The organism is Brockia lithotrophica (assembly GCF_003633725.1).
GTDB lineage: Bacteria > Bacillota > Bacilli > Thermicanales > DSM-22653 > Brockia > Brockia lithotrophica.
Window position 1 is genome coordinate 57,672 of record NZ_RBIJ01000003.1, and the last position, 57,671, is coordinate 115,342.

Annotated in this window: 48 protein-coding genes (2 of these 48 cut by a window edge); 9 read left to right on the forward strand and 39 right to left on the reverse strand. The window is 64.0% G+C overall.

Annotated elements, in window-relative coordinates; all coding sequences use genetic code 11:
• Both C7438_RS05580 and nrdR read right to left on the reverse strand, forming a co-directional pair.
• Positions 1-254 carry the beginning of a DnaD domain protein gene (locus C7438_RS05580; protein WP_121444380.1) on the reverse strand. Its footprint begins 979 nt before the window's first position, so 254 of the gene's 1,233 nt are visible here — the first part of the coding sequence; the start codon lies at positions 252-254; its stop codon lies beyond the left edge, outside the window.
• A gap of 14 nt (positions 255-268) precedes the next feature.
• The gene (gene nrdR, locus C7438_RS05585) at positions 269-739 is read right to left on the reverse strand and encodes a transcriptional regulator NrdR (RefSeq protein ID WP_121444381.1); all 471 of its coding nucleotides are present in this window, start codon (positions 737-739) and stop codon (positions 269-271) included.
• Between the two features lie 560 nt (positions 740-1,299).
• On the opposite strand from nrdR, the gene thrS reads away from it, so the two are divergent.
• A complete protein-coding gene (gene thrS, locus C7438_RS05590; protein ID WP_121444382.1) occupies positions 1,300-3,297 on the forward strand; it encodes a threonine--tRNA ligase in 1,998 nt (665 codons plus the stop codon).
• 31 nt (positions 3,298-3,328) lie between these two features.
• On the opposite strand, the gene C7438_RS05595 is transcribed toward thrS, so the two are convergent.
• A complete protein-coding gene (locus C7438_RS05595) occupies positions 3,329-4,513 on the reverse strand; it encodes a TIGR04053 family radical SAM/SPASM domain-containing protein (RefSeq protein ID WP_121444383.1) in 1,185 nt (394 codons plus the stop codon).
• Between the two features lie 508 nt (positions 4,514-5,021).
• Between C7438_RS05595 and C7438_RS05600 the strand changes: the two genes are divergently transcribed.
• The 3 genes from C7438_RS05600 to C7438_RS05610 are packed head-to-tail and all read left to right on the forward strand — an operon-like array spanning position 5,022 to position 8,076.
• Positions 5,022-6,182, forward strand: a complete 1,161-nt coding sequence (locus tag C7438_RS05600) for an NEW3 domain-containing protein (RefSeq protein ID WP_121444384.1) — start codon at positions 5,022-5,024, stop codon at positions 6,180-6,182.
• 3 nt (positions 6,183-6,185) lie between these two features.
• Positions 6,186-7,130, forward strand: a complete 945-nt coding sequence (locus tag C7438_RS05605) for an ABC transporter ATP-binding protein (RefSeq protein ID WP_121444385.1) — start codon at positions 6,186-6,188, stop codon at positions 7,128-7,130.
• Between the two features lies 1 nt (position 7,131).
• A complete protein-coding gene (locus tag C7438_RS05610; RefSeq protein ID WP_121444386.1) occupies positions 7,132-8,076 on the forward strand; it encodes an ABC transporter permease in 945 nt (314 codons plus the stop codon).
• Here the strand turns inward: C7438_RS05610 and C7438_RS05615 are convergent.
• The 28 genes from C7438_RS05615 to dnaE all read right to left on the reverse strand — a co-directional run bounded on the left by C7438_RS05615 (position 7,969) and on the right by dnaE (position 44,099).
• Positions 7,969-8,676, reverse strand: a complete 708-nt coding sequence (locus tag C7438_RS05615; RefSeq protein ID WP_121444387.1) for a PhoU domain-containing protein — start codon at positions 8,674-8,676, stop codon at positions 7,969-7,971. The genes C7438_RS05610 and C7438_RS05615 overlap by 108 nt on opposite strands.
• Positions 8,677-8,691: 15 nt before the next feature.
• Complete coding sequence (gene pstB, locus C7438_RS05620; RefSeq protein ID WP_252393329.1) at positions 8,692-9,465, reverse strand: phosphate ABC transporter ATP-binding protein PstB; 774 nt, start codon at positions 9,463-9,465, stop codon at positions 8,692-8,694.
• A gap of 16 nt (positions 9,466-9,481) precedes the next feature.
• Positions 9,482-10,300: a phosphate ABC transporter ATP-binding protein PstB gene (gene pstB, locus C7438_RS05625; RefSeq protein ID WP_121444527.1), complete on the reverse strand. Its 819-nt coding sequence runs from the start codon at positions 10,298-10,300 to the stop codon at positions 9,482-9,484.
• A gap of 155 nt (positions 10,301-10,455) precedes the next feature.
• Complete coding sequence (pstA, locus tag C7438_RS05630) at positions 10,456-11,343, reverse strand: phosphate ABC transporter permease PstA (protein WP_121444528.1); 888 nt, start codon at positions 11,341-11,343, stop codon at positions 10,456-10,458.
• Complete coding sequence (gene pstC, locus C7438_RS05635) at positions 11,343-12,260, reverse strand: phosphate ABC transporter permease subunit PstC (protein ID WP_121444388.1); 918 nt, start codon at positions 12,258-12,260, stop codon at positions 11,343-11,345. The genes pstA and pstC overlap by 1 nt, the downstream gene beginning before the upstream one ends.
• A gap of 150 nt (positions 12,261-12,410) precedes the next feature.
• Positions 12,411-13,385, reverse strand: a complete 975-nt coding sequence (locus C7438_RS05640) for a phosphate ABC transporter substrate-binding protein (protein WP_121444389.1) — start codon at positions 13,383-13,385, stop codon at positions 12,411-12,413.
• Between the two features lie 278 nt (positions 13,386-13,663).
• A complete protein-coding gene (gap, locus tag C7438_RS05650; RefSeq protein WP_121444391.1) occupies positions 13,664-14,722 on the reverse strand; it encodes a type I glyceraldehyde-3-phosphate dehydrogenase in 1,059 nt (352 codons plus the stop codon).
• A 183-nt stretch (positions 14,723-14,905) separates the two neighbouring features.
• Positions 14,906-15,520, reverse strand: coding sequence for a lytic transglycosylase domain-containing protein (locus tag C7438_RS05655; protein ID WP_121444392.1), 615 nt, complete (start codon positions 15,518-15,520; stop codon positions 14,906-14,908).
• Between the two features lie 68 nt (positions 15,521-15,588).
• A complete protein-coding gene (coaE, locus tag C7438_RS05660; protein ID WP_211322096.1) occupies positions 15,589-16,197 on the reverse strand; it encodes a dephospho-CoA kinase in 609 nt (202 codons plus the stop codon).
• A gap of 4 nt (positions 16,198-16,201) precedes the next feature.
• On the reverse strand, positions 16,202-17,089 hold the full coding sequence (mutM, locus tag C7438_RS05665) for a DNA-formamidopyrimidine glycosylase (RefSeq protein WP_121444393.1): 888 nt from the start codon (positions 17,087-17,089) through the stop codon (positions 16,202-16,204).
• A gap of 37 nt (positions 17,090-17,126) precedes the next feature.
• Complete coding sequence (gene polA / locus C7438_RS05670; protein ID WP_121444394.1) at positions 17,127-20,018, reverse strand: DNA polymerase I; 2,892 nt, start codon at positions 20,016-20,018, stop codon at positions 17,127-17,129.
• A 67-nt stretch (positions 20,019-20,085) separates the two neighbouring features.
• Positions 20,086-20,742 carry a phosphate signaling complex protein PhoU gene (gene phoU / locus C7438_RS05675; RefSeq protein WP_121444395.1) on the reverse strand — a complete coding sequence of 219 codons (657 nt, stop codon included), beginning with the start codon at positions 20,740-20,742 and terminating at the stop codon, positions 20,086-20,088.
• 172 nt (positions 20,743-20,914) lie between these two features.
• The gene (pnpS, locus tag C7438_RS05680) at positions 20,915-22,414 is read right to left on the reverse strand and encodes a two-component system histidine kinase PnpS (protein WP_121444396.1); all 1,500 of its coding nucleotides are present in this window, start codon (positions 22,412-22,414) and stop codon (positions 20,915-20,917) included.
• Positions 22,415-22,420: 6 nt separating this feature from the next.
• Positions 22,421-23,149 (reverse strand): response regulator transcription factor, encoded by a 729-nt coding sequence (locus tag C7438_RS05685; RefSeq protein ID WP_245956524.1) that lies wholly within the window; start codon positions 23,147-23,149, stop codon positions 22,421-22,423.
• A 237-nt stretch (positions 23,150-23,386) separates the two neighbouring features.
• A complete protein-coding gene (locus C7438_RS09040) occupies positions 23,387-24,292 on the reverse strand; it encodes an RAMP superfamily CRISPR-associated protein (protein WP_147402000.1) in 906 nt (301 codons plus the stop codon).
• Positions 24,289-24,687, reverse strand: coding sequence for a hypothetical protein (locus C7438_RS05690; RefSeq protein ID WP_121444398.1), 399 nt, complete (start codon positions 24,685-24,687; stop codon positions 24,289-24,291). The genes C7438_RS09040 and C7438_RS05690 overlap by 4 nt, the downstream gene beginning before the upstream one ends.
• Positions 24,684-25,844: an RAMP superfamily CRISPR-associated protein gene (locus C7438_RS05695; protein ID WP_121444399.1), complete on the reverse strand. Its 1,161-nt coding sequence runs from the start codon at positions 25,842-25,844 to the stop codon at positions 24,684-24,686. The genes C7438_RS05690 and C7438_RS05695 overlap by 4 nt, the downstream gene beginning before the upstream one ends.
• A 14-nt stretch (positions 25,845-25,858) precedes the next feature.
• Positions 25,859-29,086 carry a CRISPR-associated protein Csx11 gene (locus C7438_RS05700; RefSeq protein WP_121444400.1) on the reverse strand — a complete coding sequence of 1,076 codons (3,228 nt, stop codon included), beginning with the start codon at positions 29,084-29,086 and terminating at the stop codon, positions 25,859-25,861.
• The gene (locus tag C7438_RS05705; RefSeq protein ID WP_121444401.1) at positions 29,083-30,051 is read right to left on the reverse strand and encodes an RAMP superfamily CRISPR-associated protein; all 969 of its coding nucleotides are present in this window, start codon (positions 30,049-30,051) and stop codon (positions 29,083-29,085) included. The genes C7438_RS05700 and C7438_RS05705 overlap by 4 nt, the downstream gene beginning before the upstream one ends.
• A gap of 15 nt (positions 30,052-30,066) precedes the next feature.
• On the reverse strand, positions 30,067-31,281 hold the full coding sequence (gene cmr1, locus C7438_RS05710) for a type III-B CRISPR module RAMP protein Cmr1 (protein ID WP_121444402.1): 1,215 nt from the start codon (positions 31,279-31,281) through the stop codon (positions 30,067-30,069).
• A gap of 331 nt (positions 31,282-31,612) precedes the next feature.
• A complete protein-coding gene (icd, locus tag C7438_RS05715; protein WP_121444403.1) occupies positions 31,613-32,929 on the reverse strand; it encodes an isocitrate dehydrogenase (NADP(+)) in 1,317 nt (438 codons plus the stop codon).
• A 34-nt stretch (positions 32,930-32,963) separates the two neighbouring features.
• Positions 32,964-34,106, reverse strand: coding sequence for a citrate/2-methylcitrate synthase (locus tag C7438_RS05720; protein ID WP_121444404.1), 1,143 nt, complete (start codon positions 34,104-34,106; stop codon positions 32,964-32,966).
• Positions 34,107-34,438: 332 nt separating this feature from the next.
• Positions 34,439-36,193, reverse strand: coding sequence for a pyruvate kinase (gene pyk, locus C7438_RS05725; protein WP_211322097.1), 1,755 nt, complete (start codon positions 36,191-36,193; stop codon positions 34,439-34,441).
• 15 nt (positions 36,194-36,208) lie between these two features.
• On the reverse strand, positions 36,209-37,168 hold the full coding sequence (gene pfkA / locus C7438_RS05730) for a 6-phosphofructokinase (protein ID WP_121444405.1): 960 nt from the start codon (positions 37,166-37,168) through the stop codon (positions 36,209-36,211).
• A gap of 12 nt (positions 37,169-37,180) precedes the next feature.
• Entirely contained in the window at positions 37,181-38,203 is a 1,023-nt protein-coding gene (locus C7438_RS05735; RefSeq protein WP_121444406.1) for an acetyl-CoA carboxylase carboxyltransferase subunit alpha, read from the reverse strand.
• Positions 38,193-39,125, reverse strand: a complete 933-nt coding sequence (accD, locus tag C7438_RS05740) for an acetyl-CoA carboxylase, carboxyltransferase subunit beta (RefSeq protein ID WP_121444407.1) — start codon at positions 39,123-39,125, stop codon at positions 38,193-38,195. Before accD ends, C7438_RS05735 begins: the two co-directional genes overlap by 11 nt.
• Positions 39,126-39,138: 13 nt before the next feature.
• Positions 39,139-40,428, reverse strand: a complete 1,290-nt coding sequence (locus C7438_RS05745) for an NAD(P)-dependent malic enzyme (RefSeq protein WP_121444408.1) — start codon at positions 40,426-40,428, stop codon at positions 39,139-39,141.
• On the reverse strand, positions 40,425-44,099 hold the full coding sequence (gene dnaE / locus C7438_RS05750; protein WP_170143592.1) for a DNA polymerase III subunit alpha: 3,675 nt from the start codon (positions 44,097-44,099) through the stop codon (positions 40,425-40,427). The genes C7438_RS05745 and dnaE overlap by 4 nt, the downstream gene beginning before the upstream one ends.
• Here dnaE and C7438_RS05755 point away from each other — a divergent pair.
• Positions 44,073-44,516 carry a YtrH family sporulation protein gene (locus tag C7438_RS05755; RefSeq protein ID WP_170143593.1) on the forward strand — a complete coding sequence of 148 codons (444 nt, stop codon included), beginning with the start codon at positions 44,073-44,075 and terminating at the stop codon, positions 44,514-44,516. The genes dnaE and C7438_RS05755 overlap by 27 nt on opposite strands.
• A 4-nt stretch (positions 44,517-44,520) precedes the next feature.
• On the forward strand, positions 44,521-45,006 hold the full coding sequence (locus C7438_RS05760; protein ID WP_121444411.1) for a hypothetical protein: 486 nt from the start codon (positions 44,521-44,523) through the stop codon (positions 45,004-45,006).
• Positions 45,007-45,026: 20 nt separating this feature from the next.
• Here the strand turns inward: C7438_RS05760 and C7438_RS05765 are convergent, their stop codons facing one another.
• The 4 genes from C7438_RS05765 to C7438_RS05775 form a co-directional block, all read right to left on the reverse strand.
• Complete coding sequence (locus C7438_RS05765; protein WP_211322098.1) at positions 45,027-46,391, reverse strand: DRTGG domain-containing protein; 1,365 nt, start codon at positions 46,389-46,391, stop codon at positions 45,027-45,029.
• Between the two features lie 67 nt (positions 46,392-46,458).
• Positions 46,459-46,761 (reverse strand): hypothetical protein, encoded by a 303-nt coding sequence (locus C7438_RS09255; protein WP_211322099.1) that lies wholly within the window; start codon positions 46,759-46,761, stop codon positions 46,459-46,461.
• An 85-nt stretch (positions 46,762-46,846) separates the two neighbouring features.
• Positions 46,847-47,527 (reverse strand): metal-dependent hydrolase, encoded by a 681-nt coding sequence (locus C7438_RS05770; protein WP_121444413.1) that lies wholly within the window; start codon positions 47,525-47,527, stop codon positions 46,847-46,849.
• 132 nt (positions 47,528-47,659) lie between these two features.
• Positions 47,660-48,613, reverse strand: coding sequence for a DUF445 domain-containing protein (locus C7438_RS05775; RefSeq protein WP_170143594.1), 954 nt, complete (start codon positions 48,611-48,613; stop codon positions 47,660-47,662).
• Positions 48,614-48,701: 88 nt separating this feature from the next.
• Here C7438_RS05775 and C7438_RS05780 point away from each other — a divergent pair, with 88 nt between their 5' ends.
• The 3 genes from C7438_RS05780 to C7438_RS05790 are packed head-to-tail and all read left to right on the forward strand — an operon-like array spanning position 48,702 to position 53,405.
• Positions 48,702-49,835 (forward strand): YheC/YheD family protein, encoded by a 1,134-nt coding sequence (locus C7438_RS05780; RefSeq protein WP_170143595.1) that lies wholly within the window; start codon positions 48,702-48,704, stop codon positions 49,833-49,835.
• Positions 49,836-49,849: 14 nt separating this feature from the next.
• Positions 49,850-51,946 (forward strand): pyrroline-5-carboxylate reductase, encoded by a 2,097-nt coding sequence (proC, locus tag C7438_RS05785; protein ID WP_121444415.1) that lies wholly within the window; start codon positions 49,850-49,852, stop codon positions 51,944-51,946.
• 58 nt (positions 51,947-52,004) lie between these two features.
• Complete coding sequence (locus C7438_RS05790) at positions 52,005-53,405, forward strand: dipeptidase (protein ID WP_121444416.1); 1,401 nt, start codon at positions 52,005-52,007, stop codon at positions 53,403-53,405.
• Positions 53,406-53,468: 63 nt separating this feature from the next.
• Here C7438_RS05790 and C7438_RS05795 read toward each other — a convergent pair whose 3' ends face one another.
• From C7438_RS05795 to C7438_RS05810, 4 genes are all read right to left on the reverse strand, one after another.
• Positions 53,469-54,998: a sensor histidine kinase gene (locus tag C7438_RS05795; protein WP_121444417.1), complete on the reverse strand. Its 1,530-nt coding sequence runs from the start codon at positions 54,996-54,998 to the stop codon at positions 53,469-53,471.
• A gap of 3 nt (positions 54,999-55,001) precedes the next feature.
• Entirely contained in the window at positions 55,002-55,724 is a 723-nt protein-coding gene (locus C7438_RS05800) for a response regulator transcription factor (RefSeq protein WP_121444532.1), read from the reverse strand.
• A 125-nt stretch (positions 55,725-55,849) separates the two neighbouring features.
• The gene (locus C7438_RS05805) at positions 55,850-57,004 is read right to left on the reverse strand and encodes a S1C family serine protease (protein WP_121444533.1); all 1,155 of its coding nucleotides are present in this window, start codon (positions 57,002-57,004) and stop codon (positions 55,850-55,852) included.
• Positions 57,005-57,132: 128 nt separating this feature from the next.
• Positions 57,133-57,671 carry the 3' portion of an undecaprenyl-diphosphate phosphatase gene (locus C7438_RS05810; RefSeq protein ID WP_121444418.1) on the reverse strand. The gene runs 274 nt beyond the window's last position, so only the last 539 of its 813 coding nucleotides appear in the window; its start codon lies beyond the right edge, outside the window; its stop codon occupies positions 57,133-57,135.

The window sequence follows — 57,671 nt, forward strand, 5'->3', positions numbered from 1 at the left end:
AGAAGCCCTACCCCTTCTAGCCGCCGCCGCGCCCGAAGGAACTCTTCTTCCGCGAGCCGGAGGTGCGCGAAAAGCTCGGCGTGTACGTTCTCTTCCCCTTCGGCGGCCGCGTGCGCCCAATAGAGGTAGAGGGTGAAAGCCTCCGCCCCGAGAAAGGGGACATACAGCGCCAAGAGGTTGCGAAGGTCTTCTTCCCCCAAGGGCCGCTGGCGCAGGACGGTAAACGGAGTCGGAGCGACGCGGGTCTCCCCCACCGGTCCCCCTCCTTCTAGGCGTCTCGGCAGATGTCGCGCCCCAGGAGGTTGCGGAGCTCCTCGAGAAACTCGTGCAGGGTTTCGAACTTCCGGTACACGCTGGCAAAGCGGATGTAGGCCACGAAGTCCACGTCTTTGAGGTGGCGCAGGACTTCTTCGCCGATGCGTTCGCTCGAGACCTCCCGCAGACCTTCCTGCAAAAAGCGCTGCTTGACCTTTTCGACGATTTCTTCTAGGGTATCTTCGGGAATGGGGCGCTTGGCCGCCGCCCGCTGCAGGCCGCGCAAGATCTTCTGATCGTCGAACTCCTCACGGGTCCCGTCGCGCTTAATGACGCGCGGGAGCATTAGGGCGGCCGTCTCTAGCGTGAGGAACGTGCGGCCGCACTGCTTGCACCGCCGTTTGCGCCGAATTTGGGCGCCGCCCGAAAAGTGCCGCGTTTCCAGAACCTCGGTATCCGCGTACCCACAAAAGGGACAACGCAAGTGAGGTCTTCCCCCTCTTGCCCATCTGGTCCAATCGGACCTACAACCCCGCACCTTGGCGGCATTATACCACACGGGGCGGCGTCCCGCCGTTTCCGGGGATTTCCCCGCCTTGACTCTCCGGAGGTGACGTGCTACATTGTCCTCAAGGCAGCTGCACCACCCGCGTCGCGGAACGACGCGCTTTCTCGAGGAAAGTTCGAAAAGCGATGAGGAGGACGCGGGGACGGAGTCCGGGCATCCAGAGAGGTGGGCCCTTGGCTGGAAGGTCCGCCTGCATCCGTTCCGTCCCTACCCCCTCCGAGCGCTTCGGCGAAGGACTCCCGGGAATTCCGGGGTTTGCGTAGCCGAGGACGGGAGCGCCCGTTAGCGCGCAAGAGTGCCCGAGGTCCCGTGTGCGGAATTTTGGCTTCGTCCTTTTTGCGGAAGGGCGAGGCCGTCCGCTGCGGGTTTCGGGAACGAGGGTGGTACCGCGGGTTCCGACGCCCGTCCCTTGAAGGACGGGCGTTTTTGCGTCTTCCGGGACGACAACTCCCTAGTACCCCAAAGGAGGTACGCCTATGGCCTTCGTGCTTCTCCCCGATGGACGCTCCCTCGACGTCCCCGAAGGGGCAACCGCAATGGACGTCGCCAAGCTCATCTCTCCGAGCCTCGCCAAGAAGGCGGTCGCCCCTCTCGCCAAGAGGCCGTTCGCCGCTCTCGCCAAGAAGGCGGTCGCCGCTGAAGTGGACGGCCGCCTCGTCGACCTCACGGCCCCCGTTCCCTCAGGGGCGAAGGTGCGGATCGTCACCTGGGACGATCCTGAGGGCCTCGAGGTCCTTCGGCATACGACGGCACACGTACTCGCCCAAGCTTTGCTCCGCCTGTATCCGGGAACGAAGCTCGCCGTAGGTGCCGCGACGGAGGACGGGTTTTTTTACGACGTAGAGCCCCCGACGCCCCTATCCGCCGAAGACCTTCCGCGCATCGAGGAAGAAATGCGCCGCATCGTCGCGGAAGACCTCCCCATCCGTCGGCGGGAAGTCTCCCGAGAAGAGGCAGAGGCGATCTTCCGGGAACGGGGGGAGACGTATAAGCTCGAGCTGCTCCGGGACATCCCGGAGGGAGAGACGATCTCCGTCTACGAACAGGGCGAATTCGTCGATCTGTGCCGGGGGCCCCACCTCCCGTCTACCGGGCGGCTCAAGGCGTTTAAGCTCCTGTCCGTTTCCGGAGCCTACTTCCGCGGAGATCCCAAAAACCCCATGCTCACCCGCATCGCGGGAACGGCGTTCCCCACGGAGGAAGAACTGAAGCGGCACCTCAAGCGGCTCGAGGAGATGCGGGAACGCGACCACCGGAAGCTCGGTAGGGAACTCAAGTACTTCACGTTCAGCCCCGAAGTGGGGCAGGGACTCCCCCTCTGGCTTCCGAACGGGGCTACCGTACGTCGAATCGTCGAGCGCTACATCGTGGACAAGGAGTTGGAACGGGGGTACCTCCACGTGTACACCCCCGTCCTCGCAAACACCGAACTGTACAAGATCTCCGGCCACTGGGACCACTACCACGAAAACATGTACCCGCCCATGGTGATCGACCACGAGGAGCTCGTCCTTCGCCCCATGAACTGCCCGCACCACATGATGATCTACAAGAGCGAGACGCGGAGCTACCGCGACCTTCCCCTCCGCATCGCCGAACTTGGAATGATGTTTCGCTACGAAGCCTCGGGCGCGCTCACCGGCCTCCACCGCGTCCGCGGCATGACGCTCAACGACGCGCACATCTTCGTCACTCCCGAGCAGATCGAAGAGGAAATCCGCGGGGTGATCGAGCTCATCCTCGAGGTGTACCGCGACTTTGGGATCAAGGACTACTGGTTCCGCCTGTCCTTGCGCGACCCGGCGGACAAGGAGAGCTTCGTGGACAACGACGCGATGTGGGAGATCGCCGAAGCCCACCTCCGGCGTGCCCTCGACTCCCTCGGGATCCCCTACCGCGAAGCCGTAGGCGAAGCGGCGTTTTACGGTCCGAAGCTCGACGTCCAGGTGCAAACGGCCACGGGCAAAGACGAGACGCTTTCCACGGTTCAGGTGGACTTCTACCTACCGGAGCGCTTTGCCCTCGAGTACGTGGGACCGGACGGTGCCCCCCACCGTCCCGTGGTGATCCACCGGGGTGTCGTGGGGACGATGGAGCGCTTCGTCGCCTTCCTCCTCGAGTACACGAAGGGCGCGATGCCCCTCTGGTTGGCCCCGATCCAGGTCGCCGTCCTCACGCTCACGGATGCGGAGATCCCGTACGCCCGGGAGGTAGATGACCGCCTCCGCCGCGCAGGCTTCCGAACCAAGCTCGACGTGCGCAACGAAAAGCTCGGGTACAAGATCCGCGAGGCCGAGGTGGAAAAGATCCCCTACATCCTCGTGGTCGGCAAAAAGGAAGCGGAGACAGGAACCGTCGCCGTGCGCAGGCGCGGGCGCGTAGACGAAGGCGTACACGCCCTCGACGCCTTCCTCGAACGCCTGAAGGCGGAAGTCGCCGCGCGCGGCGGATCCGAGCTCGCGCCGGAATCGTGAACGAAGCGTACCTCGGCTAAAAAAACGCCCCTCAGGACGTTTCCAAAGGCGCCTGAGGGGCGTCTTGTGTGTCGCGACCTTCGGAAGGAACGGGAGGGGCCTCCGCACGGTCTGCGCGCCACAGCGGGGGAACGTAGGGACACGAAGGATCTGCCGCAAGGGGGTTTCCCGTAAGGGCAAATGCTCGGGCGCGCGAACCGCCGCACACGTAGCGGAATTCGCATGCGCGGCATTTGCCCTCGAGTCGGTCGGGGTCGCGGAGGGCGCGAAGGAGCGGGTGGTTTCGGTAGATCTCTGCGATCGGCGTCTCCCGCACGTTTCCGAGGCGGTAAGGAAGAAACCCGCTCGGGTACAGATCGCCGATGTGAGAGACGAAGAGGAACCCGTCCCCGTCGTTCACGCCGCGCGTGTAGCGGCGCATCGCCTTTCCTAGGCGGGCGACGAGTTCGGGCTCGTCCTCCGGAACGAAAACTTCTCCCGGGGGGACCTCCCGTCCCAGCTCCCGAAGGAGGCGCTGCAGGCGAACGCGTCGGATCTGCGGCGCCTCCGTCGTTTTGATCTCGAAGGGCACGCGCTGCTCCAGGTCCACAAGCCATTCGAGGACGGACTCAAACTCCTCCGGCGACACCATGTCTTCCGTACGCGCCCGACCGGTGGGGATGAGGAAGAAGACCTCCCACTTTTCCACGCCCCAGCTTTCGAGGAGGCGGGCGATGTTGGGCAGGTCGTGGAGGTTGAAGCGGCTTACCACCGTATTCACCTGCAGGGGCATGCCCAGGCGGCGGAGGACGCCGATCGCCCAAACCGTCTTTTCGTACGTCCCGCGAAACCCGCGGAAGGCGTCGTGAATTTCACGGGTAGAACCGTCTAAGCTGAACGACCAGCGGTGTAGACCGAGTTCCGCGGCGCGCTCCATCACCGCCTCCGTGACGAGGGGCGTCGCGCTGGGCGAAAGGGCGACTTCGAGTCCCGTGTCGCGGGCGTACGACACGAGCTCGAACAAGTCCTCGCGCATGAGCGCGTCTCCTCCGGAAAAGACCAAGAGACGCGTCCCCATGTCGTATATGTCGCGAATGAGCTTCTTTCCTTCCTCCGTAGAAAGCTCCCGGGGGTCACGCCGGTACTGCGCCCGCGCTCGGCAGTGCCGGCACTTGAGAAGGCAGGCACGCGTGACCTCCCAGATGACGAGAACCGGGTGATCGTCGAAGTGGCGCATGGGTACCGCATCCTTTCCCCGTATTCCCGACTCCGGCCCTCTCGGCACCATGCGAGAGGAAGATGCCCCCGATACCCGCGCCGGGGGAATACGCTCCGCACCCTCAGCACCGCATAGGGAGGAGCCTGCCCGCTTCGGCGGATGCAAACCGCTCGCGACAGAGGCGCGATCGGGGGTACGAGAAACCCGAAAACGGCCCGCCCGACCGCGGGCACGATCCATTGTAGCATGGGAAAAAAGAAAATCGCGGAAAGGGATCCTTTAGGTTCTGAATCTTTCAAGGCAAAGTTGTGACAGGAATTTGAACAAACCACGGGAAGCAGGGGCCCGGAAAGGGCCGGGGCGGATCCGGAAGGTTCGAACGGCGTGCGCGCGTGCGAAAAGGGGCGGTCTCGAGAATCTCCGCGAGCGGAAGTTCGCTAGAATACTAGAATAAGGGAATGGACGGGGATCCGCAGCCGAGGTTCCAAAAGGCGCAGACAACCACACGAATCCGGGAGGGGTGATCATGGCCGGCATCACGGACAGGCGCGTCGCGCTTCTCGTTTTTGCGGGCCTTCTCCTCTTTGCCGTCCTTCCCCCCGCCCTTGCCGGGGCGCAAGACGAGGGCATTCGCCTCTTTACCCCGTACATCCACGTGGCCGTATCCCCGGGGGACACCGTGACCTTCGACATCACGGCAACGAACACGACGGGGGCCGTACGCTCCCTCCCCCTCGCGGTTCGCGCGCCGGAAGGGTGGCGGGCAGAGCTCACGGCAGGAGGACGAAAAATCGCCGGACTGGCCGTCGCCCCCGAGGAAAAGGAGACGTTTTCGCTTACCGTCGAGGTGCCGCTCAAGGTCGAGCGCGGAAGCTACGGCGTCCAAATCGTCTCTGGCTCGTCGACCCTCCTCTCCCTCACCCTCGACGTGACGGAAGCCGGGACGTTGCAGACGGAGCTCACCTCGGATCAGACGAACATGGAGGGTACGGCGAGTTCCACCTTTTCCTACGAGCTTCGCCTCCGAAACCGCACTCCGGAAACCCAGACCTACGCCCTCCTCGCCAATGCTCCCGAGGGATGGAACGTCGTATTTCGCGTAGAAGGAAAGGACGTGACGAGCGTCACGGTTGAGCCAAACGCCACAAAGCGGATTACCGTGTCTCTCACCCCGCCGAGCAAGGTGAAGGCAGGGACGTACAAAATCCCCGTACGCGCGGAGACCAAAGGCCAAACGGCGGAAGTCACGTTGGAAGCGGTAATTCGGGGGACATACGGCCTCAAGCTCACCACGCCCAACGAGGTCCTCTCCACGGACATCACCGCCGGCGGCAGCCGGACGCTCCAACTCGTCCTCGAAAATACGGGATCGGCCCCCCTTCACCGCATCGAACTCGCGGCGGAGAGCGTCCCCATGGGCTGGGAGGTCACGTTCGATCCGAAGACCGTAGACGTGCTGGAGCCCGGGAAGACGGCGACCGTAAACGCCACGATCCGCGCAGACCGCAAGGCGATCGCGGGCGACTACGTCCTCACCCTCTCGGCAAACGCGGCGGAAGCGAGCGCGTCCCAAACCTTCCGCATCACGGTCAAGACCTCCCTCTGGTGGGGAATCGTTGGGTTCCTCCTCATCGCCGCCGTGGTCTTCGGCCTCTGGGAGCTCGTCCGCCGCTACGGGAGGCGATGAGCTTTGGCCCGAGAAGAAGCGGTCGTCCTCGAACACCTCACGAAGACGTTTGGCGAAACCCGAGCGGTCGAGGACCTCAACCTCACCGTGTACGAGGGCGAGATCTTCGGGCTCCTCGGGCCCAACGGGGCGGGAAAGACGACGACGATCCTCATGCTTTTGGGCCTCGTAGAACCCACCGAAGGACGCGTCCTCGTGTTCGGCATCGACGCCACGCGGAATCCGCGGGAGGTGAAGCGTGTGGTGGGGTACCTCCCGGACGACGTGGGGTTTTACGAGGACCTCACGGGTCGGGAAAACCTCCGCCTCACCGGGCGTCTCAACGGACTTTCCGAAGCGGAGGTGGAAGCCACCGCCGAGCGCCTCCTCGCCCGGGTGGGGTTGGAAGAGGCGGCAGACCTCCCGGTAAAGGCGTATTCCCGCGGGATGCGTCAGCGCCTGGGCCTCGCCGACACGCTCATGAAGAAGCCCAGGCTCATCGTCCTCGACGAGCCCACGTTGGGAATCGACCCCGAAGGCGTGCGGGAATTCCTCCACCTGATCCGTACCCTGAGCCAAGAAGAAGGCGTGACCGTGCTCCTCTCCTCGCACCACCTTCACCAAGTCCAAGCCATCTGCGACCGCGTCGGGATCTTCGTCCGGGGGCGACTCCTCGCGGTAGGGACGATCGACGAACTCTCGCGCCAGCTGTTCTCCCAAGAACCGTACGCGCTGCGCCTGACCGTCCGTCCCCTCACGGAAGACGTTCGGCAGGCGCTCTCCCGGATCCCCGGCGTCACCCGCGTGGAGCCCCAGGGAACGGACGAGCTCTTCGTGGCGGCCGCACGCGACGTGGCTGCGGAGGTAGCCCGCGAAGTCGTCGGCCGCGGAGCGGCCCTCGCCCGCCTCGAACCCGTCCGTTACGGCCTCGACGAGATCTACCACCGCTTTTTCGAGGGGGTGGCGTGAGATGGACCGCGGCCTGGCCGTGCTCTACCGCAAAGAACTCGCCGACCACATCCACAGCCTTCGCTCCCTCGTGCTCGCCGCCCTCGTCGCCCTCACGTCCCTCGCCTCCCTCTTCACCGCCGCCCAAGCGCTGCGCGCGGTCGTCCCTACAGCCAAAGACCCTTCCGCCGTTTCCGTCTTTCTCATCGCCGTGAGTTCGGGTGCAAACAACCTCCCCTCGCTCGCGTCCTTCGTCGGCTTTTTGGCACCCCTCCTCGGACTCGGCATGAGCTTCGACGCCATTAGCTCGGAACGCAACCGCAGAACGCTCCTTCGCCTCCTCGCCCAACCCATCTATCGGGACGACGTGATCCTCGCGAAGTGGCTCGCCGCGCTTACCGTCGTAGGCGTGTTCTTCTTCGCGCTGGGAGTACTCGTCGTAGGCCTCGCGATCTTCTTCTTCGGCGTGCCGCCGGAGGGTGAGGAACTCCTCCGCTTCTTCACGTACCTAGCCGCGACGGTCGTGTACGTTGCGGTGTGGATTTCTTTCGGCGTGCTCCTCTCTCTCCTCTTTCGCCAGCCTTCCACGGCGATCCTCATCGGCCTCGCCGCGTGGCTCTACTTCGTCCTCTTCCATCCCCTTCTCGTCAACCTCTTCGTCCCTGTAGACGAGGGAGCCCCCCCAAACGTACAACTTCGGCAGTTCGCCTGGCATCAAGGGTTGCTCCGCCTCTCCCCAGTGGAACTTTACCAGGAAGTTGCCACCGCACTTCTCACGCCGGAAGTCCGCACCTTGGGGCCGCTCACCCTCGGCCAGCTCGTCGGTGCGGTCCCCACCCCGCTTCCGTATTCCCAGAGCCTAATCCTCGTCCTTCCACACGTCGTCGTCCTCTTCGCTCTCGCCGCGGCCCTCTTTGCCCTCTCCTTTGCCTACTTCATGCGTCAGGACATCACGGGAAGGGAATAGAGGAATCCCTCCCGCCTCTGTCCGCCCCGCCTCAGCCAAGTAGGCGCGAACGTCTTCGTACATCTCGGTGACGACCTCCCTTGCACAGACGAGAAAGGTGCCGTAAGCCCCAGGGAGGTCTTCCCCTTCCGCGGGAAAGCCGAACGTACGCCCCTCCTCGTGTACGCGGAGGAGGGGCGTCGCTTCTGCGACGAGAAACGCCTCTACGATCTCCTCCGCCGCCCGCAAAAGACTCCGCACGTACCGGGGAAAGGCCGCGTCCGCCTCCCCGGAAGGGCGGTTCGTACCCGCCTCCGAAAGGCGGCGTGCCATGAACACCCCGTATTGGCCGAGGCGGCGGAGGGAACGGGCGAGCTTCCCGGCGGTGATCCACCACCGGGCCTCCCTCTCCGGATGTTTCCCCATACGTAACGCGCGGAGGGCGAGTTCCTCCAACCTCCGCGCGTTTTCCCCCAGAGACTCCTCTTCGTCCGCCATCCGCCGGGCGAGCTCGCGGTCCTCGCGGAGGGTCGCCACCGTCGCCCCTTCCACGGCGCGCTTCGCCAACCGGAGTTGGGCGAGGAGGAGTCCGTGAACCTCACTCCGCAAGTCGTCTTCCACCCCGTCCTCCCCCTCTCAACCAAAGCGGCCGGCGACGTAGTCCTCCGTCTCTTTCTTCTTCGGCCTTTGGAAGATTTCCGAGGTCGGGCCGACCTCCACGAGATAGCCGTTGAGAAAAAAGGCAGTGATGTCGGAAATGCGCGCCGCCTGCTGCATGTTGTGCGTCACGATCACGATCGTAAGGCGCGACTTGAGTTCGTAGAGGAGCTCTTCGATCTTGGCCGTGGAGATGGGGTCCAACGCCGACGTGGGCTCGTCGAGGAGGAGGACTTCCGGATGCAAGGCCAAGGCGCGGGCGATCACGAGCCGCTGCTGCTGTCCGCCGGAGAGGGAAAGGGCCGACTCGTGAAGCCGATCCTTCACCTCGTCCCACAGAGCCGCCCACCGCAGGCTGCGTTCGACGATCTCGTCGAGTTCCGCGCGAGATACGCGCCCGTGCAAACGGGGTCCATAGGCGACGTTGTCGTAGATGCTCATGGGAAAGGGGTTCGGGCGTTGGAACACCATGCCCACGCGCCGACGCAGGGCAAGCACGTCCGTGCGCGGGTCGTAGATGTCCTCGCCTTCGAAGAGGATTTTCCCGCGGACGCTCGTGTTGGGGATGAAGTCGTTCATGCGGTTGAGGAGGCGGATGAAGGTCGACTTCCCGCAACCCGACGGGCCGATGAGGGCGGTAATCCGGTGTTTGGGAATGTCCAGCGTGATGCCGAAGAGGGCCTGTTTGTTGCCGTAAAAGAAGTCCACGTCGCGCACCGAAAAGACCACGCGCTCCCCGCGTTCTGGGCTCACGCCGGTACCCTCCTGCTCAGCCGAAACGTCCCGTGACGTAGTCCTCCGTCCGCTTGTCCTTCGGACGGGTGAAGATCTCCCGCGTCGGAGCGAACTCGACGAGTCGCCCTTCGAGGAAGAACGCCGTATAGTCGGAGACGCGGGCCGCCTGCTGGAGATTGTGGGTGACGATGACGATCGTGTATTCCTTCTTGAGCTCGTAGAGGAGCTCTTCGATCTTGGCCGTGGAGATGGGGTCGAGGGCGGAGGCGGGTTCGTCGAAGAGGATGACCTCGGGTTCCACGGCAATCGTCCGGGCGATGCACAGCCGCTGCTGTTGTCCGCCGGAGAGGGAAAGGGCCGACTGGTGAAGCCGATCCTTCACCTCATCCCACAGGGCTGCCCGACGGAGGCTTTCCTCTACGCGCGCGTCGAGCTCCGCCCGATCGCGGACGCCGTGGAAGCGGAGGGCGTAGGCGATGTTCTCGTAGATCGACTTGTTGAACGGATTGGGGCGCTGCCAGACCATGCCGATGCGCGTCCGCACGAAGCGCACGTCGACGTCCGGGCGGTTGATGTCCACGCCGCGGTAGAGGATCTGCCCTTCCGTACGCACGTCGGGGATCGTGTCGTTCATCCGGTTGAGCGCCCGGAGGTAGGTGGACTTCCCCGAACCGGACGGGCCGATGAGCGCCGTCACGTATCCCTTCCGAAATTCCAAGCTCACGCGGTCGACGGCCAGGGTTCGTCCGTAGTAGATGGACAACTCCCGCGTGCTCAAGCTCACCTGGCCTACGGCGAGTGGGGCGTCCCAAACGCCCTCCAGTTCCCGTTCGAGGGTGGCCGCACGCTTCATCCCTAAGGGGATTCCCGTCGCAAGCGCGAGGCGCCGGAGTGCTTCCATGGCCCTTTCCCCCCAAAAAGATTCTCGATAATCCCCCTCAGATGCTCGGAAAAGGAACGGCCGACCGAACCCTTACGACATGGGCCGCTTCCCGGAGCACGAACCCCCTACTCCGACGCCGTGAGGCGCCGGTAGAAGGCACGGCCGAGCCAACGGGCGAAGACGTTGTAGAGGAGCACGACGAGGACGAGGAGCGCCGAGGCCCCGTCCGAGATGCGCAGGCGGTCAGGTACGAGGGATTCCGCGTTGAGCTTCCAAATGTGCACGGAGAGGACTTCCCCGGGACGCATCGGAGAAAGCGGAGAGCTCGGAGAAAAGAGGTCCCAATTCGAAAAGTCGAGGGGGAGCGTGGTCATCCCCGCCGTAAACATGAGCGCCGCCGCCTCGCCGAAGGCCCGACCCGATGCGAGGATGATCCCGGTGAGAATCCCCGGTACCGCCGAAGGAAGAAGGACGTGAACGACGGTGTGCCAACGCGTCACGCCCAGGGCGAGGCTCGCCTCCCTCTGGTCGCGCGGGACGGCGCGAAGGGCGTCCTCCGTCACCCGGACGATGAGCGGGAGGTTGAAGATCGTAAGCGCCAGGGCGCCGCCCAGCAGGGTAAACTTCCACCCCGTGTAGTAGACGAAGACGAGGAACCCGAAAAGCCCTACGACGATGCTCGGAAGCGAGGCGAGGACTTCGACGGCGAGGCGGACGAGTTCCGTAAACGGGCCTCGGCGGGCGAATTCGGCGAGGTAGATCCCGCCGCCTACCCCGAGGGGAACGGTGATGAGGAGGGAAAGGACGAGCACGTACACCGTGTTGAAGAGCTGAATCCCTACGCCCCCGCCGGCCTCCATAGTCTTAGGCGGAGAGGTGAGGAAGTGCCAGTCGATGACGGGCAAGCCGCGGTAAAAGATGTACCCCAAAAGGCCGAGGAGGAGGACGACGAAGAAGGTGGCGATCACGCTGAAGACCACCGTAGCGATGCGGTCGGCAGTCTTAGGAGAGATCATGCGTACACCCTCCTCCTACCGAGAAGGCGAACGACAAAGATGGACAGAGCGGACATGAGGAGGAGGATCACCGCCAACGTCCAGAGGACGTAGTATTCCAGCGTTCCCTCTGCGGCAAAGCCCATGCTCATCGTGATGATGCTCGTGATCGTCGCCCCCGGGTCGAGGAGCGACTTGGGGAAACGCGGGGCGTTCCCGATGACCATCTGTACCGCCAGAGCCTCTCCGAATGCGCGCGCCATCCCGAAGATCACGGCCGTGAGGAGGCCGGGAAGGGCGGCGCGAAGGGAGAGGCGGGAAATCGTCTGCCAGCGCGTCGCGCCCAGCGCGTAAGAACCATGCTTAATTTCCGTAGGAACGGCCCGCAAGGCGTCCGTGGCCACGCTCGTCACAGTGGGGAGGATCATCACCGTGAGGACGAGAATCCCCGTAAACAGGCTGTAGCCGATGCCCCCGAAGTGATCCCGCACGAAGGGGACGAGGAGGCGCATGCCGATGTAGCCGTAGACGACCGAGGGGATCCCGACGAGAATCTCAAGAACCGGCGTGAGGATCCGGTCCCCCCACCGGGGGGCAATTTCCGCCACAAAAATGGCCGCACCCAAGCTGAGGGGCGTCGCCAAGAGCGCGGCACCCAACGTGACGACGGCCGAACCGTAGAGAAAGGCGAGGGCGCCGTACTGCGGCGGACTCCCGAGGGGGCTCCACGTCGTCGACAAGAACTCCACCAGCGAGAGGCGGTAGCGGGTAAACGGGAGGATTCCCTGGTAAAAAATGAAAAAGTACACCGCCCCTGCGACGAGAAGGACGAGGGCGACGCTCGCAGCGAGGTACAAGAAGCCGAGCTTTTCCTGGAGTTCGCGGAAGAGGTCTACCCGCCGCCGTGATGCGGATTTCCTACGTCCGTCCGACATTGAGCCTCCCCCTGGAACGTGGATTCACCCAAAAGATACGCCATTTCGAGACGTAAAGGAAGGGGTACGCCCTGCGCATACCCCTTCGCACCGCCAATCGGCATCATTCTAGCAGGTTTTTCACCCGTCCACCACACGGCTCGACGGACATTACTTCTTCGGAGTTACCTTCCCCTCCACGTCACGCTCGACCTTCATGTCCTTCGTGGGGATGTAGCCTTGTTTTTCCACGATTCCTCCCGGACCCTGAACTTCCGGATCCGTCATGATGTAGTCGAGGAAGGCCTTGACGACGCCCGTAGGCTGGCCCTTCGTGTACATGTGCTCGTAAGCCCAGATCGTGTACTTGTTCTCGACGACATTTTCCTTCGTCGGGGCCACGCCGTCGATCTTGAGCGCGACGATCTTCGTGTCTTCGGGCTTCACGTAGCTCGTAGCGAGGTAGCCGATGGCTCCCGAGGTGGACGCGATCTTTTCCTTGATCTCCCCGCTGGAGTCCGTCTGCATTTCCGCCTTTTCTTCCTGGCCGCCCAGGGCGTACTTCTTGAACGTGGCGCGCGTCCCCGAACCCTCCGGACGTCCGATCACGGTGATCTTGAGGTCCTTACCGCCGACGTCTTTCCAGTTCGTGATCTTGCCCGTGAAGATGTCCACGAGTTGCTGCTTCGTCAGGTTGTCGACACCCGCATCCTTGTTCGCCACAGCGGCCATGACGACGACGGCGACCTTGTGGTCGACGAGGTCGTTGCACTTCCCTTGCTCCTTAAGCTCCTTCTTCTCCTCGCAGAAGATGTCGGAGTTCCCGATGTCGAAGGCGCCCTCGATCACCTTGGAGAGTCCCGTGCCGCTTCCGCCGCCCTGTACCGTGATCTTGACGTTCGGGTGCTTCTTCATGAAGGCTTCCGCCGCCGCCTGAACGAGCGGCTGAAGGGCCGTAGCCCCGCCCGCCGTGATGCTCCCGCTCAGCTCGTCCTTCTTGGGTTCCTGCTGGCTCGGGGTCGTGGTTCCGGTGGTTTGATTGCTCTTTGCGGGTTCCTGGGACGTTTTCTGTCCGCCGCAACCCGCAAGCCCCGCGCCGAAGAGGAAGACGACCGCCAGGAGAAGTACCGCGATGCGTTTGGACATCCGACCTACGACCTCCTTGGATCTCGGGCCTTCGAACCCCCGTATTCACCTCGGCCTGTCCTCGAGGCTCCGACACTACTATACAGGATTCCCTTTCCCCGCGAAGTAAATTTTGCGTAAAAGAAATGTAAAGGAAGTGTAAAGGCGGCGTTCCTCCTTCCGCGCACACGCAAAAGGGCCGGCGGTGTCCGCCGGCCGCTTTACGGGAAACTCGGATTCGGGTGCGCACGTACGGTGGGCAGGTTCCAAAGGAGAAGTATCGATCGGTTCCGCGAAGCTCACACTCCAGCCTGTTCCGGAAGGCTGACGCTTCCACCCGAACGCGCGTACTCGGCGTCCCGAGCCGCGATGTACGAGACGAGGTCGACGACGCGCGCCGAGTACCCCCACTCGTTGTCGTACCAGGACATCACCTTGGCGGTACGCCCGAAGGCGAGCGTGGACAAGCCGTCTACGATGCTCGAACGCTCCTCTCCGTTGAAGTCCGAAGAGACGAGCGGCTCTTCCGTGTAGCCCAAAATCCCGCGAAGCGGCCCTTCCTCGGCCGCCGCACGCAACGCCGCGTTTACCTCTTCTTTTGTCACCTCGCGCTTTAGGACGACGAAGAGGTCGATGAGGGACACGTTGGGCACGGGAACGCGCACCGCAATCCCCGTGAGCTTGCCGTCGAGTTCGGGAATGACCTTACCGATCGCCTTTGCCGCACCCGTCGTCGTGGGAACCATGGCCAAGGCCGCACCCCGCGCCCGCCTAAGGTCCTTGGGGTGGGGGTTGTCGAGCAGCCTCTGGTCGGACGTGTACGCGTGCACGGTGGTCATGATCCCCTGTTCGATGCCGAAGACCTCGTGGAGGACCTTGGCTACCGGCGCCAAACCGTTCGTCGTGCACGACGCGTTGGAGATGATGCGATGCTTTTCCGGATCGTAGGTCTCGTGGTTCACCCCGATCACGAGGGTCGCATCTTCACCCTTTGCCGGAGCCGTGATCACCACGCGCTTTGCACCGGCCCGAAGGTGCTTTTCTGCGCCTTCCCGATCCGTAAACGCTCCCGTGGCCTCCACGACGATGTCGACGCCCAACTCCCCCCACGGGAGGCGCTCGGGATCGCGGTCGCCGAGCTTCCGGATCGAGCGCCCGGCCACGTGGAGGACGTCCCCTTCTACACGGATCTCCTCGGAAAAGCGCCCGTGTACGGTGTCGTACTTCACGAGGTGCGCTATCGTCTCCGGCGGATACGAGGCGTTTACCGCGACGACGTCGAGGTCCGTGTGCGTGAGCATCCGCCTGAGTACTAGCCGACCGATCCGTCCCATGCCGTTGATGGCAACCCGTACCATGACCCGACCTCCCGCACGATATTTGTCGGCAGAATGCCCGCTTCTATTCTACAACCGTATGTCACATTTCTCAAGCAGGATGCCCGTATCGGACTTGTGGGGGGAGAAGGAACCTTCTATGGTTTTCAAACATGAAGATTATATTTCCATTATTCCGACTATTGGGTGCGCGGAAAGGGGAGGTTACCTCTCCCCCTCCAAAGCCCCGCTCGCACTCTCCAAGACCGTAGGTCTACGGAAATCCGCGTTCGAAAATTGTCCCCACGTGGCGTACCCGCGGTAGAGGAACTTCACGCGGGCCACGAAATGCCGCGTCTCCCCTATGCGGGCCTTTTTCGCCTTCGTTGGGCGGTGAAGCTCATCCCAGCGGTCGACGCGCCCGGGGCCCGCATTGTAGGCCATGAGGGCGAGGTCGAGGTCCCCCTCATAGCGGTCGAGGAGGTAGCGCAAGTACAGCGCGCCGAACAAGAGGTTTGTCGCGGGGTTTTCGAGTTCGGTAGAAGTGGGGGCGGGAATCCCCTGCCGCGACGCGACGTCGCGCGCGGTTTCCTCCATGATCTGCATGAGGCCAATGGCCCCGCGTTCGGAGCGGCGCTCCGGGCGAAAGCGGCTTTCGGCGGCGGCGACGGCCGCGACAAGAGCTGGGTCCACCTGCGCCATTCGGGCAGCGCGGACGAGCTCTTCGCGGTAGGGCAAGGGGTAGACGAGATCGCGGCAGGTCGTCGTCCGGAGAGCGCCCGCGAGGAGGACCAAACCAATTCCCGAAAGGAAAAACGCCCACACCCCGCGAACGCGCACCCAATTTCCCCCCTCGAAATCGTACGAACTATCTATTCCCGAAGACGAAACGGTCCGCGCGCTTCGCCTCACGCGAAACGGCGGTGCAGGGCGGAAACGAAAGCGTCGACCTGGCGAACGAGATCTTCGTGCGTCCCTCCGTTTTCGAAAAAGACGTGGGCCCGCAAGATGCGTTCTTCGGGCGGAAGTTGCGCGCGAATCCTCGCGAGGGCTTCCTCCTCGCCCAAACCGTCGCGCTCCACGAGCCGCCGAAGCTGGACTTCTCGGGGAACCTCCACGGTGGCGATCCAATCGAACTCCGATTCCCAAGCGGCTTCGAAGAGGAGGGGGACGAGGACGACGGCGGCGCGAGGAGGGGATGGCGCGCTTGCGAGCGCTCCGAGCCATACGCGAATCCGGCGGCGGATCTCCGGATGGAGGAGTTCTTCAAGGGCGCGGCGTGCGGCGTCGTCGGAAAAGACGAGCGCCCCGAGGCGGCGGCGATCCAAGGTCCCGTCGGGGAGGAGGATGTCGGGGCCGAAGCGACTCACGACGGCTTCGAGGAGGGGTTCGCCGGGACGGACGACCTCCCGGGCGACGACGTCCGCGTCCAAGACGGGAAACCCGCGCTCCTCAAGGATCCGCCCCACGGTGCTCTTGCCCGCGGCAATTCCTCCCGTGAGGGCGACGCGCAGCACGAACTCACCCCCTTTCCGACGCACCGGGTGCGACCTCGGACGAAAGAGAAAGGGGCTGACAGACAGGACAGACGTGCGTGCCGCGACCGCCTACGCGCAGCTTGCGGACAGGTGTGCCGCACACGGGACAGGGAAGCCCCTCCCGACCGTAGACGCTCAGCCGGAGCTGAAATTTCCCCGCTTCCTCCAAGGCGTGGTAGGAACGGACCGAAGCTCCGCCGGCGGCGAGGCCGTCGGCGAGGACCTCCCGTACGGCGGCCCAGAGGCGGGCGACTTCGTCCGAAGAGAGGCTTCCGGCCGGCCGGAGCGGGTGAAGCCGGGCGCGAAAGAGGGCTTCGTCGGCGTAGATGTTTCCGAGGCCGGCGACGACATCCTGGGCGAGGAGGGCGGATTTGAGAGGCCTTCGCCCCGCGCGGGCGAGGCGCTCCGCCAGAATTTGGGGCGTGAATTCGGGAGCAAAGGGTTCCGGACCGAGCTTTTGGAGCGGCGGAAAGGAGGAAAGCTCGTCCTCCTCGAGGAGGTCGAATGTCCCGAACTTGCGGACGTCGTCGTACGCGAGGACGCGCCCGTCGGCGAAGAAGAAGGCGAGGTGGGTGTGCTTCTTCCACGGGTCTCGGGGGGAAGCTTCCCGATAGCGCCCCTCCATGCGCAGGTGCGAGACGAGGACGAGTTCGTGCCCACGCGCTTCGTCCGCCCAGCGAAAGAGGAGGTACTTCCCCCGACGGTCTACGCCTCTGAGCGTCCGGCCGACGAGGGCGGAGGCGAGATCCTCAGGCGTTTCGGGACGGCGAAGGAGGCGGGGGCAGCGGACTTTGAGGTCGACGAGGCGCGCCCCGCGAAAGCGCTCGTCCAAAATCCGGCGGATCGTCTCGACTTCCGGAAGCTCAGGCAACGGGGTCACCTCCTCCGTGTCCCGCGCGGGGCACGTCCTACGCCTTGGCTTCGTACCAATTCGCCCCCGTGTGGATGTCTACCTTGAGGGGGACGGCGAGATCTGCGGCCCCCTCCATAGCATCGCGTACGAGCTCGACGAGGCGGGGCTCTTCCTCCGCAGGGAATTCGAAGACGAGCTCGTCGTGTACCTGGAGGAGCAGGCGGGCGCGCAGCCCCTCGGCCGCAAGCCGTTCGTCCACGCGGAGCATCGCGCGCTTGATGATGTCCGCCGCAGTACCTTGGATCGGGGTGTTCATCGCCGTCCGTTCCGCAAAGCTTCGCCGCGCGAAGTTCCGATCGCGGATTTCCGGCAGGTAGCGCCTGCGCCCGAAGAGCGTCGTCACGTACCCGTCGCGGCGCGCCCGCTCGACGGCCTCGTCCAGATACCGCTTCACCCCGGGATAGGCGGCAAAGTACCGCTCGATGAACGCCGCCGCCTCTTTGCGGGGGATGCCCAGCTGCTGCGAGAGGCCGTAATCGCTGATGCCGTAGATGATGCCGAAGTTCACCGTCTTCGCCGCCCGGCGCATCTCCGGCGTGACCTGATCTTCCGAGACGCCGAAGAGGTCCATGGCCGTACGTCGGTGGATGTCCTGGTCGTGGGTAAAGGCCTCGAGGAGTGCGGGGTCGCGGGAAAAGTGGGCGAGGACGCGGAGCTCGATCTGCGAGTAGTCCGCAGAGAGGATCCTCCATCCCGGCTCCGACGGGACGAAGGCGAGGCGCAACCGCCGGCCTTCTTCGAGGCGAATGGGGATGTTCTGCAGGTTGGGCTCGTTGGAGGACAGGCGTCCCGTCGCGGTCTGGGCCTGGTTGAAGGTCGTGTGTACCTTCCCGTCGGGGCCGATTTCCGCAAGGAGGCCGTCCACGTACGTACTCTGGAGCTTCATGAGCATGCGGTAGTCGAGGAGCTTGGGGACCACCTCGTGGGCGCCCGCGAGCTTCTCCAAAGTCTCCGCGTCGGTGGAGTACCCCGTCTTCGTCTTCTTCACGGGGGGAAGTCCGAGCTTGTGGAAGAGGACGTCGGCGAGCTGCTTGGGAGAATTCAGGTTAAAGCGCACCCCGGCGAGGGCGTAGATCTCCTCCTCGAGCTCGGCAAGGCGCCTACCGAACTCCTCCTTCAGGCGGAGGAGGACGTCGCGGTCCACGCGCACCCCCACGTGCTCCATGCGGGCGAGGACCGCGGAAAGCGGAACTTCGAGGTCGCGGTAGAGGGCGTAGAGCCCCTTTTCCTCGAGTTCGGAGCGCAGGTGCGCCGTGGCGCGGTAAAGGCCGTAGGCAAGCGCTCCGAGGAAGTGGCCCTCGTCCGTCCAGGGAGGGCGGCGAAACTTCGCCCCCTTGCCGTAAAACTCCTCGTCCGCGGGGACGTCCACCCCGCCGAAGGCCGAGGCGGCGAGCTGAGGGGGGTACGCGTCGCGCGTCGGGTCGAGGAGGTACATGGCGAGGAGGTGGTCGTCGAGCGAGCCGCGAAGGACGTCTTCCCAGGCGCCCAAGGCGAAGCGGTGCGCCCCCTTGAGGTCGTAGGTCACCTTGGAGACGGCGGGATCGACGAGGAAGGCGCGAAATTCTGGAGCTTCGGCCAGCCGCGGGAGGAATTCGGGGGAAACCGCCCACGCTCCGCGCTCGTCGGCATAGGCGAAGGCGTACGGACGCCTCTTCCCCCCCGCCGGGGGATCCCAGGCGAGGAAGAACGCCCCGCCCGGCCGAAGGGCCGCGAGAAAGTCGCGTATCCCGGAATCGCCCACCCGCGTGACGGGTACCTCGCGCCAGGATACGAGGCGTTCCCAAGGCACAGCCCCGAGGATAGGGTCGGCGTAGGGAACCGCCGCTTCGGCGACCGAACCCCCGTCGGCAGGCTCCTCTTCGCCCGCTTCCCCTACGGCACTGGATCCTTCGTCCGCCTCGGGCGACGCCAAGGTCTCCCACAGTTCACCCTGAACGACTTCGCCGGCGCCGGAAGGGGCGCCTTCCGCCGAAGGCGCAATGTCGCCGCGAACGACTCTCCCCTCTTCGCTTCTCCCGGCAACGCGCGCGAGGTCCGGAAGGCGCTGCAGGAGGGATTGAAAGGCGTACTCCCGGAGGAAGGACCTCACGGCGGAGGGGGAAAACCCCGGATAGCGGAGGTCTTCGAGGTTCAGATTCAGCTCGAGGTCGCGGCGGATCGTCGCAAGGCTGCGGCTCATAAAGGCCTGCTCCCGATGGGCCGCGAGCTTCTCGCGCAACTTAGGGGAAATCTCGTCGAGGTGCGCGTAGAGCCCCTCGAGCGTTGTATACGCGGCGAGGAGCTTGCGCGCCGTCTTATCGCCAATGCCCGGGACGCCGGGGATGTTGTCCGAGGCGTCACCCGCAAGCCCTTTGTAATCCGGTAAGGACGACGGAGGAAACCCGTACTCCTCGCGAAAGCGCCCCTCGTCGTACCACTCGATTTCCGTTACGCCTTTCCGCGTAAGCCCCACGCGCACCGAAGGTTCGAGAAGCTGCAGGAGGTCGCGGTCAGACGAGAGGATGTCCACGTCCAGAGAACGGGTGCGCGCCTCCTTCGCCAAGGTCCCGATCAGGTCGTCCGCCTCGAAGCCGGGAAGCTCGAGCCAACGGATCCCGAAGGCGTCCAAAAGCTCGCGCACGGTGAAAAGCTGCTCCTTGAACTCTTCCGGCGCCCGCTCGCGCGTGGCCTTGTACGCCTCGTACGCTTCCTGGCGGAAGACGGGTACGCCCGCGTCGAAGGCGACGGCGAAAAAGTCGGGCTTTCCCCGTTCGAGGAGGTGGAAGAGCATGAGGGAGAACCCGTAGGGAACGTGGGTGTAGCGTCCCTTTCGGTCCGTGAGAGGCGGTAAAGCGTAAAAGGCGCGAAAGGCAATGCTGTTTCCGTCGATGAGGACGAGCTTGGCCATCTTCGCCCCCGCTTTCCCCGAAATCCCGATCGCACGACGTTGCCGGCCGAAATGGGGCCGGTCGCCTTTACGGGTTGAGCTCGCGAAATTCTCCCGTCTCGAGGTAAGCAATCCACTCGCAGATGTTCGTCACGTAGTCACCTACGCGCTCGAGAGACCGGGAGATGAAGAGGAGTTGGGCGCACGTGTCCAACGAGGCGTTTTCCTCGGACATCCGCTGCACGAGTTCGGAAAGCACCTGTTTGTGTAAGGCGTCGAGACGGTCGTCTCGGGCGGCAATTTCCAAGGCGCGGTTTGCGTCGCGCTCCACGTACGCCTCGATGCTTCCCTGGACCATCTCTTCCGCGATGGTGCCCATCTCCCGAAGCTCTCGCGGGACGGGGCGGACAAAGGGTGCCTCGTGCATGCGCCGGTACGCCTTGGCGATGCTCGCAGCGTGATCTCCGATCCTCTCGAGGTTGTCAGCAATCTTGAGGATTGTGATCACGCGCCGGAGGTCACGCCCTACGGGCTGCTGCAGGGCGATCGTCTCGATGGACTCTCCTTCGATCTCGAGCATGAGCCGGTTGATCTTGTGGTCGGAGGAGATCACGTCTTCGGCAAGCGCGAGGTCTCGCTCCTCTACGGCTTTGAGCGCCTTGTGAATCGCCTCGACGACGAGGCTCGCCATCTGGAGAAGGCGGCGGTTGAGCAGGTCGAGCTTTTCGTCAAAGGGCGTGCGCATCCGGCACCCTCCTTTCTTACCAAAAAATCGTCAAACGGAAACACCGCTCGGCCTGGCAGACACGCGGGATTAGGCTCTTCCGCCCTGCAGGCGGGATCGGCCGATCTTGGGAGTGCCGACCTTTGGAGCGGGCAGGCGGGATCGGCCCGCCCGAACGGACAGGTACGCGGGATCAGGAGGAGGGACGCGAATCGCCAGAGGAGGGTGCACCGTGCTCCCGGGCTTCGCCGCTCGGCACTTCCTCGTCGGAAATCCCGCCGCGGGGAAGGGCGACGGTGAAGACCGTTCCCTGGCCCTCTTCGCTCACGACGGAGATCACTCCCCGGTGTGCCTCGACGAGGTGCTTCACGATCGCAAGGCCGAGCCCCGTCCCACCCGATTCGCGGGAACGGGCTTTGTCGACGCGGTAAAAGCGTTCGAAAATCCGCCCGAGGTCCCGCGCCGGTATGCCTATCCCCGAGTCCTCTACCGCGAAGTAGGAGAAGCGGTCGTCTTCCCACGCCTCTGCGGCTACGTATCCGCGTTCTCGGTTATACTGTACCGCATTTGCCATGAGGTTGAGAACGATCTGCCTGAGCCGGTCGGGGTCAGCCTCCACGACGAAGCCCTCGGGAATTCGGTTCTCGAAGCGAAGCCCCTTCTGTACGAATCGGGATTCGAGCTGCACGTACGCGTCGTGAAACACCTCGACCAGACGCACGCGGGCGAGGGACAGCCTGGGCATCCGCTCGATCCGCGAGAGGTCGAGGATGTCGGAAATGAGGCGTTCCAGGCGTTCGCTCTCCCGGAGGATGATCTCGAGGAACGGACGCGCGACCTGCGGGTCGCCCAAAGCTCCGTCGAGGAGCGTTTCCGCAAAGCCGCGGATCGCCGTAACGGGGGTCTTGAGCTCGTGGGATACGTTTTGCACGAACTCGCTCCGCACGCGCTCTAAGCGCCGAACTTCGGTCACGTCCGTAGCGGCGAGAAGGACGCCGCTTCGCGTGCCCTCCCCCTCCGCACCGAGGGGGACGACGTGGGCGCGGACGATGCGTTCTTCCGGGTAGTACACGTGAAATTCTCGCTCGTTCTCGCGTCCCGTTCGGTAGACCCCCTCCACCAGCTCCACGAGGTCGAAGTTTCGCAGGACTTCCCCGTACGGCCTACCGAGGAGGTCCTCCAACGGGCGAGCTACGAGGGGGACGGCGGCACGGTTGGCAAAGCGGAGGTTCCCCCGGTCGTCGAAGAGGAAGACCGCCGTGCGCATCTCGTGAAGGATCTCGCGCAGGCGACGTTCCTCGCGCCGAAGCTCGCGCACGTGTTCCCGTAGGTGTCCAAGTTCGGCGGCAAGGGGTGCGAGGACAGGATCGAGCCGAAGGAGGAGATCCGAAAGCGGCTCCCCCTTCCGCCCTTCGGGTCCTTCTCCACCGTCGCAGAGATCGGCAGACGCCCGAGGGAAAAGGCGGCGAAGTGCCCGGACGTCTGCGGAAATCCCGGAAATCCTGCGGGCAAAGAGGAGGACCGAACCGAAAATCCCAAACCCGATCCCCAAAAGCAGACCCTCCAAGAAAGAAGGCCACGCAAAAGAGGCGGGAGAACCCTGCAGGTACAGGTTCAGGAAGAGGGCCTCGGACATAAAAAAAAGGGCCACACCCGTGCCCACGGCGAGTACGTCCTTCGCCATCTTCGCCATCGCGGCCTACTCCCCGTCCGTGCCCGCCCGCTCCTCTGCCGCGGGGGGCGCTTCGAACTTGTAGCCGATCCCGCGCACCGTGTGGATGTACTTGGGGTTTCGGGGGTTGTCCTCGATCTTTTCCCGCAAATGGCTCACGTGGACGTCGACGATGCGCGAATCCCCTACGTATTCGAAGTTCCAAATTTCGGTGACGAGCTGTTCCCGGGTGAGCGCCCGCCCCCGATTGCGCACGAGGTAGGCGAGGAGTTCGTACTCCTTCGGGGTGAGGTCTACAGGCTTCCCGAAACGGGTGACCTCGTAGCGCTCGAGGTCGACGACGAGGTCGCCGAAATCGTAGCGCTCTCCCCCGTTGTCCCGCATCTCCTCCCGCTCCGCCCGGCGGAAAACCGCTTTAATCCGTGCGAGAACCTCCCGAACGCTGAAGGGCTTCGTGATGTAGTCGTCCGCCCCGAGTTCGAGGCCGAGCACGCGGTCCAGCTCTTCGCCCTTTGCCGTGAGGAGGAGCACGGGTAGCCGCGCGTCGCGCGCGCGGATCCGGCGAAGCACTTCGAAACCGTCGAGCCCCGGAAGCATGACGTCGAGGAGGAGGAGGTCCGGACGTTCGCGCTCTACGATCTTGATCGCCTCCCGACCTTCTCCTCCCGTGAGCACCCGGTAGCCTTCCCGTTCCAGGTTGAACTTGAGGAGCGTCACGATGGACGGTTCGTCGTCGACGACGAGGATCTTCCGCACCGTCCTCCCCCGCCCTTTCCGTTCCCCTCCCGATCTTTCGGGGCCTCCGCGAGGCTTCGCTCCATAAGGCCCTCCCTGTCTCATTCTACCCGAAGCGGCGGTAAAAGGCGAAGCCCCGGAAGCAAAGGACCGCTTAACCCGGGTTAGTGCTCCCCCTGTGCCGATCCCGACAACGCGCATCCTCTAGGTTGAAACCAAATTTTAAAAATCTCGCAGGAGCTCATGGGCTTGGCAAGTTCATGAGAGTTTTTTCCACAACCCATCTTTCTCAATAGACCATTTCGGTTCGTCTTTACTTTCGTTTCTTTCTTTATAAAACCGAGAACCTGGTACCCATACGAGATCATTTTTTTTGAGCTCTCCGTTATCCCAGCCCACTAACATCTCCCATGCTCCGTACATCTTCGAGGTTGCGGTTGCGATTGATGCGTGAGCCAAAACGCTGTCGCTTCGAACCTCTGGGTTGTTTTTTTGCAAATCTACTGGAATACCGAAAAAAATACCATCTTTAATTTCCTCAAAATACTCCCGTCGAACTCGTCCCAATCCATAGCGGGTGTCCCCACCGATAAACAGCTCTTTGGTTTTGGTTTCTAACTCTCTTTTAAGAGTGTCGTGGTCATCATCATTGAAAATGAAAATATAACCTGAAAATAATACCGGGAGAAAATCGCCATGTTTTTCCCCCCAGAACGACCATTGATTTACTACCTCGTTTTCGCGAAGAGTGCCCTCGCTTACAGTATCGGAATTGGGATCTATGGCCGTACCCATCCGTGTGGTAAGGAGCCAACGTCGAAATTCCCTATCTTTTACTTCCCGACTCCGATCTTCCCGTCGCCACAGCAATCCTTTCCCAAATTCATAGATTGGGATCCAAGCGATCCAGTCTTGATCCACAGGTTGGGCCGGAAATAGATAGCTTAAACGAGTTTTTTCGCGAAGCTTATCACCCTCACCTTTATAATTAGGCGACCCACCTGAAGAACTTGCTTTCTTCCTGGCAAGTTCTGCGGTGAGGGCCCCCCAGAGCGTACGAGCCGGCACGTAGAGGCGCGTGCGATTGAGTTGTCCGGCCGGAGTCGTCCCGATGTATAGGGGCGCCTCCAATCGCCAGACCCAACGATACATCTTCCAACTCATGACCCGCGCCCCCCCTTGGCTTTGAGGAAATAACGGGCGTAAGAGAGTGCCGTACGCAGCAAGTCGCGGGCGAAGAGCAGGTCATCCAAATTTTGCGCTAACTTCTTCACAGCTTCCAGAATGTCTTCTTGAATGTCTTCTTGAATGTCTTCTTCTTTACCCAAACGGTCACCGAATATATTTTGGAAAAAAAACAGAGACTTATCAGAAATGGAATCTTTAGCTTCATTATACCGGGCTCTTACATATAGGAACATGGCATAGAGCCCTTGCTCCTCCAAGACGGCCAAAGCTTCGTTGAATAATTTTTCATTAACTTTTTCGATATCCGCCAATTCGCGTCCCAGCTTAGCGCATTGGATCTCCAGGTTGGTTATGCCTCGGTCCTCCCTCATGAACGATCTCCTCCTTGGCTTGGAGGTGACGTGCAATCGATAGAATCAATCGATTGGCCGCTATCAGGATCTCCTGAGTAAACCACCTTCACCCTTCCCATGCCCCTGGTGCCCATGCCACCGATGCCCAGGTACTCCATGTATGGATGAGCTTTTGCGGCGACTTGGCAGACCTTTTTGGGAGTGTCCATTTCCCCGCCACCGTCCATGGTCACTTGGATGTCCTGGCCTCTCACCTTGAAGTATTTTGGGTTTTTGCAAATAATCTCCCACACCAGAACTGTCCACCGAGGCAGGGCTTCGTAAGAAAACAGGGCCCCTTCCTCCGCCGCACCTGTTTCCGGGTTGATGGAGACCGATGTGCGAACTTCCAAGTTGCTATTGACGATGTGGGAAAAAAGACGATCGGGCACCAGGGCCAAATTGTTGGGGATGCAGGAGAAGATGTCGGGAATACCGGAAGTGTCGGGAGTGCCAGATGTGTCGAGAGTACCGGAGGTGTCGGAAGTATAACCCAGGCCCCACAAGTTTCGAAACCTCTTTTTTTTGATCTTACTAATTTGATCGCATTCTCGTACTGGCAGCAGTAGCCAACCTAGGTTTAACTTATAATAGGAACTTTTTTCCATGTATACTGCATTATCATCAACTCCTTGAACTTTCAGCCCGATCTGACGCAAAGCCATCGGGCTTGTCACCCACTTGGGACCCTCGCGGGTGGGAACGGGAAAGAGCAGGACATGGGCGTCGGTAAAGGCAGCCAACCCGGCAAAACCACCCTCCTGCCCCGCACCCGCAGCAAAACCAAAGACGGTGCAGACCGGACAGTTCGGATAGCGGCAGTGACCGTTCTTTTGATCAAGCCCCAATCCTGCACAGTCCGGAAAATAGGGTTTTTTTCGAGTTTTGGACTGTTGTTCGGACTGTTGTTCGGACTGTTGTCCTTGTTGTAGCTTTAATTGTCGGTCTTCCTCGTAATGCATCGCCACATAGGTCCGATATACTCCGGCCAAACTGGAGCCCGGGATCTTGGGAATACGGGTTACCGGATCGCGAACGATGGTGAGGTCCACACGGCCGATGTGGGCGCCCCCAGCGCCCACGTGGATGGGATCGAGCGCGATGCCAACTTGAAGGAACTTTTGGTAACTAGTCATGGCTGCTCCTCCTTTTATAGTCTTTCTTTCAATACAGCGATGTGCCAATCCAGCGTCCATCGTAGGATACCTTGCACAGCGGCTTCGGTGAGCGCCTCCAATTCTGTGCCATGCACCTCCAGATGGTGAGCCAGAAAGGCTTTTAAGGTTTCTCGCCAGAGATCGGGCGAGGCTGCCAGTTTCTTTTCTGGGGGCGCCTTCCACTCTTCTTCCAGACGTGCCAACTCACTACGCAGGCTCTGCAATGCCGTCTGGCTGGGCGCCACCCGCTGCAAGAGCGCCCATATTTGACGCATTTGCGTCCAATCCTCAAGGTATCGCGGGGGCGTTATGTTAAAGCGCGCGGCGGTGCTATCCATGAAGAGCGTATTCACCCGTGCCGGGACTACCTGAATATCGTCTCCCGGCAGGAGATCGGCGACATGACGGTATACCTTACCGTACGGATGCTGGAAGTCGCGGGGAAAGCGCACCTGAGAATCCTTTACGGCTACGTACGGGTAGAACACGTCCTCCCGGCCGTCGGGCAGGACGACCGGCACGTCCCGAAGGACTTCGCGGTCGTCAACTCGGCGTCGGCGCATGCGCAAGGTCACTACACCTGCCATTTGTCTCGTTTCCACCACCATCCAGGTCTCTTCCCCGCTCGCCAGCCCGTCTTCCACATTGCGCACAGCCTCTACGATCGCCTGATAGGGAACCATTCGCGGGAAGGCGACCACGCCCACTCGAAGGGGAAGGCGGTCCCATACCCGGGCGAAGCGCTTCTGCCACTGGGCCACGGCCAGGTCCACACATTCGGAAGCCACCTCTAACGGCACCAGCACGCGGAAGCGCAAGGGGGAGAGTTCCACGGGGATCACAGGATGATACACGCTCAGATGTGCGAAGGGTTGCCATGATCCCCGAACCTGTTTTACTGTCATCTCGCGGCGCCCTTCGGGCGCATCTTCGACTTCCAGGGATATCCTCACCCCCTGCAAGTCGGTCTGGGAGTCTTCCGGCCTAAGCCAGCGCGCCAGGTTGAAGGCCGTAACGAAACCACCGAGCTCCTTTACGTAGATCAGGCTGATCTGCCGCCCTTGCCAGCGGCCGTTGTAGAGGGTCAGATCACGCCACTCGTCATGGTTATCCGGGACCAGCAGCAGCCGCCGCACCCGCCAGGGGTTGTCGCTGCGAGCGGCCAGCTGACGAAATTCCCTCAGAAGGTCGTGAAAAAACTCTTCTGATTCTCGCCAGAAACGGTAAACCCGACCTGGGGATGGAAGTTTGCGGAAGAGCTGGTGGGCAAGCCAGGAGATGCGCTTGTCGTCGTTCAACTCATCCCAGCTAGGCGCATCTGCGCGATCTTCAACGATTTGCTCGTAAAAGGTGCGCCACAGATGTTTCTCGTAGCTGTTATTATCATCATTTTTTCTTTGAAGATTCGATTTTCTAAAGTGTTTAAAACCATCGTGGAGGTTATTCAAAAAAATATCGTCGTCAACAAATTTCCAATTTCCGCTTTTATCTAGAATTTTTTCCTTAATTAAACCAACAATTTGGGAAAATAAAGTCTGCGGAGATATTGGATTACTAATTCGTTTGGATTCGCCTTCTTGAAATACAGGATTGAATCTCGCCCACTCCGGAATCGCCTGCGCTCGCAGGCTGTCTACGCGTTCGCCGTTCAGCCAATCTTCCAGATCCAGCGAAAAGGTAAGTAAGGCAAGGCGATCGTTGCTGTCGGCCACTTCTTCAAACCAGATAGTGTCATTTCCCAACTGTCCAAAAATCCAGTCGTCGCGACGGTGGTGACGACGTTCACGGCATACCTCACAGGGTTTACCCTTGTTGGTGCGGTCTCCGTTGAGGCGCACCTGGCAAACGGGGCAAACGTGGCCTTGTGCTTCCGTAGGAACTCGGTGACAAATGTCCCACGGTTTGTGAATCGGAACGGCCACAGTTTTTCGAGCTTCCCTCCACTCACGCACCATCGGCACCAAGGAACGCGTAGGGCTGCTGAGGCGCACATAGGGCGGTGTTTCCAGGTTAAGATCATAGGCAAACTTATCCACTTGTTCCCGTAGCAAGGTGTTCAAACTCTTAAGCCAGGGAGCAAAAATCCGGTCGTCGTATTTGAAACTCGAGTCATTTAGACGTTGTCGCTCCAGTTCTTCTTCGTCAAACCGCTCTCCTGGTAAAGAAAACACAGCTACGGTGTTATCCCGATAGAGCAGAGAACCAACTGCCAGGTCCACTTCTACCAGCGCAGCCACTTGGCGAAAAAAATCTTCAATGTCACTCTTAGCGCCCGTCCAATCGCCAATCTTCACTGCCCGGGCCTCGTAGTGCTCCGTACCGAGGGCTACGGTGAGCAGGCGCCAGCGAGTGTTGTTTTTGATAAATGCGTTTATGTATGCTTTTTTGTCACTATCCTTATTCGGTAATTTTAATGATAATTTTTGAGCGATTTTCTTGATATTATTCTCATCCAAGAAATTAAGTTTTATATCCGGATAGATCTGATAAAGCGTTTTCAAAAGCTCTCCAGCCACCGCACTCTTGAACAGCGCGGCAGCCACGTAAGACTGATCCCAGAGGGTGACGTCGTTGTCGGGTAAGCGGGTTTCGGCTAGGGTGGAGAGGAAAGCACGGCGGATGAAAGAACCCTCACCAATAGCGCTATTTCGCCATTTCAGCCAGTCGTCGTCTGAGCCCTTGTCGGTGACCAGTTTTTGGAGTTCCTCCAACACCCGGCGGATTTCCCTCACCAGTTGTTCCCATCCCTGGGGGGAAAGGATTTCCGGCGGGTCGGCTAAGAGGTTGCGCTTGGGATGCCCCCAAGGAGAGGAAAGCCACATGTGGGGGATTGTCTGGCGGAGATAATTTGACGTCTGTGTAGGCAGGTTCTTTTCAACACCAGAGGTAATACCGTGTGCGGCTTGAAGAAGGCCCAGAAGCCCTGGGCTAGCCTTTGTATGTTTTTCGGTAAAATCGGCGAAGGATCGAGGCCAAGCGTCTTCGGGAATAATGTGACTACACCGCTGCCGTACCCATCCCAGGAGTTTATCCCAAGTAAAAGAGGTATTTTCCTGTTCATGCCACTTTTTGTAATCATACTTGTTGTTTTCACCGCCGTGTTTACGCAGAAACTCCTCACGCGCCTTACCCGCCATATGGAACCAACCGATAGCTTCCATGGCCAGGAGCAGGGGACGGCAATTTCGCAGAATTTCCGCAGGAGAAAGGCTGTCCGTCATGGCGTACCTCCTACCGAAAGCCAAGTTTGCACTTTTTTCCAGAGGGCTCCACGATCGCTTTCCTTCACTTCTCCCCCATCCTTATGGAAAGCCCGCCATTCCGTGATCTTCGCCGTCCCCCAGCCCACGGTGCGTTTGGCGGAGATACCGTAAACAGTAAGTAGGTATTCAATGGCTTCCAATAGCTTGGGAAGCACCTCTTTGGGGTCGGCGCTGAACTTCGTAGAGTCGGCACTGAACTTCATCCCGGGCCAGGGGGCGTAAAGCAGGGAAAGGGTACCTTTTCCTCCTTCCTCATTAGGCCGTATTTCGGGCACCACCTCGTAGTAGATAGGTTGGGTACCGGCGCGACGCTCCCGGCTGTGGGGGTTGATCACTTCGAAACCTATCTTGTTAAACCAAGTAGGATAAAACACTAGAGCTCCCTGACGAAAATTTTCTTTTTCTTCTTTTTCGTTGCCAAAGAGGTGCAAAATCCAGTCGGGGTCACGCCAGTTATCAAGTCGGTTGTTGTGCCGTTCCAGGTGCTCTCGCAATCCGTTCCGCATTCGACAAGCCCAACGCAACATGCCCTTCCAGGAGGAGGCCGCCATGAAGGGCACACCGAAGACCCGGTCTTTGCGCACCGGGTTGTCCAGCACGTGGAAGACCCGGTCATCTTTGGAATACCAAGGGGTAAGGAGTTCGAAGTCTACCTGGAGGCCGATCCAATTTAGGGAGGGTAGGTGTGAGAAATCGGGAACTACTCCCGAAAGGAAATCACATTTTTGGTTCTTCGTGTCTGATTTCCGCGCTTTATCTATATAATTTTTACGAGCCCTCTCCTTATCTCCACCTAGAAAGAATCTCAGCGAAACCTCATCTACAAATCCGCTTGCAAGACACTCGAAGGAAACCGATATTTCTTGAGTGTTGTTTATATTTTCAATTGTATCGGCAATAAACACAAAGTAGTCCCAAGTCATGTGTCTTCCTCCTTGTTAAGAGTGGTTGAATAGCTCACCCAAAATCTGATCGACTGTTAGAAAATCTATATCTGGGTTAAACTCGTCGCCCCAGGCATCTTTTAGCCGACTCTTCATATTTTCAGGATCAATTTTCTCTTTTGGATTCACAAAGCCGAAAGTTAGTGCCTTTCCGTTTGTGTTCTTAAAGCTAAACACTTTTTTGCTTTCAGGAAGCTGACCTCCTGTTGCTTTATATCCGGCGATCCATTTATCTGAATTTTCATCAGATGATTTTTCCTTTTCACTTGGACGCCCAATCACCATATTGAAAGTGCTTTCGTTGTTATTCAACCTCGCCAGATATTTCCCCTTTACGCACCAAAAGTACTTTAGGGAGGCCCAGGCAAAGGGTTTGTAGTCAAAGCCCTTTCGCCATTGTGAATCAATCACATATTTTTCTGCTTCTCCTCGACTGCAATTAATATCTTCAGGAGAATGTTCAAGTTTCACTAGTCCAAAATCTATATGGTGTCTTTTACCGGCCCACGATTTTATTTTTTCTGTCTCTCCGTTACTTTTCTTGACCTCAATTTCTATAGGATCGCCGTGTCGCTTTTCCTTAAGGATTCGCTCAATATCGTCGATACTACTAACCTGTTCTCCGTCAATCTTCAAGATGATATCATTTTTACGTAATTTGAGGCCTTTCCGGCTGTTTTTCACTATTACTTGGTTGTTATGTACACCTAAATCGTCTTTACCAAGGTCTTCAATCCCCCATTCCTTCGACGGCTTCAACACCGTCCTGCCCCCTACCGCACCACATTTCGAGATTAAATTTAGAGTGGCATTCAGCAGACACCACTCCTCTTCCCGAATGAAGCGCAAGGGGATGAAGCGGAGGATGAAGGTTTGCTTGGCTTTAATTTGATTCTGAATGACTCGGCCATTTTCATCCAGAACCATCAGTCGGAACTTGCGCGCCCATCCGGTGCAACCGAAAAGTTCACAAACGACACAGTGATGGTCGGCTTCATTAGGACGCTTTCCATGGTTTGGACAGCGAACCCTTCCGTCGGTAGGATCACATGCCTTCCCACCCAAACCTCGTACCAAAACTTCGAACCACCACCGGATGGACCCCATAAGTCCGGTGGGAATGAAGCGATTTCCCTTACCGTTCGCATCCCCGGTCCAAATGTCCGTCAAAGCCTTGAACTCCCATTCCTTCCATTCGCCAGCACCCATGGGAAGCCCCCTTCCCGGGAATCCGAAAAAGCTGTCCCTTTCGGAAGCGAAAAGGAACGCCCTCGAGCCCGGACTTTCCAGAGTATAGAAATTCTACGGCTTTCCCCGGTTTTCCTCCTCAGTTTTTTGTCGAAAGAGAGGCGACAAGGAAAAATCTCGGGAGTTTCGGGGAATCCCTTTGCGGCGTAACCGCTTTCTTTTGCGTACATCCCGACACTTTCATCGGGAGTCCCTTAGGATACTTAAAGGGCTTTCCCGGTGAACCGGGAAAGCCCTTGTAGTCAAGCTGAAATCGCTCTCAGAACGATAGAGCTTTTCCTCGGACTTACCCTCAAGCGCCTTCCATGTGGCGCACGAGGGCGTCGCCGAAGGCCTGGGTGCCGACGATCGTCGCATCGTCCATGTGGCGCCCGAGGTCTTGCGTCACGATGCGCGCCGCCAAAGTCTTCTCCACAGCCCGGAGGAGCACGTCGGCCGCCTCATGCCAACCGATGTAGCGGAGCATCATTTCGCCCGAGAGGATCACGGAGGTGGGGTTTACCACATCTTTCCCCGCGTACTTGGGGGCCGTTCCGTGCGTCGCCTCGAAGACCGCATGCCCCGTCTCGTAGTTGATGTTCGCCCCGGGCGCCATTCCGAGTCCGCCGGCAAGGGCCGCGGCGGCGTCGGAGAGGTAGTCGCCGTTAAGGTTCGTCGTGGCGAGGACGTCCATCTCTTCCGGCCGAAGGATGAGCTGCTGAAAGGCGTTGTCCGCGATGGCTTCTTTGACAATGAGACGCCCCGATGCCTTTGCCTCCGCCAAGAGCTCCTCGGCCGCCGCCTCCCCCTTCTCTGCCTTGACGCGCTCGTATTCGCGCCAGGTGAATACGCGGTCTCCAAACTCTTCCTCGGCTACCTCGTACCCCCAGCGGCGGAAACCGCCCTCCGTGAACTTCATGATGTTCCCCTTGTGGACGAGAGTCACGCTCTTCCGACCGTACTCTAGGGCGTAGCGAATCGCCGCCCGCACGAGGCGCTTGGATCGCCGTTCGGAGATGGGCTTAAGGCCGAAGGCCGTCGTTCCGGCGTCGAAACGGTCGGGGGCGACGCCCAGGCGTTCGCCGAGAAAGCGGCGAAGGGCTTCGGCCTCCGGAGTTCCCGCGGCCCACTCGAGTCCCGCGTACACGTCCTCCGTGTTTTCGCGGAAGATCACCGTGTTCACCCGTTCGGGGCGCACGAGGGGGGAGGGAACGCCAGGGAAGTAGCGCACGGGGCGGACGCAGGCGTAGAGGTCGAGGAGCTGCCTCAAGGCGACGTTTAGGGAGCGAAAACCCTCGCCGACGGGGGTGGTCAGGGGCCCTTTGATCGCCACGACGTGTTCGGCGATCGCCGTGAGGGTCTCTTCCGGAAGGTAGGTCCCCGTTTCGCGCAAGGCCTTTTCTCCTGCCAAAACCTCCTTCCACACGATCTTCCGGCGGTCGCCGTACGCCGTGCGCACGGCGGCATCCAAAACCTTGCGCGCGGCCCTCCAAATCTCGGGGCCGGTGCCGTCGCCCTCGAGGAAGGGGATCACGGGAAAGTCGGGGACCGAGAGGCGGCCGTCCCGCACGCGAATTGGTTCTCCCGCAGGGAGGAAAGAAGGGTGGGCGGAAGAGACGTCGGATGGCATAGGGCACGGCTGCCCGCAGACGCGGGCCAGCCGCTCACCTCCTTTCGTGGTCGCGCTGTTCGATGGGGACGTAGGGAACGGATACGGGACCGACGTACACCGCCCGCGGGCGGATGAGGCGGTTGTCCGCATACTGCTCGAAGAGGTGGGCCGTCCACCCCGCCGTGCGTGCCACGGCAAACATGAGGGGATACATCTCCTTGGGGATCCCCAAGCCGCGGTAGACGAGGGCGGCGTAGTAGTCCACGTTGGGTTTGAGCCCCTTGACTTCTTCCATGTACGCTTCGATGCGTTCCGCGAGCTCGAGCCAGACGATTTCTCCGCGCCGGGAAAGGACCTCGCGGGCGAGGGATCGAAGAAGGGGGGTACGCGGGTCGCCGCGTTTGTAGACGCGGTGGCCGAAACCCATGATCCGTTCCTTGCGCGCGAGCTTGTCCGCCACGTATCGCATCCAATCGCCTTCGGGGCCGATCTCTTCGAGCATCGTCATCACGCCCTCGTTGGCGCCCCCATGCAGAGGGCCCTTGAGGGCGCCGACGGCCGCGACGACCGCCGAGTACATGTCCGACAAGGTCGAAGCCACCGAGCGGGCGACGAAGGTAGAGGCGTTGAGTTCGTGGTCCGCGTGTAGAAGAAAGGTGCGGTCGAGGACGCGGACGTCCTCTTCGGGGGGTTCTTCTCCTCGAAAGGCGCGGAGAAACGCGCGCGCCAACTTTCCGTCGCCCGCGGCGGCTTCCACCGCCGTCTCCACTTCTTTTCCCGCCCGGTGACGCCCGACTGCCGCGGCAAATAGGGGCATGCGGGCTACGAGGCGCAGGGCGACGGTGCGCCGGGCCTCGGGCGTACGTTTTTCCGCGTCTTCGTCGAGAAGGGATGCCGCGTCCACGAGCGCCCGCAAGAGGGACATGGGCGGAGCCGTACGGGGAAGGCGCGCGAGGAACGTGTAAAGTTCTGCGGGGACGTGGGCTTCCCCCGCCAGGCGGTCGCGAAAGGCGGCGAGCTCTTCCGCCATAGGAAGTCGGCCTTCCCAAAGGAGGAAAATGACTTCTTCGTGTGTCGAGTGGGCGAAGAGGTCCTCGACGGCGATACCCCGGTAGAACAGACGCTCGTCGGTGATCTGGGTCACGCCGGACGTCGCCGCCACGACTCCGTCGAGCCCGCGGAGGACGTGCGCCACGCTGCCACCCCCCGGTCGAAACTTGTCCCCACCCGCACGGACCGGAAGGGACGACAGCTCCCTTCCCGCGCCTTTCGGCGGCCCGCGCGAAAGCCCGAGACGTATCCTGGGTTTGGGGCTAAAACACCGTGCTTCTCGGCGGCCCGCACAGAGGCCTAAGGCCCAAACGGCACCACCCGAAACGGGCGGGGATGATGAATAGAATAGCGCATCGAACGGACGGAACCAAATTCCGTACGGATGCTCTGCGGCGCGGCGGCAACCCCCAGCTGCACGCCGCCCGAAAGACCTCGGGTGTTCCGGAGAAGACAGTTCTTTTCGGCGAGTAACGACTACAGGATTTTGGCGTACCCGGCGTAAATCCGCCCTTCCCGCACGTCCACGGTGAGCTCCATCCCGGTGTGTACCTTCTCCGTGATCCGCTCCACCCCTACGACCGCCGGAATCCCGAGGCTCAGGGCGGCGACCGCCGCCTGCGAGGTCATGCCGCCTTCCTCGGCGACGACGGCGCGGGCGTTGCGCAGGTACGGAACGTCCTCCTCCGAGACGTGGGAGGTGACGTAGACGTACGGCTCTTCCGGAAGGGGGAGGTCTTCCCCCGGACGACGGACGAAGGCGCGGGCCGTCACCACACCCTCTCCGATCCCGAGGCCGCGGCCTACGACGTCTCCGACGACGTGGACCTTGAGGAGGTTCGTGTTTCCCGCCTCGCGGACGGGGATCCCCGCCGTGAGGACGACGAGGTCGCCGCGGGAGATGAAGCCGCGTTCGAGGGCGATGGCGATGGCCTGCTCGAGGACCGCCTCGATCGTGTCCCCGGGTTCCGCCACGTAGGGAAACACGCCCCAGACGAGGCGCAGGCGGCGAGCGACGCGCGGATTGGGGGTCACGGCCACGATCGGGCGGTGGGGACGGCAGCGGGCGATGTTGCGCGCCGTATAGCCGCTTTCCGTGGGCGTGAGGATCGCCCGCGCGCCTAGGGACTCCGCTACCTCCGCCACCGCCCGGCTCAAGACGGCGGTGTGCGTCACCTCGGCATCGAGCCCCCGGGCCCGCCGGTAGAGTTCCGCCCCGAAGTGCTCCTCGGTCCGGAGGGCGATCTGCGCCATCGTGCGCACCGCCTGCACGGGGTAACGGCCTACGGCCGTCTCCCCGGACAGCATCACGGCATCCGTACCGTCGAGGATCGCGTTGGCGATGTCGCTCGCCTCGGCCCGCGTCGGCCGCGGGTTCTCGATCATGGAGTTGAGCATCTGAGTCGCTGTGATCACCGGCTTCCCCGCCCGGTGCCCCATGGCGATGAGGCGCTTTTGGATGAAGGGGACGTCTTCGACGGGGATTTCCACGCCGAGGTCTCCGCGGGCGACCATGATCCCGTCGCTTACGGCGAGGATTTCCTCGGCGTTTTCTACCCCTTCTTCGTTTTCGATCTTCGCGATGATCGGGATCTCCCGGCCCTCCGCTTCGAGGATGCGCCGAATCGCGTACACGTCCTCGGCACGGCGGACGAAGGACGCCGCAATGAAGTCGAAATCGTGGGCGATGGCGAAGCGGAGGTCGGCCTCGTCGCGTTCCGTGAGGCTCGGGAGGGGAAGGCGAACCCCGGGTACGTTGACGCTCTTCCGCTCGCCGAGGAGCCCGCCGTTCTCTACGCGGGCGAGGATCTCTCCCGGTCGGACTTCTTCTACGCGGAGGCCGATGAGCCCGTCGTCGAGGAGAATCCGCGTTCCCGGAGCGACGTGGCGCCAGAGGTCGGCGTAGCTGAGGGAGATGCGCTCGGCGTCGCCCGGGACGTCCTCCGCAACGAGGCGAATGCGTGCCCCTTCCTCCAGGCGAAGCGGCTTCTCCTTGAGTCGTCCGGTGCGAATCTCCGGGCCCTTTGTGTCGAGGAGGAGCGCGACGTCTTCGGAAACGCTCCGGACGAGGCGCACGCGGCGCGCGTGCTCTTCGTGATCGCCGTGGGAAAAGTTGAAGCGGAGCACGTCGCAGCCCGCATCGAGGATGCCGCGCAGGACTTCGGGATCGTCCGTCGCGGGCCCTAGGGTGCAGACGATCTTCGTCATCCGCCGCCGTTGTCCGTCGGACATGGATTTTCCCACCCCTCAGATGGAGAGCATGCGCGCGAGCCGAGCCAGGGAAAGGTCGGGAACGTGCGTCCCGCGCACGACTTCGTCGAGCGGGACGAGCACGCATTCCCCCCGCCGAACGGCCACCATGACCCCACCCTCTCCTTCCAAGAGGGCGTGTACCGCCCTTGCGCCCAAGCGGCTGGCGAGCACGCGGTCGTATGCCGTAGGCGATCCGCCCCGCTGGACGTGCCCGAGGACGGTGTGGCGGGTCTCGAAACCTGTGCGCCGGGCGATTTCGTGCGCGAGATCTGCCCCGCTCATGACCCCTTCTGCGACGAGGAGGATACTGTGCCGCTTCCCCCGCGACTCCGTCCGGAGGAGATGGGCGACGATTTCGTCGAGGTCGAAGGGCTCCTCGGGGATGAGGATCGCCTCAGCTCCCGCCGCAAGCCCCGCCCAAAGGGCGATGTCGCCCGCCCGGCGGCCCATGACTTCGACGACGAAGATGCGCTCGTGCGACGAAGCCGTGTCGCGGATTTTGTCTACCGCTTCAATCACCGTGTTGATCGCCGTGTCGAAGCCGATCGCCACGTCCGTGAGGGGGATGTCGTTGTCGATCGTGGCCGGGATTCCGATCACGCGCACGCCGAGGCGGGCGAGGTCGTGCGCGCCGCGGAGAGATCCGTCGCCGCCGACGACCACGAGGCCGTCGATCTCGAACTCCCGCAGGACCTCCGCGGCCCGGCGTTGCCCTTCCGGCGTGCGGAAGGCGTCGCTCCGCGCCGTCTGGAGGATCGTACCTCCGCGCTGGAGGATGTCGCCTACGGATCCCAGCGCGAGGGGGAGAAGGCGCCGCTCCAGAAGCCCTGCATAGCCGTAGGAAATCCCATATACCTCGACGCCGTGAAAGTGCGCCGTACGCGTGACCGCCCGTACGGCGGCGTTCATTCCGGGCGCGTCTCCGCCGCTCGTGAGGACGGCGATGCGCTTCATCGTCCTTCCTCCTCAACTCCGCGTACCGTCGGGAGGCCGATCCTCTTCCTCCGCCGCTTCATCGCCGTCCACGGAGGAGAGGAGCGAAGAAAAGCGTCCCACGCTCCGAAGGCGGCGATACCGCCGCTCGACGAGGTCTTCCGGAGGCACTAAGAGGAGCTCATCCAAAGCGAGGCGAAGGAACCGCCGGATTTCCCCGTAGACCGCCTCGGGATCCTTGTGCGCGCCCCCCAGGGGCTCGGGGACGATGGCATCGATCACGCCGAGCTCGAGTAAGTCCCGGGCCGTGAGCTTCAACGCGGCCGCCGCCCGCGGGGCCTCCTTGGCGTCGCGCCAGAGGAGGGCGGCCGCGCCTTCGGGGGCGATCACGGTAAACCAGGCGTACTCGAGCATGTACAGCCGGTCGGCGACGGCCAGGGCGAGGGCGCCGCCGGAAGCCCCCTCGCCCACGACAAAGGTGACGATAGGGACGCGGAGGCCAGCCATCGTCCACAGGTTCTCCGCAATGGCCAACCCTTGTCCCCGCTCTTCCGCGCCTTTCCCGGGATATGCCCCCGGCGTGTTCACGAAGGTGATCACGGGGCGGCCGAACTTTTCCGCCTGACGCATGAGGCGGAGGGCCTTGCGGTTCCCCTCCGGATGCGGCATCCCGAAGTTCCGGCGGATCTGTTCTTCCGTAGTCTTTCCCTTTTGGTGCCCGATTACGGTCACGGGGAGGCCTTCGAAGAGCGCGATCCCGCCGACGACGGCCGGATCGTCGCCGTAGAGGCGGTCCCCATGGAGCTCGAAAAAGTCCTCGAAGACATGCTCGACGATCTCCAGCGTCGTCGGGCGCTCCGGATGGCGCGCCACGAGCACGCGTTCCCACGGACCGAGGTTCCGGTATAGCTCTTCGGCGAGGGCGCGGGCACGCGCTTCCAGACGCTCGATCTCGTCGCGCAGGTCGATTCCCTTCTCCGCCATGAAAGCTTTGAGCTCGCGGATCTTGAGTTCCAGGTCGAGGAGGGGCCGCTCGAAGGGGAGTTCACCGGCCACCGCCGACCCTCCTTCCCGCGGCGTGCAGGCGCAAGAGTTTGGCGAGCGTGGGGCGCATCTCCTTCCGGGGGACGATGCCGTCGAGCTGGCCGTGGGCGAAGAGGAACTCCGCCGTCTGGAAGTCCGGGGGCAGCTTTTCTCGAATCGTCTGCTCGATGATCCGCCGCCCCGTAAACCCGATGAGCGCCCCGGGTTCCGCCAGAAGGACGTCCCCGAGACCCGCAAAGCTCGCGAGGACGCCCCCTGTCGTAGGGTGAGTAAACACGCTCACGAAGAGGACGCCCGCGTCCGCGAGGCGTCGCACCGCCGCGGCGGTTTTGGCCATCTGCATGAGGCTTAGGATGCCCTCCTGCATGCGGGCTCCGCCAGATGCGGAGAAGAGGACGAACGGATAGCGCTTCGCCCGCGCCATCTCCGCCGCCCGCGCGACTTTTTCCCCGACGACGGATCCCATGCTTCCCATGATGAAGCGTCCGTCCATGACCGCCGCGACCACAGGAAAGCCTTCGATCGTCCCTTCGCCCGTGACGACGGCCTCCATGAGGCCGGTACGCTCCTGGGCTTCCGCGAGTTTCTCCCGATAGCCGGGAAACGCGAGCGGGTCTTCGCTCACGAGGTCGCGGTCGTACTCAAAGATGTGCCCTCCGTCGAAGGTGATGGCGATGCGTTCCGGCGCGGAGAGGGGGAAGTGGTACCCGCAGCGCGGGCACACCTTGAGGTTTGCCTCGAGTTCCTTGCGGTAGAGGATGGCGCCGCACGAAGGGCATTTTTCCACGAGTCCTTCGGGGATGTCCTTGGCCTGGCGGGCGGACGGGGAAGCCTCGTCCGCCTTGCGGGCGACCGCACCCGTCTCGCGGCGTCGGAGTGGCGGACCTTCTCCCTCTCGTTTCCCCTTTTTGCCAAAGAGATCGCGCCAACGCACGGCTTCCCCTCCTCTACTCTCCCACCGATTCCCCGAGGCGGCGTCCGAGTTCCGCAAAGCGCCGCGCTTCCGCCTCGACCTCTTCCGGACTTCGGGAAAGGCGGGCGACCCCTTCCTCCAAAGCCGTTCGAGCGACGGCGGCGGCGACGCGAGGGACGACTTCGGGGTGGAACACGGAAGGAAGGATCGTTTCGGGCGAAATCCCCTCCAAACGGGCGACGGCGTAGATGGCGTGGGCGGCGGCGCGCTTCATCTTCGGGGTGATCCGCCGCGCCCGCACGCTCAAGGCCCCGCGGAAGACTCCGGGAAAGGCGAGGACGTTGTTCACCTGGTTGGGAAAGTCCGAACGGCCCGTCGCCACGATCGCCGCACCGGCGGCGCGTGCCGCATCGGGCAAAATTTCTGGGTCGGGGTTGGACAGGGCGAAGACGATCGCCGGAGACCGCATCGCCTGTACCATCTCCGGCGTGAGGAGCCCCCCGCGGGCGACGCCGACAAATACGTCGGCGCCGACGAGCGCCTCGGCAAGTCCCCCTTCCTCGCCTTCCGGATTCGTCCGCTCGGCCAACCGGCGTTTGTAGGCGTCGAGGTCGTTCCGCTTCGGCGAAAGGATGCCCCGGCGGTCGAGGACGCGCACTTCGCCGGCGCCTTCGGCGAGGAGGAGTTCCGCCACGGCGGTTCCCGCCGCGCCGGCCCCGGCTACGACGATGCGCAGGTCGGAGAGGTCCTTGCCCACGACCTCAAGCGCCCCCAAGAGGGCGGCGAGGACGACGATGGCCGTCCCGTGCTGGTCGTCGTGAAAGACGGGGATGTCGAGAGAGCGCACGAGCTCCTCTTCCACGGCAAAGCACCGCGGCGCAGCGACGTCTTCGAGGTTGATCCCGCCGAAGGAAGGGGCGAGCCCCCGGACGATCTCGACGAGCGCCTCGGACGTGGGGGCCCGTACGACCAAGGGAACGGCGTCGATCCCGGCAAACCGCTTGAAGAGGAGGGCTTTCCCCTCCATCACGGGAAGCGCGGCCTCGGGCCCCACGTCCCCGAGCCCGAGGACGGCCGTGCCATCGGATACGACGGCCACGAGGTTCCCGCGGGAGGTGAGTTCCCAAACCTCCTCGGGTTCTCGGGCGATGCGGCGAACGGGCTCGGCGACGCCGGGGGTGTAGGCGAGGCTCAGATCGCGGGAATTCCGGAGGGGGACCCTCGGGGATATCCCCCACTTCCCTCGCGCGGCGCGGTGCAAGCGTACTGCCTCCGAATCCCCACCTGCCTCTTGGGCCGCCTTACGTCCGTGGGCTTCCGTCATCTACGCGTTTCCTCCTTTTGACTTCCGGCACTCCCAGCATCCCCCTCCGTTCCTCGTTCTTGAAGAACGACGGCATCCTCGCCGAGGAGGCGCCGCGCCTCGCGCAAAAACGTGAGCGTCGGCCGCACGTGGTAGCGCGGCGGAAGTTTCAGCCAAGACCTTCGCTCTTCATCATACACGAAAACGGGAACGTCCCCGGAATGTCGAAGGAGAAGTTCGCGGAAGGCGTCGGCGACGTGCGTGACCTTGTGCGCCTTGCCCAGGCGCACGTAAAGCCGGCGCTCGACGGATCCCGCGCTCCCTCCCGAAGGTGCCTCCTGCGATGCATGCTCCGCTTCGGAAGGTGCGGCGGGGGCATCCGATGCAGGCGGGGTGGAGGGCGCTCCCCGGAAGACCGGCACGGAAGGAGCATCCGGCGCCGCAGAGGGGGGCCGGGAAGGTCGGACGTCCCGCGAAGGGGAAGCGGAACGCGCGGAGCGGGGTCGAGACGGGGGAGTGCGGCCGGAGAAGAGGCGCGCACGGACCTCCTCCGGCGATCCGTCTGCAGAGACGATCCGCCGCACCCAGAGGCGCGGGAGTTCCTCGCCCTCGTCCTCCGCCAAGGTCCCCTCCACGATCACGAGGAAAAACCCGGAGGACGATCCGCGTTCGGCGTAGAGGCGGCGAAGGGCGTCGAAGGCCTCTCCGGCGGCGACGATCTTGGCCGCACCGCTAAAATCCGTAAGCAGGGCTTCGGCGTAGCTTCCCCCGCGCCGCGCCGGGCGCACGGTGAACCCTTCGAGTTCACCGCCCACGCGCACCTCCCCTTTCCCCACCCTTTCGAGTTCCCGCAGGGGGAGCACGTCTAAACGGCGAAAGACCTCTTCCCGAGTGTCCGCCGGGTGGCCGCTTACGTACGTTCCGAGAAATTCGCGCTCGTCGCGCAGGCGTTCTTCCGGAGTGAGCGGTGGGACGTCGGGAAACTCCACCTCCACCTCGAGGAGGCGTTCTCCCCCCTCTTCTTCTTTGAGGAGGAGGTCGAGGATCTGCAGCTTGGCAGCCCGTTCTCCGGGAAGGGAATCGAGGGCGCCGGAGCGGATGAGGGCCTCAATGCTCCGGCGGCTCACCGCCCTTCGGTCCGTCCTCCGGAGGAAGTCCGAAAAGGAGCGGAATTCTCCTCCCGCCGCACGGGCGCGCAGGATTTCCGAAGCGGCACCGTCCCCCACCCCCCGGATCGCCCGAAGCCCGAAGCGGATCCCCTCGCCCTCCACGGTGAACCCTGCCTCGCTCCGGTTCACGTCCGGGAGGTAGACGGGAATCCCGCGGCGGCGGCACTCCGACACGTACAGAGCCACCTTGTCCTGGGCGCCGAGGGACTGGGAGAGGAGGGCGGTGAAGAACTCCCGCGGGTGGTTGGCCTTGAGGTAGGCCATCCGGTAGGCGAGCTCGGCGTAGGCGACGGCGTGGCTCTTGTTGAACCCGTAGTCCGCAAAGCGGACGATGAGTTCGTACACCTCTTCCGCAACCTCTCGGGGAAAGCCCCGCTCTACGGCGCGCGCCACGAAGCGCTCGCGCTCGCGTTCGAGCGTCGCCCGCTCCTTCTTCGCGACGCCGCGACGAAGGACGTCCGCCTCGCCGAGGGTGTACCCCGCCATCGCCTCCGCGATGCGCATGATCTGCTCTTGGTAGACGAGGACGCCGTACGTCGGGCGGAGGATCGGTTCGAGGGCGGGGTGAGGGTAGCGCACCTCCCGCTCGCCGCGCTTCCCTGCGATGTAGGCGTCGATCTGGGCCATGGGGCCGGGGCGGTAGAGGGCGAGGACGGCGACGAGGTCCTCGAAGCGCTCCGGATGGAGGCGACGGAGGACGGCGCGCATCCCCCGGGACTCGAGTTGAAAGACGCCCGCCGTATCCCCGCGCGCGAGGAGTTCGAACGTCGCGCGGTCGTCCTTGGGAAATTCTTCGGGGCGTACCTCGCGCCCTTCGCGGGCGAGGAGGCGCACGGTTTCGTCCACGATCGTGAGGTTGCGAAGTCCGAGGAAGTCCATCTTGAGGAGGCCGATCGCCTCCAAGTCCTCCATGGGGTACTGCGTGAGGAGGAGGGTGGCCTCGCCGTCCATGAGCGGGACGTACGTCTGCAAAGGCTTCGGGGCGATGACGACGCCTGCGGCGTGCACGCTCGTCTGCCGCGGCAGCCCCTCGAGGCGCGCGGCGACCTGGGCGAGGCGGCGGTATTCGTCCCGGGAGGCGAGGAGTTCCCGCAGAGCGGGTTCCTCTTCCTGCGCCCTCGCCAAGGTCATGTCGGGGCCAGCGGGGATCAACTTGGCGATCCGGTCCACCTCCGAGGGCGGAATCCCGAGGAGGCGGCCGGCGTCGCGGACGGCCTGGCGCGCGGCGATCGTCCCGAAGGTGACGATCTGCGCCACGCGCTCGGCGCCGAAACGCTCCGCGAGGTAGCGGAGGACTTCGTCGCGGCGTACGTCGGCGACGTCGATGTCGATGTCCGGGAGGTTGCGGCGCTCGGGGTTCAAAAAGCGCTCGAAGAGGAGGTCGTGGGCGAGCGGGTCGACTTCCGTGATGCCCAGGGCGTAGGCGACCAAACTCCCGGCGGCCGAGCCGCGGCCGGGACCTACGGGGATCCCCCGCTCGCGGGCGGCGCGCACGACGTCCCAGACGATGAGGAAGTAGTCTTGAAACCCCATGGCCTGGATCGTCCGGAGCTCGTACTCGAGCCGCTCGCGGACGTGGGCGGGGAGAGGCGAACCGTACCGGCGTTCCGCACCTTCCCGCGCACGAATGCGGAGGTAGGTCTGAGGGTTCATGCCGGGCGTCAGAGGGAAGGACGGGAGCTTGAGTTCGCCGAAGGTGAGGTACGGCTCCACGCGTTCGGCGAGGCGGAGCGTTTCCTCGAGCGCCTCCCGGTCGAAGGCGTAGCGACGCTCCATCTCCTTTGGGGAGAAGAAGGCGTACTCCCCTTCGCGTTCGAGGCGCGGACGATTGGGGTCGTTGAGCCGAACGCCCGCCCCGAGAGCCATGAGGACGTCCAGCGCCCGAGCGTCCTGCGGGTCGAGGTAGCGCACGTCGTGCGTGACCACCCTCCGAAGGTTCAGCTTCTCGGCGAGCTCCCGGAGCGGACGGAGGACGATCCGCTCGTCCTGATTCCCGTGGTCCATGAGCTCGACGTAGACGTTCTCCCTTCCGAAGAGTGCGATGTACGTAAGCGCCCGGGAGTAGGCTTCCTCTTCGAGGCCGAGGCGCAAAAGTTGGGGGATCTCCCCGAAAACGTCGCCGGTCAAAAGGACGAGTCCTTCGGCGCCGTCGGCGAGTTCCCTCTCCACGTCCTCCCACGTCACACCCGACGTCTTCCCTTTGGTCCGCGCCGCGGTCGCGAGGCGGAGGAGCTTCCCGTACCCTTCTGCGTTCAAGGCGAGGAAGGTGAGGTGCACCTCCGACACGTGCCGCTTCTTCAACTGCTCGGAGGGGGCGAGGGTGAGCTCGAGCCCGAGGATGGGCTTCACCCCCAGCTCCTCGGCGCGGCGGAGGAACTTGATCGCCCCGAAGAGGGCGTCACGGTCCGTCAGCGCCACCGCGGGCATCTCCAAGCGGTGCGCCGCCTCGACGATGGCCTCGGGCGTCGGAAGCGCGGCGTGCAGGGAGTACGAGGAGTGCACGTGCAGGTGAACGAAACCCACCTTCTCTCCCCCTTTCCGGACGACGCCGAAACGGCGGCATACCTTCCTCTGCCGCGGCGTAGGGTGATGGCGAGGCAAAGGCGAGGGGGATGTCCGTTGGCTCGGCTCGCCGCCGTCTTTTTCATCGCGTACGGGATGACCGCAGGCGGCGTCCTCTTCGGCGGCCTCGCCGCCGTGCTCTCTCGAACACCGCCCGTCCCCTTCATGCTCCGCCTGGCAGAGGACTTGAAGTACTGGGCGGTGATGGCCGCCGTCGGCGGCACGATCACCGCCCTCAAGTCCCTCGAGGAGGGCGTCTTCGGCGGACGGCCGGGAGAACTCCTCAAGGGGTTGGCCCTCTTGGGCGCCGCCTTCCTCGGGGCGGCACTCGCCGCCCAACATTTGGCCTGGGCCCTCCGCGACCCTACGCGGGGGTGAGGCGATGCAAGGCACGCGCGCCTCGACCCTTCGCTCACTTGCGTGGTTTTTCCTCGGCCTCGGATGGGGAGCAGCGCTCATGCTCGTAGAAAGCGGCGACGAACTCAGTCGGGTGATGCTCGAAAAGCGCGAACTCGAAGGCGAAATTGCCCGACTCCACAAACTCCTCGCGGAAGAGCGTGAGCGTCCCCTCGGGCCAACCGCAATCCGCCGCTTGGAAATCCACTTCGTGGGCCCCTCCCTCGAGGAAGGGGAAGAGGACGAACTCCGGCGGCGGTTGGAATCCCAGTTTCGCGAACTCGTCGGGGTAGAGGCGGGCGCCCTCTCGCGGCTTCCCGAGGCGCTCCTCTACGCGGCATTCCCCCGGGACGTCGCCGGGGAAAGCGGCGTCTACCGCGTCCGCCTCCGCCTAGCCGTCGTGGGCCCGACGACGCACCTCTACGTAGAGGCGGAACGCCTACGGGGACCAAGCTCCCCCGCACCGCGCTAAGGCGTCCGCGGGCGCGGCGCTCAACCTTCCCACACCTGGGCGGCGATGAGGGCCTTGGCCACCTCTTGCCCTTGCGAGCGGACGGTCACCTCGACGCGCCCGCGCCGGCGGCCAATGTCGAGAATCCGCGGCTCGACTTCGATTTCCTGCTCGATGGGTACGGGACGGAGGAAGTAGACGAGGGAGTGTTCGATTTCGAAGTCGCCCCGGCGCTCGCGGCGCAGGCAGGCGATCGCCGCCTCGTAGATGAGCGAGGCGAGTACGCCGGAGGAAAGCATCCCGTAGCGGTTGGTCATCTGCGGCGTCACGGAGCCGACGAAGGTGCTGCACCCTTCCTCGTCCCGCGGCTTGAGCGTGGTGAAGATGAGGTCCTCGAACGTGTCTCCGACGTGCGGCTGCTTGTCGAGCTGCTGAAGCGCCTTGAGGATGTCTTTGCGCGTGACGATGCCGAGAAGGCGGCGGTCGGCGTCTACGACCGGCAGGAGGTGCATGTCTTCCCACACGAGGGTGTGCGCCGTCGCCGCCACGGTGAACTGCGGCCGCGCGTAGACGGAGAGAGGCTTGAGGATGTCCGCGACGCGGGTGTCGTCCCGGAGGCTCAACAGGTCGCGGGCGGAGACGACGCCGAGCACGGTCATGTCGTCGTCGACCACGGGAAAGTGGTGGTGCCCCGTTTCTTGGGCGATCCGCTTCACGTCCCCGACGGTCTGCTTTCCCGTCACGTAGACGGTCTTCTCCAGGGGGATGTAGATGTCCTCTACGCGGAGGATCTTCTTTTTGATGAGTTGGTCGTAGATCGCCCGGTTGATGAGCGTGGCCACGGTAAAGGTGTCGTACGGGCTGGAGATGAGGGGGAGGCCGACCTCGTCGGCGAGCTTCTTCGTCGCCGGATCGGCGTCAAACCCCCCCGTGATGAGCACCGCCGCACCTTGCAGCAGGGCCAGGCGGTGGGCCTCGTCGCGGTTGCCGACGATGAGGAGGTTCCCGGGCTCGACGTACTTCATCATGTCGTCCAGGCGCATGGCGCCGATGACGAACTTGTTGAGCCGCTTCCCCAACCCGGAAGCCCCCGCGAGCACCTCCCCGTCGACGATCGCCGCGACCTCGCCGAAGGTGAGCTGCTCAAGGGTCTCCCGCTTTTTGCGTTCGATGCGGATGGTCCCCACCCGCTCGATCGTCGAGACGAGCCCTTGGTTTTCCGCCTCCTTGATCGCGCGGTACGCCGTCCCTTCGCTTACCCCGAGGGCGCGCGCTACGGAGCGGACGGAGATCTTTTCACCGACGGGAAGGCTCTCGATGTATGCCAAAATTTGCTCGTGTTTGGTAAGAAGCGACAAGGCTCTCCCCCCTGTGGCGAGGAGCGCCCGCCGCCCCGATACGGGCACCCCTCCCGTAGTCTCCGTGTTTGCCTCACTTGGAACGCGACACGGCCCCGCACCTCCTCCGCGCCGGTTACGGCCGTCCGTCTGCCGCCCTCCGCCCTTCGCCGTCGGGTGAAGTTTGGCGCGCGGAGCGCGGGACAGGGAAGGGGCGAACGCCACCCCGCACCGCCGCCTCCAGGTCGGCGAAGGGATCGCGGACGAGTCCGAGGAGCTCCGCAAGTTCAGCCCCGAGGACGAGGAAGCCGACCGCGGCCCACGCCCAGGCAAAGATCCCGGCCGGTGCGGGAAAGGAACGAAACGGCAGTACGGGAATCGCCGCAGCGAAGAGGGCGAGGGCGGCGAGGAACTTCGCCAGCGCCCACGCCTTGCGCATCTCCACCACCTCCCGACGCCTTTCCCCATTTCCCTATGCGGAAAAGGCGGGAGGAAGACGTCCTGCACGTCCGCCCGCAGGGCGCCTACAACGTAAGCGAACCGCCGGGCGTAAGGGCGATCCCGAGGATCCCTTCGGCGGCGAGACGGGCGACGAACGCCTCCGGATCCTGGGCGATGGCGGGAAACGTGTTGTAGTGGATGGGCACGACGCGCCGCGCCCGAAGCCACCGCGCCGCGAGGACCGCGTCTTCGGGGCCCATCGTGTACGTATCCCCGATGGGGAGGAAGGCGACGTCTGGAGGCGTGAGTTCGCCGATGATGCGCATGTCCCCGAAGAGCGCCGTATCCCCCGCGTGGTATACGGTTTTCCCTTCGGCAAAGAGGAGGAATCCCCCGGGCATCCCCGCGTAGCGGATCCCGGAACCCGTCTCCACGGAAGAGCTGTGGAAGGCGGGAACGAGCTTCACGCGGCCAAAGGGGAGCGCGAGGCTCCCGCCTAGGTTCATCGGAAGTACCTCCGCCCCCCGCTCGGCGAAGATCTGCGCGAGCTCGAAGGTGGCGACCACCTTTGCCCCCCGTCGGGCGAGGTCCCACGCCCCGCCTACGTGATCCCCGTGCCCGTGGGTGAGGAGAACGTAGTCTGCCGCAACGTGGCGGGCCTCCGGCGGTGCGAGTGGGTTCCCCTCGACGAACGGATCGATGGCCACCCGGTACCCGCCGACGGTGAGATGCACGTACGCGTGTCCGAAGTAGCGGATTTCCACGCCCACACCCCCTACTCCCCCGCGCGCGCCGCGAGGGAGAAACGTACCGTTCGCATTTCCGTCACCCCCATCCTACCCCAAACGGGCGGGCGGAGGAAGGGAGGGAACCGAAGAGGGCGAAGTCCCACCGCTTCAGCGGAGGAAAAAGAGCTGCAACACTCCGATCCCCGCACCGAGGACGGCGCCGAGGACGAGGATGGCGCGAATCTCGCGGTGGGCGATTCGGCGCACCGCCTCCTCCACGAGGGTCATGGGGATCCTCGCGACCTCGCGTTCTACGAGTTCCGCGGGGCGGAGGGCACGGTAGACTTCGGGGACGGCGCGCACGAGCGCCGACTGGAGCAATGCGGCGAGCCTCGGCGCTTCGCGCCGCAAAAGGCGAAGGAGCGTGCGCCGGAGGACCGGATCTCGGCTCCACGCCTCGCCGCCTTCGGCAAAGGCGTCTTGGACCACCTGGCGGACGACCTGAGCGACGACGTCGCGGCCTCCTTGCGAGGCGAGGTAGCGGACGAAAGCCCTGTGCAGGGAGCGGGCGATCGGTTCGCGCAACGTGCGCGCTACGGTACGTCCGAGAAAGCCCTGCTCTTCGAGAACCCGCCCCGTCCACTCCGCGACGAGGGCGTACCCTTCCGCCGACGAGGCGCGGCGGAGGAGCCCCTGCCATACGTGGAAGGCGACGTCCGGGGCGAGGTCTTCCCACAGGCGGAGGATCTCCCTTCGGGACTCGGAAGCGGAGGCAAAGAGCGGGGTGTCCGCCGCGGAATCCTCCCTTGCCCGCAGGTGGGCGATGGCACGGCGGCCCGTGCGCAGGAGGAAGAGCTGGAGGAGGCGCCGTACGTCCTCCTCTTCGAGGCGCGCGACGATCGCCCGTTCGGGAAGGAGCGTCCCTTCCACGAGTTCGCCGAGGGCGCGGCCGAGCTCTTCGCGGTGGCGGGGCAAAACCCCTGGGGTGAGGGGAACGCGGACGCGTCCGACGTACAGAGGTTCGTGGGGGCGAAAGATGAGCCATACGGCCGCAGCGCTCGTCGCCCAACCGATGAACGCCCCGACGGCCGTAAGGAGAACGGCGTTCCAAAGGAGGGACACAGGCGCACCTTCCTTTCCGCCCGTGCATATCGTACCACACGGACATTCGATACGTAGAACGGCTTCGCCCCCGCCGGAGGGAGCGCCCATGCCCTTAGGACCGTTTCCCGTCGTCGCCGTAGCCCTAGAGACCCCTCCGCGAGACGCACGCGAGGCGGCCTACTACCGCGCGCTGGCGGCGTACGTAGGGGAACGCGGAGGGCTCGTCTTCGGCGCAAGCCCGGAGCACCTCGCCCGCGCCACGCGGCGCGGGGTGCGGGGCTTTCCCCTCTCGGGCGGCTCGGGAACACCGGACTTCTACCCTACGCCGCACGTCGTCTACAACCGCCTGCGCCGCCGAAGTGCGGAGACCTCACCCGCGTGGGAAGAAGCCCTTCGTCGTCTGGCGCACCTCAACGTTGCCGTGGTGAACGCGCGGTTTCTCGACAAGTGGACGGTCCACGAGTGCCTCGCCGCCACCCCCCTCCGGCGGCATCTGCCTCCCACCACCCCGTACGCAGACGGCGCGCACCTCCGCCGCGTGCTCGAGGAGTGGGGGCGCGTCTACCTCAAGCCGCGGCACGGTTCGGGAGGTAGGGGGATCTACGTCCTCACCCGCGAAGCCCCCTTGGCGCGTTCTGCATCCCCGGAGGAGGAGACGCCGCGAACGCGAGAGCGGGGGGAATTTCCGGTTCAAGTGCGTACCCCGACTTCGGAAGGACCCACGGTCCTCCCCTTGGGGGACTTCCTCCGCCGTACCCACCGCCACCTCCGTAGCCGCGGCTACCTCGTTCAGCACGCTCTCCCCGCCCTTTCCCTGCACGGACGCCCTGTAGACGCGCGCATCGTCGTCGTTTGGGACGGGGGGCGGTGGCGGATCGCCTCCGCTGTCCTTCGGCTCGGTCGTCCCGGATCTCCCGTGAGCAACATCGCCCAAGGAGGAACCGCTCTCCCCCTCCGGAAGACGTGGCCCCTCCTGCGAAGGCGGTTCCCCCGACTGCCAAGCACGGACGCCCCCCTCCGGCGCCTCGCGCTCCGGGCGGCGGAGGCGTTGGCCGACTGCGGGATCGGACCGATCGGCGAGCTCGGCGTCGACCTCCTCCCGACGCCCCACGGGCGAACGTACCTCCTCGAACTGAACGCCAAGCCCGACAAGCGGGGTTCCCGCGCCGGGCTTCCCCCCACCGTGCCCCCGCTCCACCGAATGTTCGTCGCCTTTGCGCGAAACCGACGCCACACGTAGGACGGCGATGACCCGTGCTCCTTCTCCCAAGTCCCCCCGCACTCGCCATCGTCACCCGCACGCTGGGGGAGTACGTCTCCGCCTTTCGCCACATCCTCTGCCGCAGCGGACCCGCTCCAAAAAGGCGCGCGGACGCGGTGCTCCTCGCCGCAAACGCGCGGCCAAACGCGGGGGGAAAACTCGCGGGCCTCACGCTGTGGGGGGAAGCGGCGTTCTTTCCGCCTCCCCGCCGGGCGTACGTCTCCCTCGCTCCCCCCTTGCAGCGCAAGGAGCGGCAGTTGCTCTTTCGCCTCAAGCGCTCGGGCACGGAGCTCTTCGGAGGGCCCCTCCCGAACAAAACGACCGTGCACGAACTCCTCGTCCGTACAGGGGAGGCGGACGACCTCCTCCCCTACCGCCGCCCCCTGACCTCCCTCCGGGACCTCGAAGAGTGGCCCTTCCCCGCAGCGGTGGTCAAACCCCGGGCCGGGAGCCGAGGACGCGGCGTGCGGCTCGCGACGCTTTCCCCTCCGTACCTCCTCTGGGGCCAAGATGCCCACGGCCTCTCCTTTCGCACCGCGTACCAAAGGAGAGAAGACCTCTTTGCCGCGCTCGTTCCGGACCTAGGCGGCACCTTCCTCGAAGAGCCCCTCCCCCTCCTCACCCCCGACGGCCGCCCCTACGACGTCCGCGTCTTTTTGCTCCGCGAGGCGGCGTGCGCGGACCGGCCCTACCTCCTCGCCGTCGTCGTCCGCCTCGGACTTCGGGGACGCTTCACGGCAAACCTCCACACCGGAGGCACCCCGTTGTCCTTCCGGGAGTTCGCCCGTCGCTATCCGGACCTCGGGACGGCGGAGCGAAAGGAGCGCCTCCGGAAGGCGGCGGTGCGCGTCGGCGCGCTCGTCTTTCGTCTCTTTCCGCGCGCCTGGGAAGTCGGATTGGACTTCGGCTTTCGCGCCACGGGAGAACCCGTCCTCCTCGAGGTGAACGGAACCCCGGGACGAACGTCCTTGCGCGCCCTCGGGGCGGACCTCCCGGCACGGCGCCTTACGCGCCTTTTGCGCCTCGGCCTTTCGCCGTGTGCGGCGGAGAGGTATCCTGGAAGTGTGGTAGGAAAAGCCCGCGCCCGCGCGGGACGAGGGTGTCCTCTGCTCCGCGGTCTCTCCGCAAGGACAAAAGACCCATACCCGCGCGAGACGGGGACCATCGCGCAAACCGCCGCGGGCGGGCGCGAGAGAGCGAGCAAAGGAAGGGAAGAAGGCGCCGTGGTCGGTCCTTGGTCTTATCGAGAACCCCTCGCCGAGGTCGGATTCCTCGGAGCCGGGCGCATCGCCGAGGCTCTCATCGCCGGACTCGTCGCCTCGGGCACAGACGGCGGTTCGATCCTCGTCGCCAACCGTACGCGGGCGGAGCGCCTCGACGAGCTCGCCGGGCGCTACGGCGTTCGTCCGGTCCGGAACGTCTCCGACCTCGCCCGCGCCCCGCTGATCGTCCTCGCCGTAAAGCCCAAAGACGTCCCCGAAGCCCTCTCTCCGCTTCGGGACCTCCTCGGTCCGGAGCACGTCCTCGTCTCCCTGGCCGCGGGCGTCCCGCTCGCCGCCCTGACCCGCCTCGTCCCGAAGGCGGCAGTCGCGCGGGCGATGCCCAACACGGCCGCGCAGGTCCGCGCTTCGGCGACAGGCATCGCCTTCCCCGCAGAAACGCCCTCCGCGGTCAGGGGGCGCGTCCTCGACCTCTTCTCCCGCGTGGGAAGCGCCGTAGAGGTGGAGGAACGCGCCATGGACGCGGTCACCGCCCTCGCGGGAAGCGGCCCGGCGTTCCTCTACGCCGCCCTCGAGGCGATGGTCCAAGGGACGGAAGGGGCCCTCGCCCCCGAAGTCGCCCTCCGCCTCGCCCGCCAGATGTTCGCAGGCGCCGCCCGTCTCTGGGAGGTCGATCCCGCCCCCCTCGCCGAGCACATCCGCCGCATCGCCTCACCCGGAGGAACGACGGAGCGCGGCCTCGCCGTACTCCGGGAAACGGGCGCCCTTTCGGCCTTCTCCCGGGCGGTCGCGGCCGCGGCGGAGCGGGCGGCGGAAATCTCCGCAGACGTCGTCCGCTTTCTGGAAGGAAAGGACGGACCCGCGCCCTGACCGCAAACGGACGCGGCCCCGGGCAATCCCCGCGAGGACGGACGAAAGGAGGACACCCATGACGAACCCGAACGCGCACGCCGTAGAGCGCGCCCTCGCCTACGCGCGCTCCGAAGAGGGCCGCTTCCTCGAAGAGCTCTTCGCCTTTTTGCGCATCCCCTCCATTAGCGCCTTGCCGGCGCACCGCGAGGACGTCCGCCGGGCGGGCGAGTTCCTCGCCGAACACCTCAAGGCCCTGGGGTTCCCCACGGTGCGGGTGTACGAAACCGAGGGACATCCGATCGTCTACGCGGAATACCTCGTAGACCCGTCCCTGCCCACGGTCCTCTTTTACGGCCACTACGACGTGCAACCGGTGGATCCCGAGGCGGAGTGGACGACGCCGCCCTTCGAACCGGAAATTCGCGACGGTGCCGTGTACGCCCGTGGGGCGAGCGACGACAAGGGCCAGGTGTGGCTCTTCCTCAAGGCTGTGGAAAGTTTCCTCCGGGGGGCCGGCGGCCTGCCCGTAAACCTCAAGGTCCTCCTCGAAGGCGAGGAGGAAATCGGGAGCCCGAACCTCGTCCGCGCCCTCTCGCGGGAACGTGAAGCTTGGCGCGCCGACGTCGTCCTCGTCGCGGACACGGGGATGCCGGAACCCGGGCGCCCGGCGATCACCGTCGGCCTCCGCGGGATCTGCGGCTTGGAAATCCGCGTGCGCGGCGCCCGGACCGACCTCCACTCCGGAGAGTTCGGCGGCATCGTCCGCAACCCGATCCAAGCGCTCGTGGAGCTCCTCGCCCGCTTCCACGACGCCGAAGGGCGCGTGGCCGTTCCAGGCTTTTACGACGAAGTACGGCCCCTCTCGCGCGAAGAGCGCGAGGCGATCCGCGCCCTCGCCCGGGACGAACACGAGCTCGCCCGCACCTTGGGAGTCCCCGAACTCTACGGCGAAGCCGGCTACTCCTACCTCGAACGCAACTGGGCGCGACCCACCCTCGAGTTCAACGGCATCGGCGGAGGCTTCCAAGGAGAGGGAACGAAGACGGTGATCCCGCGGGAGGCCTTTGCCAAGATCACTTGCCGCCTCGTGCCCGACCAAGACCCCGAACGGATCCGAGAGCGCATCCTCGCCTTTGTCGAGGAACACGCCCCCCGAGGCGTCGTGACGACGGTAACCGCCTTCGACTCCGGACCCCCCTACGTCGTAAACCCCGACCGCCCGGCGATCGCCGCGGCGGCCCGCGCCCTCGAGGCGACGTTCGGAACTCCGCCGGTCTACGTGCGCATGGGGGGATCGATCCCGATCGCGGCACCGCTGGCGCAAAACCTAAATGCCCCCGTGGTCTTTTTGGGCTTCGGGCTGCCGGACGACCGAATTCACGCCCCCGACGAGCACTTCCGTCTCGAGCAGTTTACGAAGGGGCTCGAGGCAATGGTCCGCACCCTCGCGGAATTGGGCAAAAGCCCTGCCTCTTGACCTGAGGCGAACGCCGAAAAAAGCCGGACCCGCACAGAGGTTTCCAACGGCGCGAGGTCGTCCCTACGCGAGGTCTGCCTCTTCGGCGGGGAGGTAGAGCGTCGCCCGCGTTCCCGACCCTGGCCGCGAGGCGAGGCGTACGTACGCCCCCATGTGGCGGGCGAGGTCGCGGACGAGCGCAAGCCCGAGGCCGCTACCCGGGACGCCCCCCGTGGCGCGGCCGCGCACGAACCGCCGGAAGATGCGGGGAAGCTCGTCGGCGGGGATCCCCGGGCCTTCGTCCCAAACGTCGAGTTCCGCCCACACCCCATCCGACGCGCCGGGCGCTTCCGGGGCCCACACGACCCCTACATCGTCCGGCGCGTCGGCCGTTTGCGGACTTCCCCGGCGAAGGGCGACGCCCAGAGGGCGATCGGGGGCGTACTTAGCGGCGTTTTCCAAGAGGAGCACGAGGACCTCCTCGAGTTCCCACGCGGGAACCCGCACAAGGAGGCGGCGGGCATCGGCGGCGACTTCGAGCCGCGTCGCGGGCGGCGCGCCCGCGCGGCGGAGGATTCCCTCCCACGCCGCCTCGAGGTGGTCGGCGACGAAGAAGGGATCGGAAGCGGCGCTTTCGCTCGCCGCGCGGGCGAGGGACAAAAGGCGGTCTACGAGGGAGACGAGCCGCTCCACGTCTTCTCCGATCTCGTCGGCGAGTTCGCGCAGGGCTTCCGCCGAAGGTCCGTCCTCGGGCTTTTGGAGGGCGCGGGAGAGGAGGTCTGCATTCCCCCGGAGGGCCGTAAGCGGGGTGCGCAGGGCGTGGGATACGTCCCCAACGAACTGCCGCTCGCGCGCCAGGGCTTCCTCCAACTCCGCCTGGGCCTCCTGCACGCGGGAGAGGAGGCGGTTGGTGAGGACGACGAGGCGGCCGATCTCGTCCTCCGGCCCCGCGTAAGGAATGCGGCGGGAAAAATCCCCCGTCCGCGCGGCCTCCTCGAGGACGCGGGCGATGGCCTCCGCAGGGGCGAGCGCCCGTCGGGCAAAGGCGGCGGCTTGGGCGGCGACGCCTACGGCGAGGATGGCGCCGGCGAGGACGAGGAGGCGGCGGATCCCCGCGAGAGTTTCGAGCACCGGCGCCTGGGAGGCCGCCACGAGGAGCGTGCCGGCAATCCGGTCGTTCACGCGCAAGGGTAGCGCAAAGACGCGGAAGCCCGCCTCGCCGATTCGCACCGTATAGTACTCTTCCGTGTCCGGAACTCCTTTGGGCGGTAGGGGGAGCACGGCGTCGCCGAGGTTCAACGAGCGGGCGACGACGCGGCCGTCGGGGCGCACGACCTCGATGAACGTGTTGGGAAAGGAAAAGACGTCGACGTCCGGGAGGAGAATCGCCTGGTAGGGCAAGGCGAGGGATTCGGTGACGCGGGTGCTTCGGGCGATCTCCACCGCCGTACGCGCGAGGGAGGCGTCGAGGCGCGACCACTCGCGGGCGGCGAAGCCCAAGTAGAGGACCGTGGCGACGGCCGCGTACAGGGCGAGGAGGACGGCGGTGAGGGTGAGGGCGAGGCGGCGGCGAAACGACGGGCGGAGCCCCAGGCGGGAGAGGAACACACGCACGGCCTACTCCCCCTTCGGAACACCCGAGGAAGGGACGCCGCCCGCACCGGTTTCGGGGGCACGGAGGACATACCCTACCCCGCGTACGGTGTGGATGAGCCGCGGGGCGCCCCCTTGCTCGGTCTTCTGCCGAAGTTGGGCGACGTACACCTCCACCACGTTTTCGTCGACCTCCGCGTCGTGCCCCCAGACGCGGGAGAGGATCTCCCCCTTGGCGAGGACGCGCCCCGGGTGGTGGAGAAAGAGGAGGAGGAGCTCGAACTCGCGCGGGGTGAGTTCCAGGTGGCGCCCGCCGCGCCGCACGACGCGGCGTGCCACGTCCGCCTCGAGGTCGCCCACGCGCAGGATCTCCCCGTCTTCGCGCCTCGCCTTGCGCAGGTTACTCCGCACGCGGGCGAGGAGCTCCTCGAGGTGAAAGGGCTTCACGACGTAGTCGTCCGCGCCGCGCATGAGGCCGTGCACGCGGTCGGGTACCGCATCGCGGGCGGTGACGAGGAGAACGGGGACGTCGGGGTCGACGGCGCGAAACTCGGCAATGAGGGATACGCCGTCCGCGTCGGGAAGGACGACGTCCAAAAGGACGAGGCTCACCCCGCCGCGGCGGAAGATCCGGAGCGCCGTCTCTGCGTCGGGCGCCGTCTCCACGGCAAACCCCTCATAGCGCAGGGCGCGGGCGAGCATGCGCAAGATGTGGGCGTCGTCGTCGACGACGAGGATCTTGGGCATTCCCATCCCTCCGAAACGAGGGCCTTTCGTCTTGGGGACCACCCGACCGTAGCTTACCGCCCGGGCACAAAAGAAGAAACCCGCCCCCGAAGAGAGGAGGCGGGGGCGTGGACGCTGAACTCCCGTCAATCGTAGCTCTTTTCCCCGATGGTGACCTCGATGTTTTGGAGTTTGCCGTCGCGGTATATGAGGAGCTTCTTCGCCTCGCCGATCTTGCTCTCCTGGATGAGGTTGACGAGGTCTTGGGCGGACGTCACGTTCTTGCCGTCAAACGAGGTGATCACGTCGTAGGGGCGGAGTCCCGCCCTTGCCGCGGGGCTGTTGGGAAACACCTGCATCACGAGCGCGCCCTTGGCTCCCGGGATTCCAAGGTAGTCGGCGACGTCGGGCGTGAGGTCCTGCACGCTCACGCCGAGCCAAGGCCGACTCACCTTGCCCTTCGTGAGGAGGTCGTTGAGCACCTCCTTCACGGAGTTGATGGGGATGGCGAAACCCAGCCCCTGCCCTTGGGCGCTCACGGCCGTGTTGATCCCGATCACCTCACCCCGCAAGTTGAGGAGCGGTCCGCCGGAGTTTCCGGGGTTGATTGAGGCGTCGGTCTGAAGCAGGTTCTTGAAGGGCTTCCCTTGAATCGTAAGCGGGCGCTCCTTCGCGCTGAGCACGCCAAAGGTAACCGTGTGGTCGAGGCCGTAGGGATTTCCGATGGCGACCACGAAGTCGCCCACCCACATCGCCTCCGAATCGCCCAAGGGGAGGTACGGGAACGGGCCGCCGTCTACCTTGAGGACGGCGAGGTCGAGCTCGGGATCGCGGCCGACCACGCGGGCGGGCAAAGGCTCCTTGCGGTCCACCAGGTAGACCTTGATCTCCGAGGCGTTTTCGATCACGTGGTTGTTCGTGAGGATCGTCCCTTTGTCGTCGATGAAGAACCCCGAGCCGATCGCCCCCCGCGGTTCCTGCGGAACGTCAAAGGGAAAGGGAAGCGCAAAGGGAGAAGGTGGGGCGCTTCCTCCCGAGGCGATGCGCGTTTCGATGCGCACCACGGCCGGCCCGGCCTTCTTCACCATTTCGGCGACGACGCTGTGGCCGTCCTGCTCGAGGATCGCCTCTTTCCCGCCCGCGGACGGCGCCGGGGAAGACGACGAAGGCGGAGCGCTTGTCCCCGCAAAGGGCCCCTTCCCGAACACGGCGTCACACCCGCCCGCGAGAACAGCGACCAAGAGGACGAAGGCGGAGAGGACGACGAGCGGCCGCAGCCGCTGAAGGTTCGATGCGAGCATCTCCCGAACCACCTGCTTTCCCGCCGAGTTTGCCGGAAGCTCGTCCGCTTCCGCGGTTCGCCTTTAGTACACCGCACCATGCTGAAGGCTTCCTGAGGAAAATGTGAACGAAATGTGAACAAAGCGCCTCACCAGACGACGGGAAGGAGGACGACGGCGAGGAGAAGGCGGTAGACGACGAAAGGGAGAAGCCCGATGCGTTCCACGAAGCGCACGAAGAGGCGCACCGCCGCATAGGCGGAAACGAAGGCAGTTCCAAAGCCCAAGGCGAGGACGAAGGCGCCGCCGTCGGCGAGCACGGAAAAGCTCTTCGCGAGGTCGAAGGCGGTCGCGCCGAGCATCACCGGGACGGCGAGGAGGAAGGAAAACTCTGCCGCCGCCGTACGGCTGAGCCCTACGAGAACCCCGCCACCGATCGTCGCCCCGGCCCGTGAAAACCCGGGAAACAAGGCGAAACTCTGAAACACGCCGATCCACAAGGCTTCGCGGTACGTGAGGGCGTCGAGCGCCTTGCCCTCCGCGGTTCGGACGCCCCCTCCCTCCCTACGGCGACCGAGTACTTCCGCCGCGAGCATGAAGAGGGAGCCGAGGACGAGGCCGACGACGACGCTTCGGGGAGAAAAAAGGCGGGCCTTGATCGCGTCGTGAAACACGGCGCCAAAGACGA

Bases quoted from the DNA above. Each gene is read 5' to 3' on its own strand.
- thrS (WP_121444382.1), top strand. From the start codon at position 1,300: ATGGCCTTCGTGCTTCTCCCCGATGGACGCTCCCTCGACGTCCCCGAA.
- C7438_RS05595 (WP_121444383.1), bottom strand. From the start codon at position 4,513: ATGCGCCACTTCGACGATCACCCGGTTCTCGTCATCTGGGAGGTCACG.
- C7438_RS05600 (WP_121444384.1), top strand. From the start codon at position 5,022: ATGGCCGGCATCACGGACAGGCGCGTCGCGCTTCTCGTTTTTGCGGGC.
- C7438_RS05610 (WP_121444386.1), top strand. From the start codon at position 7,132: ATGGACCGCGGCCTGGCCGTGCTCTACCGCAAAGAACTCGCCGACCAC.
- pstB (WP_121444527.1), bottom strand. From the start codon at position 10,300: ATGAAGCGTGCGGCCACCCTCGAACGGGAACTGGAGGGCGTTTGGGAC.
- pstC (WP_121444388.1), bottom strand. From the start codon at position 12,260: ATGTCGGACGGACGTAGGAAATCCGCATCACGGCGGCGGGTAGACCTC.
- C7438_RS05640 (WP_121444389.1), bottom strand. From the start codon at position 13,385: ATGTCCAAACGCATCGCGGTACTTCTCCTGGCGGTCGTCTTCCTCTTC.
- gap (WP_121444391.1), bottom strand. From the start codon at position 14,722: ATGGTACGGGTTGCCATCAACGGCATGGGACGGATCGGTCGGCTAGTA.
- polA (WP_121444394.1), bottom strand. From the start codon at position 20,018: ATGGCCAAGCTCGTCCTCATCGACGGAAACAGCATTGCCTTTCGCGCC.
- phoU (WP_121444395.1), bottom strand. From the start codon at position 20,742: ATGCGCACGCCCTTTGACGAAAAGCTCGACCTGCTCAACCGCCGCCTT.
- pnpS (WP_121444396.1), bottom strand. From the start codon at position 22,414: ATGGCGAAGATGGCGAAGGACGTACTCGCCGTGGGCACGGGTGTGGCC.
- C7438_RS09040 (WP_147402000.1), bottom strand. From the start codon at position 24,292: ATGAGTTGGAAGATGTATCGTTGGGTCTGGCGATTGGAGGCGCCCCTA.
- C7438_RS05690 (WP_121444398.1), bottom strand. From the start codon at position 24,687: ATGAGGGAGGACCGAGGCATAACCAACCTGGAGATCCAATGCGCTAAG.
- C7438_RS05695 (WP_121444399.1), bottom strand. From the start codon at position 25,844: ATGACTAGTTACCAAAAGTTCCTTCAAGTTGGCATCGCGCTCGATCCC.
- C7438_RS05700 (WP_121444400.1), bottom strand. From the start codon at position 29,086: ATGACGGACAGCCTTTCTCCTGCGGAAATTCTGCGAAATTGCCGTCCC.
- C7438_RS05705 (WP_121444401.1), bottom strand. From the start codon at position 30,051: ATGACTTGGGACTACTTTGTGTTTATTGCCGATACAATTGAAAATATA.
- cmr1 (WP_121444402.1), bottom strand. From the start codon at position 31,281: ATGGGTGCTGGCGAATGGAAGGAATGGGAGTTCAAGGCTTTGACGGAC.
- icd (WP_121444403.1), bottom strand. From the start codon at position 32,929: ATGCCATCCGACGTCTCTTCCGCCCACCCTTCTTTCCTCCCTGCGGGA.
- pyk (WP_211322097.1), bottom strand. From the start codon at position 36,193: ATGTCCGACGGACAACGGCGGCGGATGACGAAGATCGTCTGCACCCTA.
- pfkA (WP_121444405.1), bottom strand. From the start codon at position 37,168: ATGAAGCGCATCGCCGTCCTCACGAGCGGCGGAGACGCGCCCGGAATG.
- C7438_RS05745 (WP_121444408.1), bottom strand. From the start codon at position 40,428: ATGACGGAAGCCCACGGACGTAAGGCGGCCCAAGAGGCAGGTGGGGAT.
- C7438_RS05760 (WP_121444411.1), top strand. From the start codon at position 44,521: ATGCAAGGCACGCGCGCCTCGACCCTTCGCTCACTTGCGTGGTTTTTC.
- C7438_RS09255 (WP_211322099.1), bottom strand. From the start codon at position 46,761: ATGCGCAAGGCGTGGGCGCTGGCGAAGTTCCTCGCCGCCCTCGCCCTC.
- C7438_RS05780 (WP_170143595.1), top strand. From the start codon at position 48,702: ATGCCCTTAGGACCGTTTCCCGTCGTCGCCGTAGCCCTAGAGACCCCT.
- C7438_RS05790 (WP_121444416.1), top strand. From the start codon at position 52,005: ATGACGAACCCGAACGCGCACGCCGTAGAGCGCGCCCTCGCCTACGCG.
- C7438_RS05800 (WP_121444532.1), bottom strand. From the start codon at position 55,724: ATGCCCAAGATCCTCGTCGTCGACGACGACGCCCACATCTTGCGCATG.
- C7438_RS05805 (WP_121444533.1), bottom strand. From the start codon at position 57,004: ATGCTCGCATCGAACCTTCAGCGGCTGCGGCCGCTCGTCGTCCTCTCC.